The sequence below is a fragment of the Brachyspira pilosicoli genome, from assembly GCF_008016535.1.
Taxonomy (GTDB): domain Bacteria; phylum Spirochaetota; class Brachyspiria; order Brachyspirales; family Brachyspiraceae; genus Brachyspira; species Brachyspira pilosicoli_A.
Genome location: NZ_SAXY01000070.1, coordinates 1 through 44408 on the forward strand (window position 1 = coordinate 1; position 44408 = coordinate 44408).

General features: G+C 27.8%; 35 protein-coding genes and 1 pseudogene. 19 read left to right on the plus strand and 17 right to left on the minus strand.

Going from position 1 to position 44408, the window contains the following annotated elements; translation table 11 throughout:
* Positions 1–491 (plus strand): integrase core domain-containing protein (locus tag EPJ72_RS11330; protein ID WP_147732248.1); only part of this gene is annotated, 491 nt, incomplete at its 5' end.
* Between the two features lie 76 nt (positions 492–567).
* Here the strand turns inward: EPJ72_RS11330 and rbr are convergent.
* The 4 genes from rbr to EPJ72_RS11350 all read right to left on the minus strand — a co-directional run bounded on the left by rbr (position 568) and on the right by EPJ72_RS11350 (position 4333).
* The gene (gene rbr / locus EPJ72_RS11335; RefSeq protein ID WP_147732249.1) at positions 568–1104 is read right to left on the minus strand and encodes a rubrerythrin; all 537 of its coding nucleotides are present in this window, start codon (positions 1102–1104) and stop codon (positions 568–570) included.
* 38 nt (positions 1105–1142) lie between these two features.
* A complete protein-coding gene (locus EPJ72_RS11340; RefSeq protein ID WP_147732250.1) occupies positions 1143–1739 on the minus strand; it encodes a superoxide dismutase in 597 nt (198 codons plus the stop codon).
* A gap of 157 nt (positions 1740–1896) precedes the next feature.
* Positions 1897–2931 (minus strand): hypothetical protein, encoded by a 1035-nt coding sequence (locus EPJ72_RS11345; protein ID WP_147732251.1) that lies wholly within the window; start codon positions 2929–2931, stop codon positions 1897–1899.
* 19 nt (positions 2932–2950) lie between these two features.
* The gene (locus tag EPJ72_RS11350) at positions 2951–4333 is read right to left on the minus strand and encodes a DNA polymerase III subunit delta' (RefSeq protein ID WP_147732252.1); all 1383 of its coding nucleotides are present in this window, start codon (positions 4331–4333) and stop codon (positions 2951–2953) included.
* A gap of 128 nt (positions 4334–4461) precedes the next feature.
* Between EPJ72_RS11350 and EPJ72_RS11355 the strand changes: the two genes are divergently transcribed.
* The 8 genes from EPJ72_RS11355 to EPJ72_RS11385 are packed head-to-tail and all read left to right on the plus strand — an operon-like array spanning position 4462 to position 11121.
* The gene (locus EPJ72_RS11355) at positions 4462–6393 is read left to right on the plus strand and encodes a viral A-type inclusion protein (protein ID WP_147732253.1); all 1932 of its coding nucleotides are present in this window, start codon (positions 4462–4464) and stop codon (positions 6391–6393) included.
* 20 nt (positions 6394–6413) lie between these two features.
* Complete coding sequence (locus EPJ72_RS11360; RefSeq protein ID WP_147732254.1) at positions 6414–7082, plus strand: ribonuclease HII; 669 nt, start codon at positions 6414–6416, stop codon at positions 7080–7082.
* A gap of 1 nt (position 7083) precedes the next feature.
* Entirely contained in the window at positions 7084–8145 is a 1062-nt protein-coding gene (locus EPJ72_RS11365) for a hypothetical protein (RefSeq protein WP_147732255.1), read from the plus strand.
* Positions 8129–8392, plus strand: a complete 264-nt coding sequence (locus tag EPJ72_RS11370) for an EscU/YscU/HrcU family type III secretion system export apparatus switch protein (RefSeq protein WP_147732256.1) — start codon at positions 8129–8131, stop codon at positions 8390–8392. Before EPJ72_RS11365 ends, EPJ72_RS11370 begins: the two co-directional genes overlap by 17 nt.
* Before the next feature lie 5 nt (positions 8393–8397).
* The gene (locus tag EPJ72_RS11375; RefSeq protein WP_147732257.1) at positions 8398–9627 is read left to right on the plus strand and encodes an HD-GYP domain-containing protein; all 1230 of its coding nucleotides are present in this window, start codon (positions 8398–8400) and stop codon (positions 9625–9627) included.
* Positions 9628–9993, plus strand: coding sequence for a YraN family protein (locus tag EPJ72_RS11380; protein WP_147732258.1), 366 nt, complete (start codon positions 9628–9630; stop codon positions 9991–9993). It begins immediately after the preceding gene.
* A 9-nt stretch (positions 9994–10002) separates the two neighbouring features.
* Complete coding sequence (locus EPJ72_RS13665; RefSeq protein WP_013243798.1) at positions 10003–10131, plus strand: hypothetical protein; 129 nt, start codon at positions 10003–10005, stop codon at positions 10129–10131.
* 18 nt (positions 10132–10149) lie between these two features.
* Positions 10150–11121 carry a KpsF/GutQ family sugar-phosphate isomerase gene (locus tag EPJ72_RS11385; protein ID WP_147732259.1) on the plus strand — a complete coding sequence of 324 codons (972 nt, stop codon included), beginning with the start codon at positions 10150–10152 and terminating at the stop codon, positions 11119–11121.
* Here EPJ72_RS11385 and EPJ72_RS11390 read toward each other — a convergent pair.
* Positions 11118–12047, minus strand: a complete 930-nt coding sequence (locus tag EPJ72_RS11390; RefSeq protein WP_147732260.1) for a hypothetical protein — start codon at positions 12045–12047, stop codon at positions 11118–11120. The genes EPJ72_RS11385 and EPJ72_RS11390 overlap by 4 nt on opposite strands.
* 22 nt (positions 12048–12069) lie before the next feature.
* Positions 12070–13533, minus strand: a complete 1464-nt coding sequence (gene cls, locus EPJ72_RS11395) for a cardiolipin synthase (protein WP_147732261.1) — start codon at positions 13531–13533, stop codon at positions 12070–12072.
* A 427-nt stretch (positions 13534–13960) separates the two neighbouring features.
* Here cls and EPJ72_RS11400 point away from each other — a divergent pair, with 427 nt between their 5' ends.
* The 5 genes from EPJ72_RS11400 to EPJ72_RS11420 all read left to right on the plus strand — a co-directional run bounded on the left by EPJ72_RS11400 (position 13961) and on the right by EPJ72_RS11420 (position 20122).
* Positions 13961–14815 (plus strand): DUF4261 domain-containing protein, encoded by an 855-nt coding sequence (locus EPJ72_RS11400; protein WP_147732262.1) that lies wholly within the window; start codon positions 13961–13963, stop codon positions 14813–14815.
* A gap of 297 nt (positions 14816–15112) precedes the next feature.
* Entirely contained in the window at positions 15113–17095 is a 1983-nt protein-coding gene (locus tag EPJ72_RS11405) for a ribonuclease R family protein (RefSeq protein ID WP_147732263.1), read from the plus strand.
* 97 nt (positions 17096–17192) lie between these two features.
* Positions 17193–18068: an Rpn family recombination-promoting nuclease/putative transposase gene (locus EPJ72_RS11410; protein WP_147732264.1), complete on the plus strand. Its 876-nt coding sequence runs from the start codon at positions 17193–17195 to the stop codon at positions 18066–18068.
* Positions 18069–18203: 135 nt separating this feature from the next.
* Complete coding sequence (locus tag EPJ72_RS11415; protein ID WP_147732265.1) at positions 18204–19100, plus strand: Rpn family recombination-promoting nuclease/putative transposase; 897 nt, start codon at positions 18204–18206, stop codon at positions 19098–19100.
* A gap of 134 nt (positions 19101–19234) precedes the next feature.
* Positions 19235–20122, plus strand: a complete 888-nt coding sequence (locus tag EPJ72_RS11420) for an Rpn family recombination-promoting nuclease/putative transposase (protein ID WP_147732266.1) — start codon at positions 19235–19237, stop codon at positions 20120–20122.
* A gap of 90 nt (positions 20123–20212) precedes the next feature.
* Here EPJ72_RS11420 and EPJ72_RS11425 read toward each other — a convergent pair whose 3' ends face one another.
* The 3 genes from EPJ72_RS11425 to hsdR all read right to left on the minus strand — a co-directional run bounded on the left by EPJ72_RS11425 (position 20213) and on the right by hsdR (position 25914).
* Complete coding sequence (locus tag EPJ72_RS11425) at positions 20213–21832, minus strand: restriction endonuclease subunit S (RefSeq protein WP_147732267.1); 1620 nt, start codon at positions 21830–21832, stop codon at positions 20213–20215.
* A gap of 16 nt (positions 21833–21848) precedes the next feature.
* Positions 21849–23309, minus strand: a complete 1461-nt coding sequence (locus EPJ72_RS11430) for a class I SAM-dependent DNA methyltransferase (protein ID WP_147732268.1) — start codon at positions 23307–23309, stop codon at positions 21849–21851.
* Between the two features lie 259 nt (positions 23310–23568).
* Positions 23569–25914, minus strand: coding sequence for an EcoAI/FtnUII family type I restriction enzme subunit R (hsdR, locus tag EPJ72_RS11435; RefSeq protein WP_147732269.1), 2346 nt, complete (start codon positions 25912–25914; stop codon positions 23569–23571).
* 221 nt (positions 25915–26135) lie between these two features.
* Between hsdR and ruvB the strand changes: the two genes are divergently transcribed.
* Together ruvB and EPJ72_RS11445 are read left to right on the plus strand one after the other, a co-directional pair.
* Positions 26136–27170 (plus strand): Holliday junction branch migration DNA helicase RuvB, encoded by a 1035-nt coding sequence (gene ruvB, locus EPJ72_RS11440; RefSeq protein WP_147732270.1) that lies wholly within the window; start codon positions 26136–26138, stop codon positions 27168–27170.
* A 230-nt stretch (positions 27171–27400) separates the two neighbouring features.
* A complete protein-coding gene (locus EPJ72_RS11445; protein ID WP_439897274.1) occupies positions 27401–28300 on the plus strand; it encodes a M23 family metallopeptidase in 900 nt (299 codons plus the stop codon).
* Between the two features lie 98 nt (positions 28301–28398).
* Here EPJ72_RS11445 and EPJ72_RS11450 read toward each other — a convergent pair whose 3' ends face one another.
* The 4 genes from EPJ72_RS11450 to EPJ72_RS11465 form a co-directional block, all read right to left on the minus strand.
* The gene (locus EPJ72_RS11450) at positions 28399–29829 is read right to left on the minus strand and encodes a sodium:solute symporter family protein (RefSeq protein WP_147732272.1); all 1431 of its coding nucleotides are present in this window, start codon (positions 29827–29829) and stop codon (positions 28399–28401) included.
* A gap of 103 nt (positions 29830–29932) precedes the next feature.
* Positions 29933–30724, minus strand: coding sequence for a prohibitin family protein (locus EPJ72_RS11455; protein ID WP_147732273.1), 792 nt, complete (start codon positions 30722–30724; stop codon positions 29933–29935).
* Between the two features lie 249 nt (positions 30725–30973).
* Entirely contained in the window at positions 30974–33361 is a 2388-nt protein-coding gene (locus EPJ72_RS11460) for a sodium-translocating pyrophosphatase (RefSeq protein WP_147732274.1), read from the minus strand.
* Between the two features lie 121 nt (positions 33362–33482).
* Positions 33483–34481 carry a class I SAM-dependent methyltransferase gene (locus EPJ72_RS11465; RefSeq protein WP_147732275.1) on the minus strand — a complete coding sequence of 333 codons (999 nt, stop codon included), beginning with the start codon at positions 34479–34481 and terminating at the stop codon, positions 33483–33485.
* A 367-nt stretch (positions 34482–34848) separates the two neighbouring features.
* On the opposite strand from EPJ72_RS11465, the gene mltG reads away from it, so the two are divergent.
* The gene (gene mltG / locus EPJ72_RS11470) at positions 34849–35856 is read left to right on the plus strand and encodes an endolytic transglycosylase MltG (protein ID WP_147732276.1); all 1008 of its coding nucleotides are present in this window, start codon (positions 34849–34851) and stop codon (positions 35854–35856) included.
* A gap of 303 nt (positions 35857–36159) precedes the next feature.
* Here mltG and EPJ72_RS11475 read toward each other — a convergent pair whose 3' ends face one another.
* The gene (locus EPJ72_RS11475; protein ID WP_147732277.1) at positions 36160–37332 is read right to left on the minus strand and encodes an iron-containing alcohol dehydrogenase; all 1173 of its coding nucleotides are present in this window, start codon (positions 37330–37332) and stop codon (positions 36160–36162) included.
* A gap of 321 nt (positions 37333–37653) precedes the next feature.
* A complete protein-coding gene (gene dapD, locus EPJ72_RS11480) occupies positions 37654–38358 on the minus strand; it encodes a 2,3,4,5-tetrahydropyridine-2,6-dicarboxylate N-acetyltransferase (protein ID WP_147732278.1) in 705 nt (234 codons plus the stop codon).
* A 142-nt stretch (positions 38359–38500) separates the two neighbouring features.
* On the opposite strand from dapD, the pseudogene EPJ72_RS11485 reads away from it, so the two are divergent.
* Positions 38501–39359 (plus strand): annotated as a pseudogene (locus EPJ72_RS11485) (Rpn family recombination-promoting nuclease/putative transposase).
* A gap of 151 nt (positions 39360–39510) precedes the next feature.
* On the opposite strand, the gene EPJ72_RS11490 reads toward EPJ72_RS11485, so the two are convergent.
* Complete coding sequence (locus tag EPJ72_RS11490; protein WP_147732279.1) at positions 39511–41454, minus strand: fructose-1,6-bisphosphatase; 1944 nt, start codon at positions 41452–41454, stop codon at positions 39511–39513.
* Between the two features lie 186 nt (positions 41455–41640).
* Here EPJ72_RS11490 and EPJ72_RS11495 point away from each other — a divergent pair, with 186 nt between their 5' ends.
* Entirely contained in the window at positions 41641–42279 is a 639-nt protein-coding gene (locus tag EPJ72_RS11495) for an SAVED domain-containing protein (protein ID WP_242005009.1), read from the plus strand.
* 215 nt (positions 42280–42494) lie between these two features.
* Here the strand turns inward: EPJ72_RS11495 and EPJ72_RS11500 are convergent, their stop codons facing one another.
* Positions 42495–44084, minus strand: coding sequence for a peptide ABC transporter substrate-binding protein (locus EPJ72_RS11500; protein ID WP_147732280.1), 1590 nt, complete (start codon positions 44082–44084; stop codon positions 42495–42497).
* Positions 44085–44408 lie beyond the last annotated feature (324 nt).

The window sequence follows — 44408 nt, forward strand, 5'->3', positions numbered from 1 at the left end:
TCTCCAGAAAAACAGTTTATCAATTCACTGCTGTAGATTTAGCTACACGTTATAGTTGGAGGCAAATCTATGAGGATAAAACACCTTATAGTGCTTTATCTTTCTTAAAATATGTCTTAAAAACTTCACCTTTTAAGATACAGGCTATACAAACGGACAATGGTATAGAATATACTTATCGCTGTATTAATACTCCTAAAATAAATATTTTTGATGAATACTGCTTAAAAAATAAATTAGAGAGGAGATATATTCCTATAGCAACACCAAGATACAATGGCGTAGTAGAAAGAGTACACGGCATAGACGAAAGAGAATTTTATTCACGATTAAATAAAAATATCACAGTAGAATTATTGAGAGAAAAATTAAAAGAATATACACATTTTTATAACAATCAAAGATTGATTTCTTCGTTAGGTTATATTACAATCAAAGAAAGAATCAAAAATATTATAGCAAGTAAAAGTACAATATCTATGGCTCCATGACAATATCTTTAAATAAAAATAAAAAAAGGAGGCTTTATTCAAGCCCCCTATTATTTTTAACTAATTAAATTATCAATTAATAATTTTCAACTCTAACTTCAAAGAATTTTTTAGCATGTTTACAAGCAGGACAAATTTCAGGAGCAGTTTCACCTTCATATATATATCCGCAGTTTCTGCATTTCCATTGAACTTTAGTATTCTTTTTAAAAACTGTACCATTTTTTACAGCTTCTCTTAATTTAGCATAACGCTCTCTATGTTCTCTTTCAACATCACCGATTAATTTCATAGAATGAGCAATTTCATCGAAACCTTCAGCAGCAGCTTCTTTAGACATAGTAGGATACATTTCTTCATACTCATAGTTTTCGCCTTCCCAAGCAGCTTGTAAGTTTTGAAGAGTATCACCTATACCATTAAGATATTTAAAATGCACTTTAGCATGCTCTCTTTCATTTTCTGCTGTTTCAAGGAATATTGCAGCTATTTGCTCATAACCTTCATTTCTAGCAACGCTTGCAAAATATGTATACTTATTCCTAGCCATAGATTCGCCAGCAAAAGCATCATGTAAATTCTTTTCTGTTTTTGTTCCTTTCAAATCTTTCATTTTTATTTCCCCTTAAATTGTATAATTAAAAAATTAAGTTATTTTGCCTTATTTAATCTTTCTGCAACATAATCCCAATTTACTAAATGTTCTACAAAAGTAGTAAGGAAATCAGGTCTTCTGTTTTGATAATCTAAATAATAAGCATGTTCCCAAACATCGCAAGTTAAAACACCATGTACTTTATCAGCAACAGGGTTCATAGCATTAGCATATTTTCTAACTTCTAATTTGCCATTATTTAATACCAACCATACCCAACCAGAACCAAATTGTGTTTTACCGCCTGTAGTGAATGCTTCTTTAAAAGCATCAAAACTGCCGAAATCTGCTTCTATTTTACTTTTTACTTCAGCAGGTATAGCAACATCTTTCTTTAACATTTTGAAAAACTCTTCATGGTTATAAACCTGACCAGCATTATTAAATAATGCTTGCTTTTCACTATTGTTATGAGAAAGAAGTATTAACTCTTCTATACTTTTTCCTTCTAATGATTTGTCTTTAGATACTAAATCATTAACTGTTGTTACATAAGCATTTAAGTGTTTGCCATGATGGAAGTCTAAAGTATTTGAAGACATATATGGTGCTAAATCTTCTTTACCATAAGGCAATTTCATTAATTCAAACATATTTCATCTCCTTTATTTATTAAACATTAAAAATATTAAACTATTTTTTATTTATGTCAAGCGTATTTATTAAATAATACGATTAACTTATTAGTAATATATATTAATAAGGCATGCCAATTATAATTGACATGCCTTAAGTTATTTGTTATTTTTATTATTGTGCTGTTTCTGTATTTTCTGTAGTAGTTGTTGTTGTAGTATTTGCTGTATTAGCTTCGTTTGCTTCTCCTTCTTTATAAACAGGAGCTACTTCTCTAGATAATATTTCATCTTCTGTATTAGCATATACAAAACCTAACTCATCATAATATTTAGAATATATAGCTCTAAATCTGTCAGAAGTTGTATATAATATTTTATGATATTTAGTGATAAGAAGTTTATACTTAGCAGATTTAATATTTTCATCTTCATTTTTCAAAGTAGTTAAATCCCATAAGTTATTAAACATTTCATTAAGATAATAAACTTTTCTAATATCACCAGTATTTACATTGTTAGCTAATAAATAATTAACGCCAGCTAAATAAGTATTGAGCATTATTAAATTGCTAGCAGAGTTTTGATTATTTATTTCATTTTCTAAAGCTTTATTGAAGTGATATCTGCTTACTGAATAATAACTAGGAGAACCTTTGAATAAATTAAGTATACCAGCATAAAGATTTAACTCATAATCACTTTTAGCAAGTTCATTAGTTTTACCTAAAATTTCATAAATAGGCCTAACATCTTCATACAAATTAATAGCTTTGTAAACTTCTTTAAGACCTAAATCAACATTGTTATCACCAGATATAGGTCTAGCTACTAAATCATAATAGTTAATAGCATTATAAAACATTTCATTAGTATCTGTAAAATTCACATTAGTATAATTTTGTAATATTTTATTAGCTTTATATAACACTCTAAAAAGATAATCATCTTTTATAACATTTAAATTAGTTTGAAGAAGATTATACTCTCTATCTAAATTAGCATCGTCTACATTTCTCAAATCTGCAAAATTAGGTGAGAAAGGCACTATACCTTCTACAGTATTTGTATTTTCTGTTGCAGCAGTATCGGCAGTAGTTTGCTCTTGAGTTGTTGTCTGCTGTTCAGTAGTTTGTTGTGCTTCATCCTGAGCATAAACAAGATTTAATGATAAAATCATTACACTTAATACAAGAAATAGCTTTTTCATGTATAACTCCTATAAGTTTTTAATAATTATTTAGCCATGTATAAATGTTGCTTAAAGCCTTATAAAGTATCATTTTTGGCTGACTATTAGTATTTAATAAAGTATTAATTAAAGAATCTAATTCATCTATAGCCCATATAATACTCATATCGGAAACGGAATTAGGAAGTATATAGCTTCTTTCTTCTATTTCCAGATATTTATCTTCCAAAGATTTTTTTAGAATATTAATCAATTCTCTTATAGTATCTAAAATATCATACTCACCTTCAGAAAGGAGGGTAATGATAGAAGACACTTTTGAGGCATTATTCTTTAAACTTGCATCTATGAAAGACAATAATACTTCCCTAATATTATCGCTTGTATTTGATTTTTTGTCAAGCAAATATTTTATAGCTTTAGACATACTTCCTGAAGAATATTGAAGTGCTAGGGCTGTTTTCTCTTCACTTAGCCTTAATCTCTTCATTAATATTGACCTTAAAGTATTTTCTGAAAGCGATGCAAACTTAAGCTCCATCATACGTGATATTAAAGGCTTCATTCCGTCTTGAACTAATTTATTTGTATCTGAAGTTATCAAAATAAATATATTGTTATCAGATGGCTCTTCTAATGTACGCAAAAATATATTAGGGGCTCTTTTATCCATCAATTCTATACCTTCAATTATTACTACCCTCTTTCTTCCTAATCTTGGTTTTCTGTATGTCATCTCTATTATATTTCTAATTGTGTCTAATGGTATAACTGTATGAATTATATTGTAATGTATTTTCTTTAATGCTGTGAAAAAATCCCCATCTATAGAATATTTCTTTTTGCCGCCTTTTGCTTTTACTATATTGAGTGCATCTTTTGATTTTGTCCTAAAAATAGAATCTATAAACTCAATATTATCTTCATTAAGTTCATTTAATGTATAATTAACAGCCAAATAGTAAGGCTCTATTAAAGCGTATCTCGAACTTTCTTTTTTGTTTCCAAGCATATATTCTTTCGGTTCGCTTAAAGGATAATTATCATAACTGTCAAAAAGCATAGATTCCACTTTATAAAGTATAGAGCGGCATTCTGTATAAAAATTATTAAATAAATGAGGGAGCTTATATTCTAAATATTGATTAAAATATATTTCAGCATTTCTAAATCTCTCATCAGTGCCAGCTACTACTACATCAGGGTGCTTATAATTATCTATCATTTTGCAAGATTCACATTCATCGCAATAAGTGCCGTTATTTCTTTCGCATAAAAGTACCTTAGCATAATTTAAAGCACTTTCATATTTTCCAACTCCCTCTTCTCCATAAAACAAATAAGCATGATGAAGTCTGCCGCTTTTATATATACCAGCCATTATTTTCAAAGGGGTTGTTTGCCCTAATACTTTAGCCAATTATCTCTCTCCATTTTTTTATATTTAATTTATAAATTATAACAAAATTTATAGCAATATAAATTTGATATTTTACATATATATTATATATTATATAGTATAAGAAATAAATTTTTAAGGATTTTATTATGTCATTAGAAAATAACAATAATATATCAAGAGAAGATTTAGAAGAAATGGAAAAAAAGAATAAGAGATTATTCAAAAAAATATTATTAAACTCTGAAAGATTAGACAATGCCGAAGAAGGAATAAATAATTTACAATATCATATAGAAGCCTTAAATAGAAATCTAGATTCTATAAATGACATAGACTTAAAAATAGAAATTCTATTAGAAAAGGCAAATGAGCTAATAGAAGAGAATATTCAAAAAAATGAAATACTAATACAAAATGCTAATAAAAAATTAGAAGAACAAAATAATGAATTTGAAAAATCTATAAATGAAAAGTTTAAAGAAACAATAGAAGAACAAAATATTAAAAATCATGACATCATAAAAAATATTAACGAAGTAATAAATCTAAAATTAGAAGATAACAATATAAAAAACACTAAATTAAATGAAGAGCTATTAAAGAAAACAGCAGAATTATTAGAAGAAAATACTAAGAAAAATGAAATATTAATACAAAATGCAAATAAAAAGCTAGAAGAACAAGGTAGTGAACTTATTAACAATATTAATGATGAAATAAAAGAAAAATTAAAAGAGCAAAACATTAAAAATGAACAATTCATAAAAACTCTTAATGAGATTATGAATACAAAATTAGAAGAACAAGACAAAAAAAATGATGTTAAGTTAGAAGAAAGCAATAAGAAAAATAAAGACATAAATGAAAACATCATAAAAACAACAAATGAAATGCTTGAAAAATATGACAAGAGTCATGAAGTATTAATTGACTACACTAATAAAAAATTGGAAGAGCAAGTTAAAAATAATGATGAGTTCCTAAAAACTATCAATAACTCTATAAATATAAGATTTGAAGAGCAAGATAAAAAGAATAAAGAGTTTAATGAGCTAATAAACAAAAATAATAATGAAATAATAAAAACAACAAATGAGATGCTTGAGAAATATGACAAAAGCCATGAAGTATTGATTGATTATACTAATAAAAAATTAGAAGAGCAATCTAAGAAAAATGATGAGTTTCTCAAGACTATTAATAATTCTATAAATATTAAACTTGAAGAGCAAGACAAAAAAAATAAAGAGTTTAATGAATTAATAAATAAAAATCATAATGAAATAATAGCAAAAACAAATAGTATGATTGAAAAATATGATAAGAGTCATGAAGCTGTTATAGATTATACAAATAGAAAAATAGAAGAACAAGACATTAAAAATAGAGAATTTCTAAAAACTGTAAATAATGCAATGAATGATAAATTGCAAGAGCAGGATAGAAAAAATAGTGAGTTTAATCAATTAATTAATAAGAATTATGATGAAATACTCTCTAAAGCAAATAATATGCTTGAGAAATATGATAAAAGCCATGAAATATTGATAGAGTACACAAATAAAAAGATTGAAGAGCAGAATAATAAAAACAATGAGCTTATAAAAAATATTAATAATACTGTTAACTTAAAAATGGAAGAGCAGGATAGAAAAAACAGAGATTTTAGCAACCATATGGAAACAAGAATGAATGATATGCTAAAAAAATATGACAGAAATTATGATGCATTGATAGAATATACAAATAAAAAAATAGAAGAAAACAGCATAAAAAACACTGATTATATAGCAACTCTAAACAATGCTAAAACTATTATAAATGAGTTCAACAGCGACAAAGAAAAATTAAAAGAATATACAGACAGGCAAATAGAAAAACAAGAGCAAAAAAACAAAGAGTTTAGAGATGATATAACTAAACAATATGATAATATGTTTAGAACAGCAGATGCTATGCTCATAAAGCAAAAAGAGGCAGAATTATCAGAAAAAAATAAAGCAAACAATTTCGCTATAATTATGGGTTCTTTGGCTGCAGTAGTTATAGTAGTTGTTATAGCTTTACAGATATTATAATAACTGATAAATATAATAATATGTATCTTTTTGATAGTGAACAAATAGATAAACTGCATTATGAAAAATATTATTTAGATTTGGGCTATAAATATATTTGCGGTATAGATGAAGTTGGACGCGGTTCGCTTTTTGGAGAGGTTACTGCTTGTGCTGTTATAATGACTTTAGATGATGGTATAATAGAAGAGGCGAACGATTCCAAAAAACTTACCGCCAAAAAAAGAGAAGAGCTTTACACAATTATAACTCAAAAAGCATTATCATATTCACTATATTCTGTGCCTGCAAATATTATAGACAAAATTAATATATATAATGCCACAAAATTAGCTATGCTTAAAGCTGTTGAAAGTTTAAAAGTAAAACCTGATATATTATTAATAGACGCTATGAAAATTGACACAGAAATAAAACAAGAATCTATAATAAAAGGCGATTTAAAATCATACTCTATAGCTTGTGCTAGTATAGTTGCTAAGGTGAGCAGAGATAAAGCTATGAGCATATTATCAGAAAAAAATAAAGAATATGATAAATACAAAATATCAAAAAATAAAGGCTATGGTACAAAAGAGCATATTGAAGCTATAAAAAAATATGGTGCAAGCGATTTACATAGATTATCATTTGAACCTATAAAATCTATAAAAAAAGAAATGAAAGAAGAAAATAGTTTTTTTATATAAAATGCTAAACATTAATAACAAATATTCAAACATCATCATAAGTAGTAAAAACTCTCAAAACATAAAAGAGGGAGATATTGTAAGATATTCTCTTATGCGTAAATTGGATAACAACAGAGCTATTATTAATATAATGGGAAATAAGGTTGTAGCATTATTCAAAGATGGAATGAAGGATAAGGGTTTTGCTGTTATTAATAGAGAAAATGGTAATATAGTATTAAAATTGCTTAAAGATGTAAACAGCATTAAAGAGGCAAGAGAAGCTATGAGTAACAATGCTATAAAAGATACTTTAGTTTTGAACACTAATAAAGAAAATAATAGCGAAGCTGTTGCTATTTTATCAAAAAATTCTATAAAACAAAGCTCTGAAAATATCACCTATTTAGAGAGAGTTATTAAATATATCCCCCAATTAGATGATAAAAAAATGAAGTTTATACTTAATTCTATGTCTAATGGAATATATTTTAGTATAGATGAATTAGAAATGTTTGAGAATATTTTTTCGAAATTTAATAATTTGCATTCTATTATAAAAAACTCTAACAAAAATATTGAAAAAACCGAAATATTACTAACGCTTTTAAAAGAAATTAATGATACTGACAAAAGCTTAAAAAATTATATATCTTCAAATGGAAATTTGAGTGTATGGTTTATGCTCTTTGATATGCTTCAAGATGAATTATCTTCTGATAGTTCTAATATGCTTAATCTTCTTTTAAAGATATTATCCTCAAATAGGGAAAATAAAACTTTTAGAGAAGGTTCTTTTTTAATACCAATACCTTTTATGGTTAATAATGAATTAAAAGAGGTACTTCTTTATATAAATAGAAAAGATAATAAAGCTAAAAGTTTAGAGTTTATAGCTTATGATAATAATAAAGAACTTTGCAAAATAGAAATTGTAAAAGAAAATAAATATATTATTAATCTGCTATTATTTGATAAAAAATTATTTTTAAAATGTAAAAATATAAAAACAAATATAGATGAAGAATTAGAAAAGTTTAATAATATAGAATTGGAGATAAATTATGAAAAAAGAAATTGAAAATGCGGTTGCTTTACTTTATGAGAGAGAAATACATAATGCTCCTATAATAATATCTAAGGGAGAGAAACTCTTAGCTAAAAGAATGATAGAAATAGCTAAAAAAAACAAAGTGCCTATAGTATCAGATGAAGATACTGTAAAAGAGTTAATGCATTTAGAAATAGGAGAAGAGATACCATATTCAGTTTATGAAGCAGTTAGTATAATATTAAAATATGTATATAAATTAAAGGCTGAGTTGTAATAACTATGGAAAAAATAACTAGTGTTAAAGTAGATGATATCAAAACCAAAATTGATAAGCAGGATATTTATATCTATAATGGTTTTATGGCTATTAGCAAATATATAAAATCTATAGATGAAGATATTAAAAGACTAAAAAAATGGGATATAGAAGAAGTATTTATAAAAGACTCTGATGCTAATGCGGAAGGATATCAAACGCCAGAAGATTTTGAGAAGTTTTCTAGAGAATGCCTCGTATACAAAAATATATATTTTAATATTTTAGAAAAAGTGAAAAAAAGTTTAGGTGATTTCAGATACAACAATATAGTTAATATATCTAATTTAAAATCAATAATAGATAGTATATTAGACCTTATTAATAAAAATATGAATGCTGCTATAGCATTATTAAATATTGAAAATTTAAGCAGAGATGATTATTATTATATAAGGTCATTAAATGTATCTATGATATCTTTAATGCTCGGCAAAGTAATGAAATTTCCAGAAGATAAATTACAAAAATTAGGTTTAGGTGCTATATTATATGATATAGGTCTTATTAGAATACAAGATAAAATTTTAAATAAACATGAACAGTTTACGCCAGAAGAATATATTGAAATAAAAAAACATACAGTATTTGGTTATAAAATAATAAAAACAAATTTTAGATTAGAAGAAGAGATAGCAGTTATTCCCTTAGAGCATCATGAACATTATAATGGCAAAGGCTATCCAAGAGGCATTAGCGGCAATCAAATACATTTATATCCAAAAATAGTTGCCGTTGCACATTCTTTAGAAAAAATATTAAAACCTATAAGAATATTAAAAGACAGTCAAAAAACACCTACATATTCTAAAATTGTTAATGGCTCTAGAACTATTGAAACAAAAACATTATCTGATGCTGTAAGAGAAATAATAAAGGGAGCTAATATTAAGTTTGACCCTATAATAGCAAAACTTGTTGTAGGAACTTTCAGTGTTTATCCTGTAGGGACTGTTGTAATTTTAAATGACAATAGGAAGGGGTTAGTATTTGCTACTAATGTCAGTTATCCTATAAGACCAATAATAAAAATAGTATCTGATGCAAATAATAATTTTATTGAAGACGGCGAAGTTATAAATTTGATAGAAACTAATAAATTGCTGATAAGCGGGGTAGATAAAGATAGTAATATTTTAGAGGAGGTAAAGGCAAGACTATTGAATAAAAAAGAAAATAATGACGGCAATTAAATGAAAAGTAAAAAAGAAATAGGCAATCTTGGAGAGGATATTGCCTTAAATTATCTCGAAAATCTTGGGTATGAATTATTAGAGAGAAATTATAAAAGCAGCATAACAAGAGGCGAGATAGATTTAATAATGACAAAAGGAGTTGTTATTGTGTTTGTAGAAGTAAAATATCGAAGACAGGGAAGTTTTGGATATGCAGCTGATTCTATAACAGAGCGTAAAAAACAAAAGCTCTATGATACAGCTGAGGAATACTTAATTAAAAAAGGATTAAGTTTAAGTCAAAAATGTTCCTTTGGGGCAGTTTTAATAGACGATACCAACTATAGTAGAGAAATTTCTTTTGTAGAAGACATTTTTATATAGGGGTATTGTATGAAAACGGCTGTTAAAATCAATTACGAAAAAATAGAAATTTATAAAAAGAAATTAAAAGATAAAAAGTATGTAGATAAAGCTATAGAGAGGCTTGCAGGGCACTTAATTAGTGCTGTTATAGATTAATATAATAAAGGGTATAAAATGAATATAATAGACAGAGGTAAATTAACTTTATTATTAGAAAGTGAAAGCTTAAAATTATTGTCTGATAAATTAGACAATAATTTTGAAAAAGCAGTTAATGAATTATTTAATATTAAAGGAAGAGTAATAACCTCTGGTGTTGGTAAGAGCGGACATATTGCAAGAAAAGCAGCTTCCACTTTCGCTTCAACCGGAACACCTAGTTTTTTCGTTGACCCTAATGAATGTTTGCATGGCGACTTTGGTATGATAACTAAAAATGATTATTTAGTATTATATTCTAAAGGCGGGGAGTCAAGAGAGATAATAGAATTGGTAAATTGGTCTTGCAGACAAAATATACCATATATAGCAATTACTAATGATGAATCCTCTACTCTAGCAAAAAATGCAAAAATCACTTTACTCACACATGTAAAAGAAGAGGCTTGTCCTTTAAAATTGGCACCTACTGTTAGTACAACTACTTCTTTAGCTTTATCTGATGCTTTGGCTACTGCTTTAATGGAAGTGAGAGGATTTAAAGCTGAAGACTTTGCAATATTTCATCCGGGCGGAAGTTTGGGTAGGCAATTAGCTAAAGTAAAAACTATTATGCATACTGATAACTTGCCAATTATAAATTTAGAAACTTCTCTATATGATGCACTATTTAAAATCATAGAATGTAAACTCGGTATTGCAATTATTACAGATGATAACAACATTCTTAAAGGCATTATTGTAGATGGTGATTTAAAAAGATTATTGGTAAAAGACAAACAAATAGAAAATATTCTAAAAACAAAAGTAAAAGATATAATGAATAACAACCCTAAAGTAATATATCAAGATACACTTATAGGTGAAGCCTTGCATTTAATGGAAGGAAAAATTACTAATCTTGTAGTTGTTGAAGATACTAAAGAAGGCAAAAAACCTATAGGTATAGTTCATATACATGATATTCTAAAAATAAAGGCTTTTTAAACTTCTAAATAACCTTTATCTAATAAAGACTTTTTAATTCTATTCGTTTCTAATTTATCATCAGTAGTAACTGTGATATATTTTAAACTATCCATAGTGGATAATTTTTCTATATTAAAACCTTTAACATTTTCTAGTATAAGTATTTTAATTTTGTTATTATTAAATATTGCTTCTAAATCTTCCAAACTTCTCAAATTTCTTAATATTACTTTTTCTAAGTTTTCTAATTTTGATAAATCTGGTATATATTTTAATTCTGATATAGAGTTTAATTCTATTATTCTTAAGTTTTTTAAATCATTTAAAAAATCTAAAGTATTTATACCCTTACCTTTCTCAATATATATCTCTTCTAAATTTGGCATTCTTTTTGGAAGCTCTTCAATATGAGTGGCAGATGAGAGTATTGATAATTTTTTTAGTTGACTCATCTTAGTAAAATGTTCCACTCTAATATTTGAAGCCCCTATATCACAAAAACTTTTTCTATTTTCTATATAAACAGAATGTTTAAGACTAAAACCATTCTCTAAATAAAAACTGCTGAGTGTTTCAATGCTGTCAAGCGGGCTTAAAGCAATATCTTTATCAACATTTCCATTAATATGCAAACTTATCAAATTTCCAAGCCTTGAAAAAACATTTAAATTGCTTATAGGATTTTTAAGAGATGCATAAAATATTAAGTTCCTCACTTCTGGTATAAACTTAACAATATCTTCTCCAGATAAATTAGAGCTACTGTCTTTTTCTGAAGAAATGTTTAAAAAGAAATCAGGCCTCTCTTTTAATACATCATTTAAAAAAGGTATCATGTCTTTTGATATGCCGCTATCATCTATAAATAAAGATATTGTATCTTTTGAAGTTTTTAATTCTAATAAATCATTTTCATTTAATGATGAGATTTTTACGTTTTTCATAATTCCTCCATATAAATAAAAACTAAAGCACAGGTGCAATAATTCTACAAGCTGAATTTCTAAGCCTAATCAAAATAGGCTGCTTTTTATATTCCTCCATAGTTATTTTATGAGCTCTTGAAATATCATCTTTAAAAATACTTTCAAATTCTAAAGCAGTATCTATATCATATATAACCGCATTCATCTCATAATGCAAATAAAAACTTCTTATATCCATATTGCAAGTACCAGAAGATACAATCCTTCCATCTATAACACAAAACTTGCTATGCAAAAAACCGCTCTCATACAAATAAATATTAACACCCGCATTAAGAAGTGTCTCAAAATAAGTTTGAGCGACCCACCAAGCTACTAATTTATCAGGCTTACCCGTAATCATTAAATTAACATTTATTCCAGATAAAGCAGCATTCTCCAAATTATGCAAAAAACCATCATCAGGTACAAAATATGGACTTTCTATATAAATACTCTCTTTAGCATCAGCTATCATTTTTGAATAAATCTTTTGTATAGAATCCCATTTAGAATCAGGTCCAGAAGATATTATTTGCATAGGAAGATATTTATCTGTAGTTGAAGAAGGAAATAATTCCTGCATCAATGAAGAGCCATTATCCATCAAATTATCTAAATCTCTTCCGCCTGCATTATGCCAATCACATACAAAAACATTCTGTATAAGATTACAAGCATCACCCACTATACGCATATGAGTATCTCTCCAAGAAGCAAATCTCTTTCCGCCGTCAATATATTCCTGTCCTAAATTCATTCCCCCCATATAAGCAACTATTCCGTCTATAACTACTATCTTTCTGTGATTGCGGTAATTAACATATCTAGTCCAAAATATAGAAAATGGATCATGATAATATAAAAACTCTATACCATTTTCTTTAAGTTCTTTTTTATATTTTCTGCTTATTCTAAGCATAGAGCCAAGTCCGTCAAATATAAGCCTAACCTTAACTCCTTCTTTGGATTTTTTTATTAGTATATCTTTTATTTTATTTCCTAATTCATCACTTCTCCATATAAAGTATTCCATGTGTATTGTTTTTTCAGCGAGCTTTAAATTGCTAATTAAATCGTCAAATAAATCTTTACCTTCGTCAAAAACATAAACTTGATTTTGAATAGTTATAGGAGAATATCCGCTTTTTATTGCAAGCTTTACCAAATTAGTATGCTTTGCATAATTACCGCCCATATTATCTATAATATTCATTTGCTCTTCAAGCAAAGAAGAAAAATGTTTTCTTATCATATCTTCAGGAAGTTTTGCAGAAAGTTTTCTTCTAGATTTTTTCCAATTTACACCTAAGAATAAATAAAAAATAGCACCAACATATGGTAAAAACACTAACACAGTAAGCCAAGCTATAAAAGAATAAGGCGGTCTATTTTCAAGAAGCATTTTTATTGCTATTAATATGACATATAGAAAAAATATAATAGTCAATATATAAATAAACATTTAATTAAAATCTCTAAGTTAAACATTATATATTATTATCTATAGTATATAAGACAAAAATAAAAAGTCAATGAATGCCATATTATAATTTTTTATTTAAAATATTTTTATTTTGTGATAAACTTTAGTACATACTAAAAATTTTAAAGTTGATAATTTTGTTATTGTTCTTTTTCCCGCCTTCGCTGTGCGGACTTCGTCAAAGAACCAAAAAATGCAAATAATACTAAATCATATAATTATGGTTGATTGCAAATATAAATTATTAAATTAAACTTAAATATAGCCTTTTTGCTTCTTTGTGGCACGCCGCAAGGGCACTTCCTTCGGTCGCCCTGAAGGACTCCTTTCAGTCGCAAAAGAAGTGGGGTGTGGGGCAAAGCCCCACAAATATTTAAAATTATATATTAAAAAAATAGGAATAAAAATGGATAACAAAAAATTAGAAAGCACTGAAGAAGCTCTTTTTTCTCATGTATATTTTTATAAAATTTTATTTAAAGATAAACCGCAATTACCAAATATAGAATTGGTAAAACAAAAATTAAGAGCTGTATATAATAATATAGAAACAATCTCTGAAGATAAAAACCTATACAGCATAATGATTAATGACATTAAAGTAAAATTTCAAGATAATAAAGAATTGGGGGTTCAAGTTTTTATGTATGAGCCTATAGAGTTTGATTATAACAGCATAAGCGATGAAGTTTATAATCAGGCTTGGGATATAAAAGATGCTAAAGAACTATTAAAAGAATGTAAATATCAAGTGATGTTAAGTGACTTTTTGGCTGGCGGATTAGATTACAAAGATAGAACTACCCTACTCAATAATTGGCTTAATATAACATTAAATCTTTTTCCTGATGCTGCTGCCGTATATAATGAACAAAGCGGCAAAATTTTACTTAGAGAACAATTATTAAAAAATCAATATCCAAAAAATTTAAGATTCTTATATTCAGGATTAAATATTAGATTTTTCAAAGTGCAAGATACTAATGATATGATAGTTGATACCTTTGGGCTTTATTCCATAGGGCTTTCTGATATCCAATACCATTTTCATGATTTAAACCCAAACAATATAATACAGCATGCTATGAATATTGCTGCATATATATTTGAAAATGGAAACATTATAAAAAGTAATGATGAAATAGAGAGTATATTTAATGGCGTAAAATGGTTATGCAGATACGAAAAATCTTTAACTAAACCGTATAGAGAGATATTAGATATTAACACTCTTGAATATGCTTCTGGAAAAAGAAATTAAATGTATAAAAAAATAAACAAAAAACAATAAATTTTTTAAATAAATTCAAAATAAAGTATTGACATATTCTAAAAATATGTTAGAATAAACTAACAATTAGTTAGAGATATTAGTTGTTTTAAGCAAATTCTTTTGTATCCTTAAATTGATACAATATATTTTATAACCTTCATTTAATTAAACTGTTTTGGCACCTTTACAATAGTAGGGGTGCTGATTTTTTATTAACATCAAACAAACCCAACAACAAAAACATCTATTTGACATTATCTCTTTTACTGCTATAATAAAAATATTATGAAAGTGATTAAATTATTAAGAAGAATAGATAAAAAAGGTCAAGTAAGCATAAAAGACTATAAAGCTGAATATGTTGAAAACAAAAAAGATAAATTAAGATTTGATAAAATGCTCCATAAGGCTAGTTCTATGGGGCTTATAATAAAGAAAGGCGATATATTAAAACTCACAAAAGAGGGAAAGTATTATTTAGATTCGAGCAGTAATGAAAGAGATATAAAACAAATATCAAAAAAACAAGAATTAAAAAAAGGATATCCAAAAAAAACAGCTAAAAAAGAAAACAGCACTAAAACCAATGTTATAGAAAAGCCCGATATAAAAGTAGAAATAAACAATGCCAAAAAAGATGCTGAGATAGTAGCTAATGCATATAATATACCTACTGATTTTCCAAAGAAATGCCTTGAAGAGGCTAAACTGCTTCCAGACAGTATGGAAAATGTGGGGCTTGAATTTGACAGAATAGATTTAAGAGATATAAGAACTGTAACAATAGACGGAGCTGATTCTAAAGATTTTGATGATGCTATAAGTGTAGAGAAATTAAATGACGGATACAAAATAGGCGTACACATTGCAGATGTAAGTTTTTTTGTAGCTGAAGGTTCTGCATTAGATAGGGAAGCTAGAAAAAGAGGAAATAGCGTTTACTTAATTGATACAGTTTACCCAATGTTTCCGCATGAGCTTTCAAATGGAATATGTTCTTTGAATGAAGGTGTGAGCAGATTCACAATGACAGTGTTTATCACAATAGATAATAAAGGAAATATAAAAGAAAGCACTTTTCACAAAAGCGTTATAAAGTCAAGTAGAAGATTAACTTACGATTATACACAAGATGTTTTGGACGGTATAGAACAAGATGAAGATTGGCTATTAGAACTTTTAAAAAATGCTGATGACATAAAAAAAATACTTCTTCAAAAAAGAATAGATAACGGAAGCATAGAGTTTAACCTTAATGAAACACAAATAATATTAGATAAAGGCGGAAACCCAAAAGACTTTTTTATAGGTGAGAGAAAAGAAACCCATAAAATAATAGAAGAGTTTATGCTTCTTGCAAACTGCGAAGTTGCTAAGAGATTAAAAAATGTAAAAGGTGCTATTTATAGAGTGCATGATAGTCCAGATTCTGAAAAGCTAGACACATTTAGAAGAATAGCATTTAACAGAGGCTACAGACTTACAAGCGACACTGAAGGTAATTTGGATTTTCATTCATTTATAGAGTCAATAATAGGTAAACCCGATGAAAAACTATTGCTTACTCTACTCTTACGCTCTATGAAGCAAGCTATATATGATATTAATAATATAGGGCATTTCGGTCTTGGTTTTGAATATTATACTCACTTCACTTCGCCTATAAGAAGATATACAGATTTACTTACTCATAGACTTTTAAAACTATCATTAGAAGGGGCTCAAAATATAAAACCTTCTATGCAAAAGATGTTTGATAATTGTGCTAAATGGTGCTCTAGAACAGAGAGAGTTGCTGTGGAATGCGAAAGAAGTTTGTATAAAGTAAAAGCTGTGAGGTTTATGAAAGACAAAATAGGCAAAGAATATAACGGCATCATAAGCGGCATCACTAAATTTGGCATATTTGTTGAAATAGAAGATAGAGGAATAGAGGGCTTAATAAGATATGCAGATTTGAGACATCATTATCATTATGATGAAAATGAGCAGGCAGCATACAGCAATGAAGAAGCTAAATGGTATACACTTGGAGATAAAATAAGAATAGCTGTTCATAGGGTAAATATAGAAGAGCTATTTATAGACTTTTTGCCTGCAAGCGAATTTGATAATGCATTAGATGACAGAGATATAATAGACAGCAGAGATTTTTTAAAGAAGAAGAAAGGCAGTAAGAATAAAAAAGAAATATATTCAAGAAAATCTAAACCTTTTAAAAACAAAAGCAGAAAAGAAAAAAAGAAATCCAAAAAAAGAAGAAGATAATATTTTAAAAGATTTAAATAATGTATAAGAAATATTTTAACTTGGTAAATAAATCTATATTACTTTACATTTAAAATGAATTTAGTATAATAAAGTTATGATTAATGTTTTGAATGATTATTTTGTGAGATATCTTTTTTCGGATAAAGGAAGCGAAGTAATATTGTTGGATTTTATCAATTCAATAATGCTTGATTCAGAAATGAAAACTTTTAGAGCAGCAGAGATTTTAAATCCTTTTAATTATAAAGAAAATTATGAGAATAAAGAAACTATAGTAGATGTAAAATGTATTACACAAAATGGTACAGTTGTTATAATAGAAATACAGCTGCAAGGCAATTCAAGATTTCCAGAGCGAATACTTTATTATTGGGCTTCTAATTACAGCAAACTTTTAAAACAAGGCGAAAAATATGATGCCCTAACACCTGTAATAAGTATTAATTTGCTCAATTTCAATTTAGATGATAATGAGAGTATACATTCTTGTTATATGATTTACGATACTGTTAATAAGAGGCTATTAACAGACCATTTGCAAATTCATATAATAGAGCTTAAAAAATTTAGGTATGATTTATTAAAGCCCGATTTAAACTGTTGGTTAAAATTTTTTACTATTAAAAATAATAAGGAGGAAGTTATGTCTGATTTAGTAAAAGAAAAACCTATAATGGAAGAAGTACAAAGAAGATATAATAACTTTATTAAAGATAGATTAATGATGAACGAGTATGATAAGAGAGAAGCATATTTATACGGCAATCAAATAATGCTTGAAGAAGAAAGAAGATTGGGAATAGAACAAGGCATAGAACAAGGCATAGAACAAGGCATAGAGCAAGGCATAGAGCAAGGCGAAAAAAACAAAGCAATATCTATGGCAAAAAACATGAAAGCAAGAGATATGGATATAAAACTCATAAGCGAATTAACAGGCTTGAGCATAGAGGAAATAGAAAAATTGTAATTAATAATATCATTTAGTTTGTTAATTTTGTCGATAATATGATTCTCAATCGGAGGCAATGGAATTAATATCTTTTTAATAATAAACAAAATTATATTAGCTTTACATTTAAAATGAATTTAGTATAATAAAACTATGAAAGATTTAGATAAATTAAAACAGATATTAAATGAACCTGTTACAATAAATAATTTAAATAGAATTAATGATTATTTTATTAGATATTTGTTTTCTCATAGAGGTAATGAAAATATAGCTTTAAACTTTATTAATGCCGTGTTTAAAGATTTAGACTTTGAAACTTTTAAGAAAATAGAAATACTCAATCCATTTAATATAGCAGAAAATTATGATGAAAAAGAATCAATAGTTGATATAAAAGCAACAACTGAAACAGGAATAACCGTATTAATAGAGATACAAGCAAGAGGCAATGAAAACTTTATAAAAAGAACTTTATATTATTGGGCATACAATTACAGCAGCAATTTAAATAGAGGTTCTATTTATGATGAATTAAAAGCGGTTGTAAGTATTAATATTACAAACTTTATTCTTACAGATGAAAACAAAGTTCATAGCTGTTATGTTTTAAAAGAGTTAAATAATAATAAAATTCTCACCGACCATTGTCAATTACATTTTATAGAGCTTCCAAAATTCAACGTAAAAAATATAACTAAAATGGAAGAACTGCATAAAGATTTTATTTCTTGGATAAAGTTTTTTAAAGGAGATAATATGTCAAACTTAATAAAAGAAAACACTATATTTGAAGAAGTAGAAAATAAATGCAATACATTTGTTAATGACAGACCAGTAATGGACAAATATAAAAAACGAGAAGTAGATGCATATTTTTTTGACAGAAGTATGGAATTAGATTTAAAAAAAGCAAAAGAAGAAGGCATAGAACAAGGCGAAAAAAACAAAGCAATATCTATGGCAAAAAACATGAAAGCAAGAGATATGGATATAAAACTCATAAGCGAATTAACAGGCCTGAGCATAGAGGAAATAGAAAAATTGTAATTAATAATATCATTTAGTTTGTTAATTTTGTCGATAATATGATTCTCAATCGGTGGTAATGAAATAATATCTTTTTAATAATAAACAAAATTATATTAGCTTTACATTTAAAATGAATTTAGTATAATAAAGTTATGATTAATGTTTTGAATGATTATTTTGTGAGATATCTTTTTTCGGATAAAGGAAGCGAAGTAATATTGTTGGATTTTATCAATTCAATAATGCTTGACTCAGAAATGAAAACTTTTAGAGCAGCAGAGATTTTAAATCCTTTTAATTACAAAGAAAATTATGAAGATAAAGAAACTATAGTAGATGTAAAATGTATTACACAAAATGGTACAGTTGTTATAATAGAGATACAGCTTCAGGGCAATTCAAGATTTCCAGAGCGAATACTTTATTATTGGGCTTCTAATTACAGCAAACTTTTAAAACAAGGCGAAAAATATGATGCCCTAACACCTGTAATAAGTATTAATTTGCTCAATTTTAATTTAGATGATAATGAGAGTATACATTCTTGTTATATGATTTATGATTCATTTAATAAAAGATTATTAACAGACCATTTGCAAATTCATATAATAGAGCTTAAAAAATTTAGATGTGATTTAGTGAAACCAGATTTAAATTGTTGGTTAAAATTTTTTACTATTAAAAATAATAAGGAGGAAGTTATGTCTGATTTAGTAAAAGAAAAACCTATAATGGAAGAAGTACAAAGAAGATATAATAACTTTATTAAAGATAGATTAATGATGAACGAGTATGATAAGAGAGAAGCATATTTATACGGCAATCAAATAATGCTTGAAGAAGAAAGAAGATTGGGCATAGAACAAGGCATAGAACAAGGCATAGAACAAGGCATAGAGCAAGGAATAGAGCAAGGCATAGAACAAGGCGAAAAGATGAAGGCAATATCTATAGCAAGAAATTTAAAAAAATCGGGTATAGATATAAGAATTATAAGCGAAAACACAGGCTTAAGCATAGAGGAAATAAAAAACTTGTGAGTGCCTGACATTCGTAAGAATGGCAGGGATTATTTACGAACAAGTTTTTTATAAATGATAAAAGAGGCAGAAAAGCTATAATAGTCTATCCTATAATTTAATAGTATTAATAATATTATTTAACTTGTTAATTTTGTGAACAATACGCCCCTGCTCCTCAATCGGCGGCAATGGAATATAGAGAGCATTTAAACTATCAGTATTTAAAGTATTTCCCTTAATTGCTGTTTTAGTATCACCAGATTGAGAAATTAAAGGCATTATTAAAAATAAATAATTTGTTACTATTTTATCAGTATCTATAAATGGATAAATAGATATAATAGCTTCATTATGAAATGCATCTATCCCCAAGATTGATACTTTACCAACTGTAAGTTTAAAACTCATTAAAAGAGTTCCTGCTGTTGATATTCTATTTTTAAATATTTTTTCTGCTGAATGTTTATTTACCTTTTCTTTAGTTTCATACAGAACGCTATCAGGTATAAGGTCAGCTATTGAAACCCAAGGAAAAGTAGCATTATCCCAATATTCATTTTCTTTTCTAGGTGGAGTTTTACCCATTGAATATGATACTATATTATTAAATCTCACCCAAGCCCAGCTGTCAGGTATATCAAAAGGCAGTTCATCATCTATACAAACATCTTTCAAAATATTTTTGCCGTCTGAAACTCTTTCATAATACGAACCGTCTTTCTTATATATCTCGCTTGTAGTTTTATCTTTTTTTATCTTGCCTTCTTTTATTAATTTTTCTCTCTCTTCTTTTATGCGTTTCAAGAGTTTTTCTACGGGTTCATCTTTTTCGCTTTGCTCTGTGAGTTTGCCCTCTATGGCATATTGAAGAATAGATTTTTTTATGCTGTTAGGAAACTCTTTATTTAATTTAGTAATATTTTTTTCGAGGCTATCGTATTCATTAATAAGCGGCATTAAAAGGTTTATTTTTTCAACAATGCGTTTTTGTTCCTCGATAGGCGGCAATGGAATCAATAACTCAGATAATTTTTTAACTGATATAAAATTAAATGTTGTTTTACCAGCTACTTGTAAAAGATAAGTTTTAAAAGTAGGAGCAATAGTAAATATAAATTCTGGCATACAATATTTTTTCCAATATTCATTAATAACAAGCCCATTAAATTGCTGATTTGTAGTTAATGGAATTTCTGTTATAGCATATTGCCCTACAGTAGCACTAGTACAACATAATAGCACAGTTTTTACAGGTAATATTCTATTACTATTTTTAGATAATGCAGATTCATTTATAGCCTGTAATGTTTTATAAATTCTTCTTCCTTGATTATGTATATCCTCAACTGTAAACCAAGGAATAGTTGGATTATACCAAAATTTATTATTAGAACGTAAAGGAGTAAAACCATTTATAATAGTGCATAACTCTCCTATCCTTACCCAAGCCCAGCTGTCTGGTATTTCAAACGGAAGCTCTTCGTCTATACAAACTTCTTTCAAAATATTCTTACCTTCCGCAATCCTTTCATAATACGAGCCGTCTTTTTTATATATCTCGCTTATTGTATTCTCTTTCTTTATCTTGCCTTCTTTTATTAAGCTCTCTTTTTCTTCTTTTATACGTTTCAAGAGTTTTTCTACGGGTTCATCTTTTTTACTTTGCTCTGTGAGTTTGCCCTCAACTGCCATTTGAAGTATTGATTTTTTTAATTCCGATGCTGTCATTTTCTAATGCCTTTTATTATTTTAATATATTCATTATATTATCAAGCACTCTGTCTATATCTGCGTCCAAACTCGCCCTGCGCTCCTGATACTGTTTTATAAGTTCGTCCGGCGGCAGTATTTCTTCCTCCTCATGGGGGTATCCGCATAAGTCTATATTATAATTCCTTTCCGCTATCTCATCAATGCTGTATTTCTTGCTCTTGTCAAAACCATCTGCGCTAATCTCTTTTCTATTATCCCACCATTCAAATACTTCATTAAAATGCTCTAATTTCATAGGTTTAGTTTTTGAGAAGTTTTTATATCCTTCCGGCATATCTAATCTATAAATCCAAGTCTCTTTTGTGGAATGAGTTTTATCAAAGAATAATATATTAGTTGTAATTGATGTATAAGGAGCAAAAACACTATGAGGCATACGCACTATAGTATGCAAATTAAACTCTTTAAATAATTTTTTCTTTATAGCCGCTTTTATATTATCAGTACCAAATAAAAAACCGTCCGGAAGTATTACAGCACTTCTTCCATTAAGTTTTAATCTATACATTATAAGAGTAACAAACAAATCAGCCGTTTCACTGCTTCTCAAATCAGCTGGGAAATTCATTTTTATATTATCTTTTTCACTTCCTCCATAAGGCGGATTCATTACTATAATATCAAATTTCTCATTTTCTTTATACCCTCTCACATCATATTCAAGTGCATTGTCATGAAAAATATTAGGGCTGTCAACATCATGTATAAACATATTTGTAATGCATAATAAAAAAGGAAGAGCTTTTTTTTCTACCCCATAAATAAAATTATTATAAAGCTCTCTTTTTTCAGGCCCCTGCAAATCCTCATAAATTATATTTAAAGCAGAAGTTAAAAATCCCCCCGTACCGCATGCAAAATCTGCCATTCTCTCGCCTAGTTTAGGATTAATAATTTTCATTATAAAATCAGTTACAGCCCTAGGCGTATAAAACTCTCCCGCATTTCCGGCACTCTGAAGACTTTTTAATATAGTTTCATATATTTCGCCGAAAGCATGACGTTCTTTATAATCTTCAAAATCTATTTCATTTATTACATTTATCACCTGCCTTAAAAGTATGCCGTCTTTCATATAATTATTATTATCTTCAAATGCCGACTGTACTATACCTTTCACTTTTAAAGAACTGTCATCAATTTCTAATTTTTTAAGAGCAGGAAAAAGTTCAGTATTAACAAAATTTAAAAGCTCATCTCCGGTTAATGCCTTACCGTCTTTATTATCGACCGCCCAATTATCCCACCTCAGCTTCTCAGGTATTACCGATTTATAATAATCATAAACCGCTTCCCATTGCTGCTCTTTATAATTAAAAATCTTTAAAAATATTATCCACACCATTTGTTCTATACGCTGAGCATCGCCGTTAATACCCGCATCATTACGCATGATATCTTGAAGTCTTTTTACTAAATTATTTAAACTCATTTATCTCACTCCGTTTTCTATTTATATTAAAAATTTTTAATTTTTTTATTTTTTTTAGTTATAATATTTGCAGGGCTTTGCCCTTAACGAAGTACACACCGTGCAGCACCCCAGTTCTTTTATTGGTATAAAAGAACCAAAAGAACTGCATTTTTATAATTGTTTTATAATATATTAAAAACATGTATTACTAATAATAATTCATACTTATTATAAATTATAAACATATTAATAAAAATTATAAATCAAAAAAATATATTTATGCCGTATAAATTTCTTTTTGTAAATCCTTAACTGCATTATTATAATTTTCTTTTCCTCCAAAAAATGAAAATATTTTTGATGCAGAACCAAATCTATTAAATGGACTGTTTAATAATATGCTTCTATCTGTAATATCATTTATGCTATTATCCATATATTTTTCAAGCAAAGCATCTATCACTTCCCTTGCCGCTCCCTCATACTTATTTAAATAACCTCTTTTTTGAACATTCTTAATTCTTTCACTTTTTGTAAGAGGCTTTTTATCATAAGCAAGATGACATATTAAATCAAAATCATCTATATTTTCATCAATATGCTCATACTCTCTCAATGCTTCCAAGAATACCCCTCTCTTTAATAATTCTTCCAAAATTACAGCCTTTCTTTTATCGCTGTTCCAATCATTAAGAAAATTGTCAAGCGCAGCATATTCTCCAAGTATATTTTTTTTAGTATAATCTATCAAACTCTCTGTTATAATCTTGCCGTTATTATCCAAATACTGCACCCTCTCGCTTAATATTTCAACTTCAACCCCTCTAACAGATATCTTTACTCTTTTTTGTTTTTCTTCTTTTTCATCATCATTAATTATTATCTCTCCGTCATAATCATCTTCTTCAATGTTAATATTCTCTTCAATATCTTCATCTTCTTTTTTCAAATATTCATCATTAATACTTAATGGCCCTCCGTCAAAATCAGGGTCAGCAAATAACCTGCTTACATTTTTAAAATCCATTATAGTAAAATATTTCTTACCATAATCTTCTTTTATACGAGTGCCTCGTCCTATAATTTGTTTAAACTCTGTCATAGAATTAATATTATTATTTAACACAATAAGTTTGCATGTCTTGCAATCCACTCCCGTAGTTAGAAGTTTAGAAGTAGTAACTATAACAGGATATACGCTATCAACTGCTATAAAAGAATCAAGCTGTTTTTTTCCTTCGATATCATCGCCTGTAATACGCATAATATATCTGCTGTCTTCTTTTACCAAATTATTTTTATTATTCTTTTTGCAATACAAAGCATGCTCATTAATTAAAGCTCTTCTCATACGCTCAGCATGTTCTATATCATCGCAAAATACAATAGTTTTAGCAAATCTATCATTTTCTTCTATATGTTTTATTATACGTTTAGCTATTTCAATATCTCTCTCTTCAATTACAATGTTTTTATCAAAATCTTTTATATTATATTCTCTATCTTCTATTTCATTTCCTTCAATATCTGTTTGGCCTTTATAAGGACGCCAACCTTCTAAATCTGTATTAAGCCCCACCCTTATAACTTTAAATGGAGCAAGAAATCCGTCATCTATTCCTTGTTTCAAACTATAAGTATAAATAGGCTCTCCAAAATAATTAATATTTGAAACATCTTTACTTTCTTTAGGAGTAGCAGTCATACCTATTTGAATGGCACTAGAAAAATATTCTAAAATCCTTCTCCATAATGAATCATCTTTAGCCGAACCTCTATGACACTCATCAACTATAATCAAATCAAAAAAATCTTTACTAAACTCTCTGAATATTTCTTTATCTTCATTTGTTATTAACTGCTGATAAAGCGATAAATAAACTTCATAAGCACTATTCATTTTTCTATGTTCTATTTTAGTCATAACCTTTTTAAATGGTTTAAAATCCTGACTCATAGTCTGGTCAATCAATATATTTCTATCTGCTAAAAATAATATTTTCTTTGCCAAATTAGCTTCTCTAAATCTATGAATTATTTGAAAAGCAGTATAAGTTTTTCCTGTACCAGTTGCCATTACAAGAAGCATTCTTTTCTTTCCTTCGGCTGCTGCTTGAATAGTTCTATTTATTGCCACTCTCTGATAATATCTAGGACTATTCACTCCCTGTCTATAATAATAAGGTGTTGTAATAATTTTTTCTTTTTCATTATCTATATTGGAATCTTTCTTATACCTATTCCATAATTCTTCAGGACTAGGAAAATCATACAAAGAAATTTCCCTCTCTTCACCAGTTAACATATTATGCTCTAAAAATCTATCACCATTTGAACTATACACAAAAGGTACATCAAGCATTTCAGCATAATTAATAGCCTGCTGAATTCCATCTCCTAAATTATGCTTATCGTTTTTAGTTTCAATAATCGCCAAAGGTATATTTGACTTGTAAGATAATAAATAATCTGCTCTTTTAGGTTTATCTCTCACAACATCTTTTCCCTTTAATACAAAACGTCCATCAGTAAATGCATACTCATAATTTATTTGATTATCTTTCCAGCCTGATTTTTTAATTGCTGGTGTTATGATTTTCTGTTTTATATCTTCTTCTGTCATATTATAGACTCCAAAACAAATATGATGCCATTATATAAGAAAATAGTATTTTTACCATATTTTCCTATTTTTATTTAAGAAAATAGAAAAATTAAAAATATTCTAAAAAAGATTCTATCAGTTAACTTTTTAAATAAAATAGTAGTTTTATATAAAAAATAAATTTGTTATTAATCATTTTTTATAATATAATATATCTTAAAAAATATGGATTTAAAATATTGGATAAAGAAAGCATAACCAACTCCAATGAAAACTCTTATGATGTTAATAATTCTTCTATAAGACCAAAAGGATTCAATGATTTTATAGGTCAAGAAAATATAAAATCAAAATTAAAAGTTTTTATAGATAGTGCTAAAAAAAGAGATGTTTCTTTGGATCATATATTATTTTACGGACCTCCTGGTTTAGGAAAAACTACTCTTGCACAAATTATTGCAGAAGAATTAGGAAGCAATATCAAGGCAACATCTGCTCCTGTAATAGAACGTCCGGGCGATTTAGCATCTATACTAACAACATTAGGTGAAAAAGACATATTATTTATAGATGAAATACATAGACTTAGAACGGTTGTTGAAGAAGTGCTTTATTCAGCAATGGAAGATTTTTTCGTTGATATAAAGGTTGGAGAAGGAACAAGTGCTAAAAGTTTTAGAGTTAAACTTCCAAAATTCACTTTAATAGGTGCCACAACAAGAAGCGGACTATTAAGCACGCCATTATATGACAGGTTTGGAATAGTAGAAAGACTCGAATTTTATACTAATGAAGATTTAGCTGATATAGTAAAAAGAAGTTCAAAGTTTCTTAATATTGATATAACAGATTCAGCTGCAATTTCTATAGCATCAAGGTCTAGAGGAACACCTAGAATAGTTAATAGATTACTTAGAAGAGTATTTGACTTTGCTACAGTTTCTGATGTTTTAGTAATAGACGAGAAGTTTGCATCCGACTCATTAGAAAAATTGGGCGTTGATAAAAATGGCTTTGAAGCCCTTGACAAACAGTACCTAAATACTATAATAAAAAATTATAATGGAGGACCTGTTGGTGTGGATACTATATCTGTTTCATTATCCGAACAGATAGAAACAATAGAAGATGTAATAGAGCCATATTTAATACAATCTGGTTTTATTAAAAGAACACCAAAAGGAAGAGTTGCTACAATAAAAGCTTATAGCTATTTAAATATTAATGTAAAAAATAACGATAATTATAAAGAAAATACTTTATTTGATTTATAAGCTGGAGGTTTATTATTCAAACTAGAAACACTTTTGAAACAAAATCTGATATCAAATTAGATGAATATTACATACAGGAAACATCTAAAGATAAAAGTAAAGTAGCTAATAAATTTGTAAATAATTTTAAATATACTAACAAAAAACAAGCTTTAAAATATCCAAAATATTATAATAAAAAAGTAAATTACAAAAAAAATCATAATAAACTTTATCATTTAAAACTATCTATTTCTAAAATATATGGTTCAACTTCTCCTATAAGAAACTTCTTTAATAAAATAATATCAGCTATCATGAAAAAAGGTAATCATGAAAGAAGCATATTAATATTTTATAATAATGAAGAGAAAGGTTTAAGTTTACCTATCAATAATTTTATGATACTGTTTTTTATATTAATCTTTGCATCTTTAATTTACACAGGTTTTGATGCCTATTATAAACAAAAAGAGGCAAGAGATTTTTATAATACATTATCAGCAACAGAATCTAAAACCTATAGTTTAATTACAGAATATAAAGATTCGCTTAATAGATATTCAAAATCTCTAAAAGAATATAATGACACTATAAAAAATATTTCTTATTTAATAGATTATAATAATAACTCTTCTTTTAATAATAATAGCAACAATGATAATGATATAAATAAAACTTTAAATGAAATAGATAGATACCAAAAAAATATTTTAACCTTTATGGACGTACCTTCAGTAATACATAAAGAAATACCAGTAGGCTGGCCAGTTGCAGGAGGCGGTAGAATATCAAGCGGATTTGGGGCAAGATTTTCACCATTTACACAAGAAAAAAGTTATCACTATGGTGTTGATATTGCAGGTCCTTACGGCACTCCAATATTAGCAGCTGCTGACGGTAAAGTTGTTTTTGCAGGTTGGAAAAATGGTTATGGCTGGTTTGTACTTATAGAGCATGCTAATGGTTATCAAACAGGCTATGGTCATAATTCAGAACTTTTGGTACATGGCGGTCAGCAAGTTAAAAGAGGTCAAAAAATTGCTATGATTGGAAATACTGGAAGAACAACAGGTATTCATTGCCATTTTGAAGTGAGAATAGCAGGCGACCATAAAAACCCTATGCCTTATTTGAGTGCAAGATTTTAAAAAGATTTTATAAAAAATAATAAAAATGATTAAGAGGAATATATTTTTTTATATACTCCTCTTTTTTATTTTATTAATTATTTTTATAATTATTTTTATTAATTATTTGTTTTGGCATCTGGTTTAGGCTGTATTATAGAAGAAAGGATTAAAAATACTATTAAACTTGCAACAATACCCGGTATTATAGGGTCAACTCCAAATAAATTAATATTTTTATTATATTGAAAGAATATTGTAACAACACTTCCAGCTATTAAGGAACCCATACTAGCTACTGCTGATAATTTTTTCTTAGTATAGTTTCCAAATAAATATGGTATAAATACTCCGGCAGCACGCAAACTAAATGAGAACATAAGTATAGTTATTAAATTAGTAGCCTTAAAAGCTATAAACATAGATATAAGCCCAACTGCAATTATTGATATTCTTCCTAAAAATAGAATTTGTTTATCTGTAGCATTTTTATTTATGTACTTTTTGTATATATCATTTGTAGCTATTACAGATACTGCAAGCATATCAGAGTCAGCAGAAGACATAGTAGCCGATATTAAAGCAGAAAATAATAATCCAACTATAACAGGAGGCATAGTGTGAATTGCAAGCACTGGTAAAATATATCTGCTTCCCTCAGAAGTTAATAATTCTGAAGTAATAAGTCCGTCTTTTACAACGCTAGAAGCAATTAAACCTAAAAAAGCAGGAAATGAAGAATATAATATACAAACTAATCCCCCCATTAAAGAGCCTATCATAAGTGATTTAGAATCTCTTGCCGAGAAGAATCTCTGACTAATTTCAGGTCCAACAGAATATGAAGCTATATACATTATAGTAAGCGATATTATAGTAGGCCAACCCATACCAGCAGTAAGTGATTTTTGTGCAGGTGTGAGATTAGCAATTACATGCTCAAAACCTCCAGCATAATTTAGAGCAAAAGGTATAGCAACTAAACTTCCAATAAATACTAAAGAGCCTTGTATTAAATCAGTGAAAGCAACCCCCCAAAGTCCGCCCATAGAAGAATATGCTGTAACTACAACTGTAACTATTACAACAGATACTTTATAATTCCATCCTGTCATAACAGTTAATATACTTGCAGAAGCTATAAGCTGAGCAGCAGTAATACCTATCATAGGTAGTCCCATGATAATGGAAGTAACTAATGCATTTGCTTTACCATATCTATTATAAAAATATTCCGATACAGTAGTAACCATAGCATTTCTAAACCTCTGTGCCAAAAAGGCAAGAACTAAAAATGCAAAAGAAGCTGTAATTACATACCAAATCGCAGAAAAACCCCATTTACCAAAGGCCTGTTCTGCTAAACCAAGTGAAGTACCCCCGCCAATATTTGTAGCAGCCAAAGTTCCTGCCAAAAGTATTGGTCCTAAATTTCTTCCTGCCAAGGCAAAATCATTGCTATTACTAATCTTTTTACTAGAATATACACCTATAAAAAGCATAGCAACTAGGTATACAATAACTATTAATATAATAACAGTCTGTCCCATATAAAAACTCCAAAAAATTATTATAATATTAGTATATAACAATTTTTTAGAAAATACATAGGTTTTGCAAAAAAAATTAGATTTTTGTATTAAATTTTAAAAATTATTTTACTTGTATCATAGGAGTAACACCAGAACCAGAAACCTGAGGCATTTTACCATCCCATTTTTCTATATACATTCTCTGTATTAGAAGTGGTGTCAAAGATTCTTGCATTATTCTATTGGCTTCAGCTATACCATTGGCCTTAGTAATTTCAGCTTCTGCCTCATATTTAACTTTTTCTAAATCATTTTGAGCAGTAAGAGCATTTTGAGAAAGTATTAATTTTCTTTCTATTGCCTGATCAAACTCATCAGAAAAATCATGCTCTATAATAGAACAAGCAGCAACTGTAATGCCATAATCCTTAAAATATGCCATAACCTCTTTTAAAAGTTCTCCTGCCATCTCATTTCTTTTTGTAATAAACTCTTCTATAGTGTATCTTGCAGAAACAGCATTAAGACTCTCTGATATTCTTGGATTAACTAATTTGTTTTTATAATCTGTACCAAATTTTCTATATAATTCTAAAGCATCTCCTGTGATAGAATATTGAACATTCAAAGTCATTGATATAGTTTGCATATCTTTTGATGATACAGCATAAGTCTTTTCAACTGTTTGCTCTCTTACTTCCATAGTTTTAATGCTATCTATAAAAGGTATTCTAAAATGAAGACCAGCCTCTTCTTCTGATATAGCCTTACCTAATCTACTTCTTATACCAACCTCACCTGTTGATACTATTGTAACACTAGAAAAAATTAAAAAACCTACTATTAAAACAATAGGAAGCAGTATAAAAAGCATAGAATGTAATCTACTACTATTAACATTAATAATTCTCATAAACTTTAATCTCCTTAAAAATAGTTTATATATACTAAAATATAAAATATATTTTTGCAATAGTATAAATATATTGAATTATATTTATAGATTTAAATAATATTTATTTATTTTATCCAAATTGATTTTTGAGTTTATTATACAAAAAAGATAAAATTGTCAAAAAATATATAATTCATTTTTATAATAAAAAAGCTGCCCAACTTTTATTAAAGTCAAGCAGCTTTTATTTATATTAAATAAAATTAATTACTTAATAATTTGGTCAGCTATTCCAAGTAAAGCTTGAATTTTTGGTGAAAAAGCGACAACAGCACCAGCAAATACAACACTTATTAAGCTCATAAGTTTAATAAGAATGTTTAAGCTTGGTCCAGAAGTATCTTTGAATGGGTCACCAACAGTATCCCCTATAACAGCAGCAGCATGATTAGGGTTAGTGATTTTGTTGCCATTTTCATCAACTATCTTCTTACCGCCTAAATTACCAGCTTCAATATATTTTTTAGCATTGTCCCAAGCACCACCAGCATTAGACATCATAACAGCCATAGCAAAACCAGAAGTTAAACCGCCAACTAACATACCTATAACAGCAGGTACGCCAAATATAAAACCAACAACAACAGGTACAACTATAGCAAGTACAGAAGGAACAATCATCTCTTTTTGAGCAGATTTAGTACAGATTTCAACAGCTTTTTCATAATCAGCTTTTACTCCAGCCTCTCCAGCTAATAAACCTTTAATCTCTCTGAACTGTCTTCTAACTTCCTCAACAACTCCAGCAGCAGCACGTCCAACAGCTTTCATAGTTAAAGCACAGAAGAAAAATACCAACATAGCACCGATAAATATACCAACTAATACTTTAGGGTTCATCAAGTGAATATTGAAAGCATTCATAAACTCATTCATATGTAAGCTGTAAACTATTTTTTGATATAATTCTGCAGGTGTATTAGCAGTATATTCTATAGTACCTATATTAATAGAAGTTAAATTACCAGAATTAATCATTCTACCTAAAGAAACTTTAATCTCCTCAATATAAGCAGCAATCAAAGCCATAGCAGTTAAAGCAGCAGAACATATAGCAAAACCTTTACCAGTAGCAGCAGTAGTATTACCCAAAGAGTCTAAAGCATCAGTTCTCTCTCTAACGCTCTCAGGAAGACCAGACATCTCAGCGTTACCACCAGCATTGTCAGCTATAGGACCATAAGCATCTGTAGCTAATGTGATACCTAAAGTAGATAACATACCAACAGAAGCTAAAGCAATACCATATAAACCTTGAGAGAATGCAGAAGAACCAGAACCAAAACCGCCAGCAAAACCAAATGCTAATATAATAGAAACAACTACTGTAACAACAGGTATTAAAGTAGATTGCATACCAACAGCAAGTCCGCCGATTATAACTGTAGCAGGACCAGTCTTAGATTGTTCAGCAACCCATTGAGTAGGTCTGTATTCAGCAGCAGTGTAATATTCTGTAAAGAAACCAACAACATTACCAGCTATAAGTCCTACAATTATAGAAACAAATAATCCTAAATTATTTGGAAGAAGCATTTTTACTAATATGAAAGCAACTACTATTATTATAGCACTGCTCACATAAACGCCAACTCTTAAAGATTTTAATAATTCTCCCATAGTAGCACCTTCTTTAGTTTTAACGAAGAACACACCTATTATAGAAGAAAGAGTACCAATTGCAGCAAGTATCATAGGAAGAGATACAGCATATATAGGGCTGATATCAGGATTAATATAACCAAAAGCAGCAGAACCTAAACTCATAGCAGCAAGTATAGAACCTGCATAAGATTCGTAAAGGTCAGCACCCATACCAGCAACGTCACCCACATTATCACCAACGTTATCAGCTATAACAGCAGGGTTTCTAGGGTCATCTTCAGGTATTCCAGCTTCAACCTTACCTACCAAGTCAGCACCAACATCAGCAGCTTTTGTGAATATACCGCCGCCAACACGAGCAAATAAAGCTTGGAAAGAAGCACCTACACCAAAGCTAAGCATTGTAGTAGTAACAAAGTGCATCTTAGCAGATATAAACTCTGAAGAATCACGAGCAATATTACCTAAAGCTAAAAAGTCGGTATTAAACCAACTATTATCAAGCCAAGCATTAAGTATTATAAACCACATAGATATATCAAATAAAGCTAAACCAACAACAGTAAGTCCCATAACAGCACCAGAACGGAAAGCTATAGTTAAACCTTGGTTTAGTGATTTGCTAGCAGCATTAGCAGTTCTTGCTGATGCATAAGTAGCAGTTTTCATACCTAGGAAACCAGAAAGTGTTGAGAAGAAACCTCCTGTCAAGAAACCTATAGGAATGAATGGATTTTGCACTTTTAAAGCATAAGAAAGAATAGCAAAAATAATGAAAGCTCCAGCAAAGAAAAATGCTATAACTCTATATTGTTGTTTAAGATAAGCTATAGCACCAGAGCGAACATGTGAAGCAATTTCTTTCATTTTGTCTGTACCTTCATCTTGCTTACGCATCCATTTGTAGAAATAGAATGCAAAAGCTAAGGTTAGAATTGCCGCTGATATTGTAAAAAAGCGGGCATTTTGAGCTAAAATTTCGTATTTCATATACTTACCCTATTTTTTGAATTTTGTTAGAAATTATACAGTTACGAAGTATAACATAAAATACATAAATTGTCAATGATTTTTATATGATTATTGTATATAGTAGTATAAACTTATATATCTATTTTATTTTCCTTAAATATATTGAACCTGATCTATATTTTACTATTTCAGGATATTTTTTACACAAATAATCAGGAAAACATAATATTTCAAAATTATCATTATATTGTAAAAAAGACCTCAACATATAAGCTTCTGTATAAGCTCTTCTCTCTTTGTCAATCCAAATACTAGGATATTCAAAAGGATAAGGTATATCATGTATATGTATGATAACTCCTTTATTCAAATTGGGTAATATATCAAAAAACTGTCTATTTATATCACCAAATGGTCTGCAAACATGGGAAGAATCTATAAATAACAAGTCATTTTCTTCTAACTTAGAAAACACCTCTAAATCTACATCCTGTTGATTCTTTTCTATAATTGAAATATTGTCAGTCTCGAACAATAATGATTTTAATCTATCTGGTCTTGGTTCTATAGATAAAATATTAATCTCATTATTAAATATATTATTATTAATATCCAGCATAAGAGCTGTTGAAAAACCAGAACCTATTTCTATTATATTATTAGGTTTAATATAATTTATTATTGAATATAAACAAGAAGCACAATTAATTTCATACCAACCATTATTATAATAATATCTATACTTATCATTTTTTTCTTTTGGAAAATCAAATTTATCAAAAAACTTTCTTATTTTATTATAGAATTCTAACTGAACATCATCATTCATATTAATAGCATTAATATTATACATAAAACTAGTATTATTTTCTATTTTTTTAAATCCATCATTAAGTTCATCTTGTGGCGGGTATGGAGATTCATAATGACCAATTGGTACTATTCTATTATATCCTTTGTCATACAAATATTTTTTTATATATTCTTCTTTATTTTTTTCTATGTTATCTAATTTTTTTTGCATACTATCTAAATTATTAAAATATTCTATAAAAAATTCTCTTAATAAATTTCTAAGTTTTTTAAATGGTATATACCAAACTATATCATCTATATTTTTTCTTATTTTCTCATTCATTTATTGTCTCCCTAAATTTATTTAAAATAAAAAAGCAATATTGTATCTCAAAAAAGATACAATATTGCCTATAATTTTTATTATTATTGAATAGTTTAGCTTAGTGTTGTGTTGTGTTGTGTTGTGTTGTGTTCATAAATATACCAATACTATAACAGTTTTTCAATTATATACTATATTGTATACTATACTATTTTATTTATCAATTATATCTATAGATAAAGAAATATTAGTCATTATACATAATTATTACAACTATATTTTAAATAATTCCTTGTCAGCAACAAAAATATTATTTTGACAATTTCTATTTATTTGTTTATAATTAATAAGCAATAATCAACTATACAAAGGTTTATACAAAATTATGAAAAGAGTTTTAATTGTAATAGTTTCTATAGCTATAATATTCGCTATATCAATAGTCAGTTTAATAATATATACAGCTTCCCCTATATCAAAAAATTCTCAAAAAGTATATTTCGAAATTAAACAAGGCGAAGGTGCTTATAATATATCAAAAAAGTTACAAGAACAAGGACTTATTAGAAATTCAAGACTATTTGTTGTATTAGCTAAACATTTAAAATATGATAGAAAACTTTTAAGTGGTTATTATGAGCTTAATAAAAATATGAGTATGATAGATATAATGAAGCATTTAAATAGCGGAAAACAAGCTATGGTAAGACTCACTATTGCAGAAGGCAAAAACATATACGAAATAGCTAACTATTTAGACAATCAAGGCTTTACTACAAAAGAAGAATTTTTAAAAGCATGTCATGATAAAAAAATATTGGAAAAATATAATATTCCTTCTGATAGTGTGGAAGGATATATATTCCCTTCTACATATTATATAGTAAAAGGAAATCCTGCAGAAGTATTAGTTACTCATATGATAGATTCACTTTTTAAACAGTTTCCAGATTTGGAAGAGAGAGCAAAAAAAATAGGAAGAACAGTACATGAAGTATTAACTATGGCTTCTATTGTAGAAAAAGAGATGGGACCTAATGATGACCCTAAATTAATAGCCTCTGTATATTATAATAGATTAAATATAGACAAAAGACTAGAGGCAGACCCTACAACAATTTATGCTATGACTTTAGTAAAAGGTGATTATATAGAAAAACCAAATTTAAAATATGATGACTTGCGTATGGTTCACCCTTATAACACTTATAAAAATACAGGACTTCCTCCAGGACCAATATGTTCAAGCAGTGCTAAAGCTATAGAAGCATCATTAAACCCTGCTAAAACAGATTATATATTTTTTGTAGCAGACGGCACAGGCAAACATGCTTTCTCTGTAACATATGAAGAGCATTTAAGAAACATTGATAAATATATTTTTAAAAAATAACAATATTTTGTTATAGAAGTTTTTATTTTATATAAATTTTTCTCGCATTACGAGGTGAGAACTTCGTCAAAAAGTTTTCCCTTTCGGTCACGCTTCGCAGGGAGCTAGTCCCCACAAATAATAAAAAAGTTAAAAATTTTCAGTATATATTAAAACTATTATTTTATATCAACTTTTTCCCGTAGCAAAAAGTTGCAAAAAGTACAAATATTTCAACTATATATATTGAATATATATGAAGTATAAAGTTAATATAAATATTTTAGCTAAAAAATACAGTTCTTTTGGTAAAAATTTTTAGTATCAAACATTACAGCTTCTAAATATATTAAACACATCGTCTTTATTTAAAGCTCTAAAATGATTAAAAGTTAAGCTTCCATTTTTTGTAGTTCTATTCGTAAGTAAATCAAGCATATTATCATCTTGAATGCCTATACCTAATTCTGTAAAATTGGTAGGCATATTAATTTGTTTGAAATATTCTATAGTTTTATTTATTCCTTCAAGAGCATCATCAACATTCCACACATTTTTTGCATATTTTCTAAATCGCTCTTTAGTATAATCAGAATAATCATAGCAATATTTAGCCCAATGTCCCCAAACAGTAGAAAGGCTAGCTCCATGTGCCACGTCAAATTGAGCACTAAGTTCATGACCAAATTTATGTACTATAAAATCAGCCTCGTTTCCTAAACCTGTTAAAGTATTATGCGACAAACTTCCGCACCACATAAGCTCGCTCATAGCATCATAATTAGTTTTATCTTTCATAGCTATAAGACCATTTTTTATTACAACTATTAGTAATGCCTCAGCAATAGCATCAGTAGTTTCATTATAACAATTATCAGCAAAGTATCTATCTAAAGTATGCATCATAATATCCACTATTCCGCATGCTACTTGATAATAAGGCAAAGTAAAAGTAAAACAAGGATTCATTATAGCAAATTTAGGGCGATTAAACTCTGTATTAAAACCTCTCTTTTCTAAAGTTTCATCATTTGTAAGTACTGATGATATGCTAGTCTCACTTCCTGCTGCAGAAATAGTAAGTATGCATCCTACTGGAATAATTTTTTCTAAAGTTTTCTTATTAGTCCAAAAATCCCAAATATCAACATCAGGATTTGCAACCCCTATCGCTATTGCTTTTGCAGTGTCTATTACACTTCCTCCGCCTACCCCTAAAATTAAATCAGCATTAAACTCTATAGCTTTTTTTACTCCAACTCTCGCATGCGAAAGTAATGGATTAGCTTTTACATTATTAAAAAAAGTATAATCAATATTTTCCTTTTTTAACATGTTTTCTATATTATCTAATAATCCATTTTCTTTTATTCTATTAGACCCATAAACTATAAATACTTTTTTAGCATTTAACTTTTTTATTTCTGAAGCAGTATTCTCTTGAGCATTTTTTCCAAATATTACTTTAGTAGGAAGCTGTAAATTAAAGCTTTGCATATTTTAACCCCTTATAAATAAAATATATATAGCTAAACAACTATCTTTTGACATTGAAGTTTTTTATTCAACTTTTTCCTGCCGCAAAAAGTTTTCGCCCTACGGGCACGCTTAGCGAAAGTGCAAGTGTTTTAGCATTGTATGTTTAGAATATGTATAAACTATAAAATAATACTAACATTTTAAGCTAAATAATGCAGTCCTTTTGCTTCTTTGGGCCACCAAAAGAAGTGGGGGTTCGGGGGCTAGTCCCCGAGAATAAAAACTTAAAATAAAAACTTCTATAATAAAATATATATTTAAATATATAATAAACTAAAATTATTTTCTTAAATCATCAACTAATTTTGTTTTATCAATTGTTTTACTGTCTTTCTCTTTAATAACTTTAGCAGGGTTACCAGCAACAACTTGATTCTCTGATACATCTTCTATAACAACAGCACCTGCACCAATAACAGCATTTTTGCCGATATGAACACCCTCTAATACAACAGCATTAGCTCCTATTACAACATTATCCTCAACTATAACAGGTTTAGCAGAAGGCGGCTCTATTACTCCAGCCAATACTGCTCCCGCACCAATATGACAATTCTTACCAACAATAGCACGTCCCCCTAATACAGCTCCCATATCTATCATAGTGCCTTCTCCTACTTCTGCACCAATATTGATAATAGCTCCCATCATTATAACAGCATTATCCCCTATTTGTACTTTATCTCTTATAATAGCACCAGGTTCAATTCTCGCATTAACATTAAAATAACTTAATGTAGGTACTCCAGAGTTTCTTCTGTCATTTTCTAAATAATAATCCATTATAAACTCTTTATACTCTTCTAATATTTTTTTTATTTCATCATAATCGCCAACTATAAAATTAAAATCCCCATAAGAGAAAATTTTAGCATTAGTTTTTATATTTGATAAAGTTCCTTTTATATACGCTTTAACAGGTGTTTTTTTAGCAGAGTTTTTTATATAAGCAATTATATCTTCAGATTTTTTTAACATATCCATTTTTCACTCCAATGTTTAAATTTATAGATTAACATAATACACAATTAATTAAAATTTGTCAAAAAGAATTTATTAAATAATATTATAATTTATAGTATATAAAAAATATTTACTTTTATTATCTTTTTGATATAATTTTTTTATGAGAAATATCAATAGAATGAATGATTATTTTGTGCGTTATCTTTTAGGCTCTGTAGGTCATGAAGATGTACTTGAAAATATAGTAAATTGTGTACTTAGAGATTTAGGCTTCCAAGAAGTTCATAATTTAGATATAATCAATCCTCATAATCTACCAGAAAATATTAATCTTAAAGAATCAGTTCTTGATGTAAAAGCAATTACAAAAGATAAGAAAAAAATCATTATAGAAATACAATTATCTGGAAATATAGATTTTGTAAAAAGAATATTTTATTATATATCAAAAAATATTGTTAGTGAATTAAATGAAAATGAATCTTATGATATTATTAGTCAAGTAATAAGTATCAATTTTATAAACTTTAATATGGATTTTAATGATGAAGGCAAAGCTCATAGATGTTTTAAATTAATAGATACTAAAAATCATAATGTATCATTAGATATGATGCAGATGCATATAATAGAAATACCAAGATTTATAAAAATTCTTAATAATTCAAATATAGATGATATTAAGAAAAACAAAATATTCTTGGATAGAATTTTTTACAGTTAAGGATTTAGATAAAGTTAAAGAAAAATTAAAGGAGGTAAATGAAATTATGCCTAAAGTAATTGATAAATATGAGAGATTTATATCAAGTGAAAAAGAAATGGCGGTTTATAATGCAAGAGATGCATTTTTATATGGTCAAACATTAATGCTTAAAAGAGAAAGAGAAGAAGGTATAAAAGAGGGCATAGAAAAAGAAAAATATTCATTAGCTAAAAACATGAAAGAGAAAAATATGGATATAAATCTTATTAGTGAATTAACTAAACTTAGCATAGAAGAAATAAAAAAATTATAATTGTATGTTAATTAATATAATTAAAAAAATAATATTTTAATTTCACAATTAAATAAAATTTATAAACTATATAAATTAAGTCCCTATATGATTATTTATAAATAATATGCTAATTTTACAAAATAAAATTAAAACAATAAAATAAATAAAATCAATTTACCTTTTCTTTTACTATTCCGCTTCTATAAGCATTAAGCAATTCTTCTAAATCTGTTATTCTTTTGTTTAAACTAATACCAATATCAGTTTCTCCTACAGTAATTCTAGTTACAAATCTATCTACTATAGTTGTTTTTGAAGATATTCTAAAACCAGATTCTACTACCTCAGCAAAAGGTCTATGCTCTGCTATAAACATTGCATTAGAGTTTGATATTAAAGTATAGCCTCCTATGCCTGTGCTTTTATGATATGCCTTTGAAAGTCCTCCGTCTATCACTAAAAGTATGCCTCCGCCTTTTATTGGGCTTTCTCCTTTATGAGTCTTTACTGGTACATGTCCATTGACTATATGTGATTTATGTATATCCAAATCAAACTCTTTTAATATACTCTCACAATAATCTTTTTTATCTATATGATAATAATATGAATTATAACTTTCTTTATGGGTTTCTTTATCTTCTATAAAATATCTTTCAAAGGTTGTCATTTTATTTTTGCCGAATAATGGAGATTTTGGTCCGCACCATAAATACCAGCAATAATCCAAAGCATTAAGCTGCTCTTCACTTCCTGCTTCACAGTAAAATGCCTTACGTACCTTATCTTCAACTTGCTTCAAATATCTCTTTCCAGATAAATATTGTCCGTCTATATATACATCATCAAAACTGCCGTCTTCTTTTGTAGGTATGCATCCATGATAAAGCAAATTACCATTAAATATTTTATATATTCCTCCCTTAGCATAAATATAGTTAGTATGCTTTTGAAGTGTTGGGCTATTGATAAAAGAAAATGCTAAACTCTGTATTAAAGTATTTTCTCCTTCTGTAAGTTCAAATGGGTTTTTAGGATTTATTGTTGGGAAGTTTTTATCTTTAAGCTCATAAGTTTTACCATCAAGTTCTATTGTTCCTTTTTTATAATCGATCTTATCAAGAAGTATTCGTTCATCCATAGCATAATTTGGATGCCTTTTTATAAGCTGACATTCCAACTTAAACTGTATTATTGATATAGCCTTATGCATCTTTGAAGCTAAATCTTTATCAACCTCATCATATATATTTTTATCTAAAGTATTAGGTTTAAACACTTCGCAAGGGTCGTCTTTATAAACCTCATTAGCAAATGATGACAAAGCCCTTAAATTGATACCATAACTATATTCAAGCAAATCAAAATTATTATACCTCACAGCCAAACGAACAGCATTAGCAACACAAATTAAACTTCCCTTAGCAGCCCCAAGCCAATGTATATCATGATTTCCCCAAGCCATGTCAACTTCATTAAAATTCATTATACTCTCTATTACCTTATCTGGGTGAGGTCCTCTGTCATAAATGTCGCCCACAATATGAAGCCTGTCTATACTGCATTTTCTTATCAAAGCACATAATGCCATAATAAACTTTTCTGATGCAGATACATCTATTATAGAATCTATTATAGAAAAATAATAATTCTCTTTATTGTCTTCAACAGATGTTTGTAAAAGTTCATCAAGTATATAAGCAAAGTTTTGAGGCATCTTCTTTCTAATCTTTGACCTTGTATATTTGCTAGTAACAAGTTTGCATATTCTAATAAGTCTATATATAGTTATTCTGCTCCAATCATTAAAATCTTCTTTTGCAGATTTTTTATTAATCATATTCTTTGTATCTACTATAAGTATTTGAAGTTCTATTCTCTCATTTTCCGTTAAAGTATTTCTAAATAATATTTCTATTTTCTCTTTTATAACCCCAGATGAAGTGCCTATTAAATATTCAAAGCCTTCAGATTCTCCATGTATATCGCTTAAAAAATATTCTGTACCTTTGGGTAATTTAGATATGGCTTTTAAATTGATAATTTCAACGGAAGCATCATCTATTGTTGGGTATTCTTTTGATAATAGTTCTAAATAATCTTTATCTCTCATAATAAAACTCCAAAATATTATTTAAAAATATATATGAAAATATTTTTTTATTGTAGAATAACTCCGATATAATATATAAGTATATACAAAAAATAATATTAATCTATTATTATGAAAAATATAATAATAAATTTAACTAATTTTTATAATATTAATATATAATTAATATAAAAAAGAGTAATGTTTATGGCTGAAATTAAAAATGTAAAAATATTTCATTCTATAAGGGGTGTATCTCAGAATTTTGGAGAAATTCCAAAAATAGATTTGGAAATTGATTTAGACAATGAATATAATATATACAAATATAAAGATGATAATATTATAAGAAAACTTAAAAATATCATAATATCTAAATTAGAAGAGGCAAATATTACAAAACAAGATAATATTATGCTATATAAAATAGCACCAAATAGTATACTAGTGTCTATAGCATTTATATTAGAAAAGTATAAATATAATTTTGATTTTTTACCAAAACCTAAAGATTCTCTTATTTGGGGATATAAAGATATTGATATTAGCGACCCTGAATTAACCAATTTTATAGAGAGCAAATTAACTCAATTAAGAATATCAAACATAAATCAGCCAATAGGTATAATATTATCAGGCAGGTCTAATGTGGATAATATAGAAGAAGTTTATAAAGATAATGAAAACCTAATTATAAATAAAGGCTTTGATTATTCATATACAAATATCATAACTATCACACATGAAATAAGACTGCAAGAAAACTCTGATAAAAGTTTAGTAAATAAAAAATGTTATGATATATTTGTAAGCGAAATAAACTCTATTTTTAATGATATAATATAATATAAAAATATTAAAGAAGTTCATATATTAAGCTCAATACTAGCGAATGGGCTTTTATATTTGGGAAAGAAAATGGCTAGTTATAAAAATAATCATCTAACATTTTATATTTATAATTACAGCAGCAATAATAATAGATATGAATTAGGCACAATACTAAATAGCAATTTAATAGATGAATATTAATAATAATAGCTTTATAAAAATATTATAATTTACTGCAAATAAGAATAAAAGAATCTTCTTATTTCTAAAGTATCAACTACAACATCTTTCAATTTAGGGCTTTTCATAGAAGGTGCTGTATAATAATATAAGGGTATTAAAGCCATATCATCGCCTATAAGCATATCTTCTGCAATGTGCATATTACTCATTCTTTTATTATTATCTATAGTAGACTGTGCTTCTTTTATAAGGTTGTCATAATTAATATTGCTGTATCCTACTCTATTGCCTGCACTTTCTGATGTGAATAATTGAGCAAAAGTCATAGGGTCTAAATAATCTCCAATCCAATCGGCACGGCATACTGTATAATTTCTTGTTTGTCTATTTTTTTGAAAAACTGACCATTCTTCTTGAGTAATAGACATATCTACATTTAAATTTTCTTTCCACATCTGCTGCACCGCTTCAGCTATTGTTACTCCTGCACCGGGATTTGTTTTAAACTCTAAAACAGGAAAATTAGCCCCATTGCTATATCCAGCTTCAGCGAGAAGTCTTTTTGCTTCTTCAACATTTGCATTATAATCCTCTTTTGATACGCTAAAATAATTTCCGCCGTTTTCTCTAAAATCCCCATTTACATCTTTAAGACCAAATGGAATAAATGCTCCAGCAGGAACTTCTCCGCCTTTTGTGATATTTTCTACTATATAGTTTCTGTCTATTGCTAATGCCAAGGCTTTTCGAACTCTTTTATCTTTTAATACTTCATTTGTATTATTTACAGCATAATATGCACTACCCAAAGATGGTGTTATAACCAAGTATCCTTCTTCTCTTAAAAGCTCTATATCATTATTTTGTATTCTTGAAGAATAATGTAATGAACCTTCTTTTAATGCTGGATATGCTGTTGATATATCTGAAAGCATTATAAAATCTATTCTATTTGCAACTATATTATCTTTATTCCAATAATTTGTGTTTAACTCTAATGATATTAATTCATCAGTCTTTCTCTCTATCATTTTATAAGGACCATTTCCTATATATGTATTTGGGTAAAAAGTCCATTTATCGTTATCTTCAATGTAATCTTCACGTAAAGGTGAAAATATAGGTATGCAAAATAATTCCAAAAAATATGCAGTCGGAGCTTCAAATTTAACTAATAAAGTTTTTTCATCTATTGCCTCAACACCCAATTCTTCTTTTCTAAGTTCACCTGCCATTATTTTATCAGCATTTTTAATGGGTGAAGCTAAAAAACTATAAGAAGATGCCGTATTAGGATCAACCAATCTTCTAAAAGAGTATACAAAATCATTTGCTATAACCTTTTTACCATCAGACCATTTAGCATTATCTCTCAAATTAAATATAATATTTAACCCATCAGGAGATACTTCCCAACTTTCTGCAACCCCTCCTACAATATTATTTTCTTTATCTTTTGTAACTAATCCTTCAAATAGATGAACCGCATAAATCATACTGTCAATTGCAGATAAATATGATGGATCTATGCTCTGAGGCTCTGCCCCAACTGTAACCTTTATCACTTCATTATTTTTTACATCATTAGAACAAGCTAAAATAAAAATACAAGATAATATTGCAAATAATTTTTTCATTTGTTAATCCTAATTTTTAGTTATGTTAACATTAATGTAAAAATAATAAATTGTCAATATTTTTTTTATATATAAACTAATTAAATTATTGATTAATTAAATTACCAGAATATTTGTTTGTACCTTGCTCATATATAAAATAAAGCCCATTTGAAAAATCTAATAATAAGTATTGTCCTAAACTATTAACTTCAAACTGTTTAGGAGTATGAGATATTGGACATTTTTTAGTATAAAAAAAGCAGTATCCTTGTTATAATATTTTGATATAGAAAATAAATAAAGGATACTACTATGAAAAAAGATTATAGCACAGAATTTAAA

Coding starts and splice junctions, on each gene's coding strand:
- rbr (WP_147732249.1), bottom strand. CDS start 1,104: ATGAAAGATTTGAAAGGAACAAAAACAGAAAAGAATTTACATGATGCT.
- EPJ72_RS11340 (WP_147732250.1), bottom strand. CDS start 1,739: ATGTTTGAATTAATGAAATTGCCTTATGGTAAAGAAGATTTAGCACCA.
- EPJ72_RS11345 (WP_147732251.1), bottom strand. CDS start 2,931: ATGAAAAAGCTATTTCTTGTATTAAGTGTAATGATTTTATCATTAAAT.
- EPJ72_RS11355 (WP_147732253.1), top strand. CDS start 4,462: ATGTCATTAGAAAATAACAATAATATATCAAGAGAAGATTTAGAAGAA.
- EPJ72_RS11360 (WP_147732254.1), top strand. CDS start 6,414: ATGTATCTTTTTGATAGTGAACAAATAGATAAACTGCATTATGAAAAA.
- EPJ72_RS11365 (WP_147732255.1), top strand. CDS start 7,084: ATGCTAAACATTAATAACAAATATTCAAACATCATCATAAGTAGTAAA.
- EPJ72_RS11370 (WP_147732256.1), top strand. CDS start 8,129: ATGAAAAAAGAAATTGAAAATGCGGTTGCTTTACTTTATGAGAGAGAA.
- EPJ72_RS11375 (WP_147732257.1), top strand. CDS start 8,398: ATGGAAAAAATAACTAGTGTTAAAGTAGATGATATCAAAACCAAAATT.
- EPJ72_RS11380 (WP_147732258.1), top strand. CDS start 9,628: ATGAAAAGTAAAAAAGAAATAGGCAATCTTGGAGAGGATATTGCCTTA.
- EPJ72_RS13665 (WP_013243798.1), top strand. CDS start 10,003: ATGAAAACGGCTGTTAAAATCAATTACGAAAAAATAGAAATTTATAAA.
- EPJ72_RS11385 (WP_147732259.1), top strand. CDS start 10,150: ATGAATATAATAGACAGAGGTAAATTAACTTTATTATTAGAAAGTGAA.
- EPJ72_RS11390 (WP_147732260.1), bottom strand. CDS start 12,047: ATGAAAAACGTAAAAATCTCATCATTAAATGAAAATGATTTATTAGAA.
- cls (WP_147732261.1), bottom strand. CDS start 13,533: ATGTTTATTTATATATTGACTATTATATTTTTTCTATATGTCATATTA.
- EPJ72_RS11400 (WP_147732262.1), top strand. CDS start 13,961: ATGGATAACAAAAAATTAGAAAGCACTGAAGAAGCTCTTTTTTCTCAT.
- EPJ72_RS11405 (WP_147732263.1), top strand. CDS start 15,113: ATGAAAGTGATTAAATTATTAAGAAGAATAGATAAAAAAGGTCAAGTA.
- EPJ72_RS11410 (WP_147732264.1), top strand. CDS start 17,193: ATGATTAATGTTTTGAATGATTATTTTGTGAGATATCTTTTTTCGGAT.
- EPJ72_RS11415 (WP_147732265.1), top strand. CDS start 18,204: ATGAAAGATTTAGATAAATTAAAACAGATATTAAATGAACCTGTTACA.
- EPJ72_RS11420 (WP_147732266.1), top strand. CDS start 19,235: ATGATTAATGTTTTGAATGATTATTTTGTGAGATATCTTTTTTCGGAT.
- EPJ72_RS11425 (WP_147732267.1), bottom strand. CDS start 21,832: ATGACAGCATCGGAATTAAAAAAATCAATACTTCAAATGGCAGTTGAG.
- EPJ72_RS11430 (WP_147732268.1), bottom strand. CDS start 23,309: ATGAGTTTAAATAATTTAGTAAAAAGACTTCAAGATATCATGCGTAAT.
- hsdR (WP_147732269.1), bottom strand. CDS start 25,914: ATGACAGAAGAAGATATAAAACAGAAAATCATAACACCAGCAATTAAA.
- EPJ72_RS11450 (WP_147732272.1), bottom strand. CDS start 29,829: ATGGGACAGACTGTTATTATATTAATAGTTATTGTATACCTAGTTGCT.
- EPJ72_RS11455 (WP_147732273.1), bottom strand. CDS start 30,724: ATGAGAATTATTAATGTTAATAGTAGTAGATTACATTCTATGCTTTTT.
- EPJ72_RS11460 (WP_147732274.1), bottom strand. CDS start 33,361: ATGAAATACGAAATTTTAGCTCAAAATGCCCGCTTTTTTACAATATCA.
- EPJ72_RS11465 (WP_147732275.1), bottom strand. CDS start 34,481: ATGAATGAGAAAATAAGAAAAAATATAGATGATATAGTTTGGTATATA.
- mltG (WP_147732276.1), top strand. CDS start 34,849: ATGAAAAGAGTTTTAATTGTAATAGTTTCTATAGCTATAATATTCGCT.
- EPJ72_RS11475 (WP_147732277.1), bottom strand. CDS start 37,332: ATGCAAAGCTTTAATTTACAGCTTCCTACTAAAGTAATATTTGGAAAA.
- dapD (WP_147732278.1), bottom strand. CDS start 38,358: ATGGATATGTTAAAAAAATCTGAAGATATAATTGCTTATATAAAAAAC.
- EPJ72_RS11490 (WP_147732279.1), bottom strand. CDS start 41,454: ATGAGAGATAAAGATTATTTAGAACTATTATCAAAAGAATACCCAACA.
- EPJ72_RS11495 (WP_242005009.1), top strand. CDS start 41,641: ATGGCTGAAATTAAAAATGTAAAAATATTTCATTCTATAAGGGGTGTA.
- EPJ72_RS11500 (WP_147732280.1), bottom strand. CDS start 44,084: ATGAAAAAATTATTTGCAATATTATCTTGTATTTTTATTTTAGCTTGT.